This is a genomic window from Lysinibacillus sp. UBA6686, from assembly GCF_002455205.1.
GTDB lineage: Bacteria > Bacillota > Bacilli > Bacillales_A > Planococcaceae > Lysinibacillus > Lysinibacillus pakistanensis.
In genome coordinates this window covers 8,871-66,541 of record NZ_DKJS01000001.1, presented here as the reverse complement: position 1 = coordinate 66,541, position 57,671 = coordinate 8,871, and the positions used below count along the sequence as shown (strand labels likewise).

Sequence of the window (57,671 nt, the reverse complement as noted above, 5' to 3'; positions counted from 1 at the left end):
TTAAAAAGAAAAGTTAAACTTAAAGAAATGCTTCCATTCATGTTATTTGCTGGATTAGGAGGAATATTCGGTGCATTTTTCACAACAAGATTATTGGAACAAACGATGAATATAATTGCTTGCATTGTGTTAATTGCTATGTTTTTTGTTGTTTTAAAAAGCAAAAAAACTGGGTTAGTAAATGAACAATTAGACACTGAGCAACTAGTTTCTATGCAAGAAGGCAATAAAAAGCTAACTACTTTATTCGTCCCATTTTTTATAGGAACATACGATGGTGGGTTTGGGCCAGGATCAGCACTTTTAAACATCACATACTTTTTAAAGAGGCAATTTAGTTATGTAAAGGCTGCTGAAATGACCCGCTTTGTGACATTTTCAAGTTGTATAAGTGCGTTTATATTTTATTTTTTTTATGGAATTGTTAATTGGGGTATTGCCATTCCAATTACTGTTGGCTCTATAATCGGTTCACACATTGGATTAAAAATTGTCCCTTATATCAAAGGAAGATGGGTACAAATTTTGCTTCCAGCTATTTTTCTATTACTAATTATTCAGGTTGTCTCTGATATGCTATTTTAATGTTTTATTTCTTTGCATGAGGATAATAAAAAATGTTCAATTTAAGCTGAATGCTATAACGTATGCTCAAGAATTACGTATGATATACATTATAAAACCAAAAATAAGGAATTTGAGATTATTATTGTTTCTAAATAATGTGAAACACATTTTTTATCCTGAATATTTCTCAAATGTAATACACACTTTATAAAAACTTATAAACTGAGAAGTGCCTTTAATATGATTGAAGCAAATTTCTAACGAGAGTTCACCATGAACTATTGAACGCAATTTGGAACTAGGTCAATTTCACTCCTCAAATTTGAAGTGCTGAAAATCTACTACTTGTGACAGAAACAAAAAAACAGGCACTTACATTTAATCAGTGCCTGACGTTTATTTTTACCACTATTTGTTTGAGTAATATAACTCAGGAGTATTGTAGTCATATTTTTTAACAAACACTGTTAATACGATTAATGACTAATATATCTTTTGGTTTTTGTAATAAACCAGTTGGCAAAGCACTTTCTAACTTTTCTTTTTCTCCTTCCCCCCATAGTGCTCCAAAACCTTTAATACCAGCTGCTTTTGCAGCCAAAATATCTGTCGGTTGATCTCCAATATAAATACAATTCTTTAGGTCAACTTGTAGCTCTCTAACTGCTTTTAACAACGGTTCAGGATGTGGTTTATGTTCTTTACAATCATCTAGTCCTACAATAACATTAAAAAAAGGATAGAGCTTTGTTTTGTGTAGTTCCTGGACAACATATTTTTTATACTTTGATGAGACGATTCCCAATGTAGTCCCTCTACCTTTTAATTCAGTTAACACCTCGTAAATACCATTATATTCTCGAACTTGATTATTTACCATTTCGTAGTGTCTGAAGAATGATTCGAGTACCTCTATTTTTTGCCCACTAAACCACTCATCTATAATTCTAGTAATCGGTTTTCCTATTAAATAATTTTTTTCTTCATCAGTAAGTTGGCTCTTTCTCATTGCTTCTAAACAGTTACAGCATGCTTGAATATACAATTTCTCGCTATCATGCAGTGTACCATCTAAATCAAATAATATAGTATCCATACTTCCTCCCTAGCAATTCCTTTTTCATTTCAACTGTTTAAGAGCATAGTCTGTTGTAATCGTAATGTTTTCTGGTACACCATTTATCGGGAACCATTGTACTTTCTCTAAAGCATGAGGCTCTTTATTTTGTACTTTACCTTTCATAATATGCGCAATGAAAGTAGGAGCAACATAATGAATATCTTCCGACTGAACAATATGATTTGTCACACATAGTAATCGTTCAATTTTGATGTCAACCCCGAGCTCTTCCTTAATTTCACGTATTACAGCGTTTTCTATTGTTTCCATATAATCAACTTTGCCACCAGGTAAACTCCAATGACCAGCTTCAGGCGATCTCTTGCGTAATACAAGTAAAATCTGGTTATTCTCATCTAATATAACTGCTCCAACCCCGACTTTTGGTAATTTTTCTTTTTCCATTATTATCTCCCCTGCTTTATCCCCATTTTTAAAACATAATTTCTTAGTCTTATAAATATGTAAAAAATCCAACAAAATCAAATTTTTTCACCTTAACATATATTTCCAATAAAATGCTCACCCCTATTCCAGCTTTTACCTTTTCCTACCTAATAAAATTCATAATAAAAATAGTCACTTAAAAATAATCCAAATACTGCTTGTTAGTTACTATCTAAAATTCCATATAGGTGTTCAGTTGAATTGTTTGATGTAGGTTATTCGTTATTGATACGAATAATATTAGCTAGGTAATTAATATACTCGCTATTTGTAGGTTTAATTGTTGTCTTAGTTTCCGGATATTCAAGAATTGATTCAAGGCTTCCTCTACTCCAACTAATTTCAATTGCATGACGTATTGCTCGCTCGACTCTACTAGCGGTGGTATTGTACCTTTTAGCAATATAGGGATACAAATCTTTCTTTTCTTTAGAAATAAGAGAAGGATTCTCATACGTTAGTGCAACAGCATCAATTAGATATTTATGACCTTTTATGTGCGAAGGGACACCCATATTAAAAACAAGATTTGAGATTTTTGCATCAATAATCTTAGGAGAAATTTCTGTGTACTTATTTAAATCTGGTTTCTTAGTAGGTTGGTTGAGTTGACTACTCTTCGCTTCTTTATAACCTGAGAAATAAGCAAATTCGGTAAGGTCGTGAACCAATTCACTCATATATTCTGGGTCATTGTATTCTAGTGCCTTTTGCATTCGTTCAATTGTTTTTTCGAGCTTTTCTTTTGTCACTTGATTAATGTTCATTTTATCCACCTCTACTCATTACTGCACGAACAATTCATCTAACTCTGGTGGTTCTGGTCTATTTAGGATTTCTACTTCAGGCGTTCGTTAATATAAACTACTTTGGTAACTAAACATAACCACTCCAAATTCTTTATATATCGATATTTTTGTTTTTATGTTTCATCTGGTTGACGGTTAGCATCATTTTACAAGTTTTTTACTTTTTCAAGAACGTACAGTTAAATTTAACATCAAAACTTCTTCATGGAAAAAATCTGATCTATTTCTATTGCCAGTGTACCATTAATAATTTGACAATCACATTCATTCAGGATATTTCTTCTATAATAAGATGATACATTCATGAGGATTTAGTCTATATCCTCTCACCCTCTAACTATACTAATAATGATAATTTAATAGTTGAAGTAGCTTGACGACTTTACGTTTTACATTCATCGTAGAGTCTTGTGGACCAATACAAGACGGGTAGCCAGCTTCACAAGGACAGTTTATAACATGGTGCTGCGTTTTTGTTAATAAGTCCTCCCATAAATCATAGACCTTTTCACTCAATCCGATTCCTCCAGGATACTTGTCATAAACAAAAAATGTTGGCAGCTTATTATGGGATGCTTTAACTTGTGGCACGACTGCTACATCACTGCTATCACATTGAATAAACAAAGGTATAAAGGCATTCATTGCGTAGGCTATTCCAATCATTACCTCGGTCAATTCTGCCTCTGATCACTGGTCTGATAAATGAAGTGATAGCCAGGTTGCATTTGTATGCATCTCATCTAGTGGTAAATGGATTGGACCTGATCCGATATTATCATGAGTGCCGAAGTTTATTTTATTGAACTTCTACAAAAGGAATGATGATAACATGATTATCCCTACTGTCAAAAATAAACAGATGAAGTGTCACTTTTGAAAAAAGATTGATTAAAATTTGCTGGCTATCCTCATTTTCCTGATTAAAATATACCTCGTATTTTGAACAAAGTTTGATCAAAATACGAAATTTTATATGTTTGTCACTATTCATTTTTATAATAAAGATTGATTATTCTGGAACGCTAATCTTCAACTAAATAAGAAAAAAGAGCTGCAAACCAACTCAATGATTTTTAATTAACCATTAACATATATTCCTCCTTGGAATACATGTTAATTCATTCATAGATTTATTATTTATAGTGTTCAAGATAATCTCCTTTTTCAAAAATTTCTTTTGAACTTAGGGCTGTCCATTCCTCAGGTGTTACATTAGGGTGCAAATCAAGATAGGATTTAACCATCTTGTAGCCTTCAATGTAACCGTAACCTTTCGGTAACCCTTTTCCACCATGTAAAATTTCTGATGTACGATTTAGGTCGTATTTATTTAAATCAGGTTCAACTTTAGACCACAATTCCTTGTTGTAAGTAAAATCCATTGGATTATAGCCATAGTAGTCGGGATAAACTGACTTTTCAAACATGACCGCTTTTCCTTCAAAGACTATATTATCCAAAACAGAAGCCCAGTTATTATTACTGAAATACTTTTCCGCCCAAACGCTGTGATGGTATTCGTGCGCAACTGTTACCTTTATACTATCATCCAAAACATTTAGATTAAGCGGGATGATAATTTTGCCCGCCCCAACCGTGAATGGTGTCATATTATTGTTGGAGGAAGGGAATACGCAAACTGCAACATCACTCTGTGAGGGTAAAAGGTCTGCGGATTTCAAAAGAGATTCTTGAATGAGTTGATTGATTTCTGCTTTATGAGTCTCCATTTTTTCACTTATGTCTTGTATTTCTGCTACCCCTTTAGGAAACGTATTAAGAAGGGTTTCTGCCATATGTAGGTATTCTCCACTTTCAAAACAATCCTTGTATATGGGTTGAATGATTTCTTTATTATATAGTTCCAAAGTTTCCGAGGATGAAAGATTCGGATTATCTTTGACCTTTTCAATATACGGAAAAAACAATTGATTGACATGAATGATTTTGTATTTTTGTCTGGTTTGAGGGTGTTCAAATGGGAACACAAGTTCTTTGTAAACTGTTATTTGCTCTTTCTCGTGAAGTTGGTTCTCACCCTTTTCTGTTTGTGTGCAGGAAGTAAGCGTTAGACATGTAATAATTAGAATAAATACAACAACTATTTTTAGATACTTTTCCAAATAATATCCTCCTTGTGCAAAAAATACTATTTAGTAAATGATTTTACCATATTTTAGTCTGATTTCGCCTATTAATTTGATGTTTCTTAAGCAACTAAACTGTACCATTGTTTAAGTACAATTCTTCACAAGATAAAAATTAAATTCAACATAAATATCCAATAAAAAACCTGTTAGAAGGATTTTCAGGGGCTTGAAATCAGAAAAGCCCTCTTGTATGATGCATGAGTGTCAACAGCCATTGACCCACCATCACACAGGAGGACTCCTTTTATGAATTCTAAAACGAACCAAAAGATTAATCAAGTCTCTGAAAAAACACTCGTCATCGGTATCGATATTGCCAAGCGTACACATTATGCATGCGCGGTTGATGTCAGAGGATACGTGCTCTAAAAATCGTTCCCTTTCTCGCAAAAACATTCATCCGACAGATGGAATTGCGTAGAAAACAGTCTCTACTTTCAGCCAACACCCCTGATCAGCCACCTTCTAGTCGGATAGAATGTCACAACCTTAATGCGCTTATAACTTTTTTCGTGCGAAGAAGCGTTGATCGATGAAAAAAGCGATAAGTAAGGACAAGATGCCGAGTAAAATTGGAACGCCAAACGCTTCATAAGAGAAGGATCTACCTTCTAGCTTCAGGTGATTGGTGGCGCGATATTCGAGCCGCTTGACAGCAAATTTCGCCGTCCCAATATCCTCCTGCTTAGCCAAATCCTCGAATGCAGGTTCCATTGCAAACCGATCCTTTGCTTCGCGATGTAAGTACAGTAGTTCCGCGCTGTTGCCGCTTTCGTTCCATTGGTTAATGTCTTTGGCGGCGGCTGATTCGGCACCGGCACCAACGACAATCATTTTCGCAAGTTTCGGCACGTTTTTTATCTGATAACGCGTGACTAAGTTCAGGCCATGCTTCGTTACGATCGGTTCATTTACACTGGAAACGGTCAACGTCGTCGTCGTGCCAGAAGCAGCGTACGTATCGAATGCGGCGGACAAATCTAGTTCATCGACGCCGTTATACAGCAACACGCCCGCTTTTACTTTGTTCCACTGATAAGCGTTGTTTAGTATGAACGTTATATCGCTGAGCCCGGTAGTGAACGGTTCCATTTGCGGTTTTTTCACGAAATCGTAAGATGGATAGTTCATCTCTATTGCCACTTTCTTCGCCGCATCCTCACCTAACTGCTGGGAAATGACGTATAGTATAGCATCAATTCCCGATGTCAGACCGGCAGAAGATATGATATTGCCTTGTGGGACATAGCGTAGATCTTTCACCCACTGAACTTTTGGATATTGCTTAATAAGTCGGTCGATGTCCCCCCAGTGCGTCGCGGCAGATTTGCCGTTAAGTAAGCCAGTATCGGCCAGATTTTCCGCCCCATTGCAAATGGAAAACAATAAAGTCTTGTCGCTCGAGTGCTTCTGAATCCATTCACGGACAGGAGAATATTTTTTCTCATCCAGAATCGGCATAAACGGTATGACGATAATGTCAGGGCTTTTGCCGAGCATCGCATCCATTTCCTCAAACGAATAATGCGGAACGACATCGAGTCCGCCGGTTAGCGATTTAATTTCACGATCGGGTGCAACGCCGTATACATTATAAGATTCTGTCATCGCAAACATCTCGTATGGGACGAGAAAATCGAACACTTCTGTTGATTCATTCGCCAGCAACACTGCCACTGTCGGTTTGTCTGCGTCATATTTCGGTACCTGCACATCCCTCAATGAAGGTGCGCCTTTATCGTAAACCGACATTACCTCATTCATTGTATTGACGAACCCGAGTGCGCCTACACCTCCTACTACTACAACAAAAACGATGAGATAAATACTGATTCGCCATACAGTTTTCACATGATTCCTCTCCCTCAGGCTAAATTTCTTACCCATAAAGTGTAACAAACCAGTATATACCTATCATCAGTCTGTAGCCCAATTACGATGCCGGCCTAATGTTGGAACGACATATGGTCACAAGTCTCTTTCCTTTTTTTCATGTGACTCCATATGGCTATATGCAAAAAATGTTTTTAAATGATATACGGTAACCAAAATGGGGCTGCCTCGTTCAAGCTGGGTTATGAAGAGGGTTGTAGAATTGCGTGGACTTGCCAAGACCCAAACAGAATTTGGGCTTGTGGCAATTGCCCATAACTTATTGAAAGTAGCAGGCATCCGCTCGCTACTTTCAGCCAAAAGGAAAAAGTGCGATGTGGAAAACGGCCCGTTCTCCACATCGCACTTTTTATTTAGGGACTTTCTGGACAGCCCCCTTTCTTAAATTAAGAGGTGCCTACTTATATAGTTTCTTCTTTTTATAGAAATTTACTTATGTATTTAAAGGATTGAATTTTTAAATAAATAAAAGAGGTGTTCTTTATATGTATAAAAATAGAAATTTAACTACACGGAGTGCTACAATTGCCTCTTCACCAGAACGCCTTCCGTGGAACGGTTTAATTGCTCTGGCGATGGCTGGATTTATTTGTATACTAACAGAAACTATTCCTGCTGGTTTATTAATTGAGATTGGTAATGGACTAGGAGTTACTGAATCCCTTGCTGGCCAACTTGTTACTTCATATGCTTTTGGATCATTATTAGCTGTTATTCCTTTAACTACGGCAACTCAAGGATGGAGAAGAAAACCTTTGCTGCTTCTATGTATCGTGGGATTTCTTTTATTTAATACTGTTACAGCTTTTTCTTTTAATTATACTTTGACGTTAATAGCTCGCTTCTTTGCTGGTGTAACTGCAGGTATTCTTTGGGGAATGACTGCCGGATATGCCCGTTTAATGGCACCTGAATCACTTAAAGGGAAGGCTATGGCGGTAGCGATGGTCGGAACCCCTCTTGCTCTTGCATTTGGTGTTCCTCTTGGCACATTTCTTGGTTTCTATTTGGGCTGGCGAGCTGTCTTCGGAATAATTTCACTTTCATCTTTATTATTAGTTATTTGGGTTCTATGGAAACTCCCAGACTTCCCTGGACAATCTACTGAAAAACGCATACCTCTATTGAAGGTCCTAGTCACTCCAGGGGTAAGAACAGTACTATTTGTTATATTAGGATGGGTACTTTCACATAACATTCTTTATACTTATATTGCGCCTTACCTTGACCATGTACGACTAACCCAAGACATTGATATGATATTGTTTATATTTGGTATAGCAGCATTAATAGATATTTGGTTTACTGGAATATACATTGACCATAACCTACGTTTGTTGGTTTTAATCAGTCTTGCTGGATTCGGTTTGGCTTCTTTAGCACTAGGTATTGGCATGAATCAATCCATTGTCATCTATCTTGCAATTACACTTTGGGGTCTTACTTTTGGTGGAGCCGCAACACTTTCTGCAAACTGCGATTGCAAATGCTAGTGGAGATGGAGCAGATGTTGCTCAATCAATGCTTGTGACGACTTGGAACTTAGCTATTGGTGGCGGAAGTGTAGTTGGAGCATTCCTTTTGGAAACCCTTGGAGTATTTTCTTTCCCATGGGCTATGTTCTGTATATTGCTAGTTGCATACATTGTTGTATGGAAAACTAAATCACCTGGTTTTACTGCAAAACAAAACTAGAACAAATAAGAATTGAACTCAAAAAAACATACTATCCAATATTGGATAGCATGTTTTTACTTTTCAGTTAGATACTTTTTGCATTTTTTTGTTAATGGTCAGGCAAGCACTTATATTCTGGGGATTTCGCGAGGGTAGACAGAATAAATTCACTTAGAAGAAGTTAGACCATGCTATGAAGATGTTACATAATCACTTGAACTTTCTGGTAATACAAATATTTTTAAAAAAGAGCAGTAGCATACTTTTATTAAAAGTCAAGTAAATGTTCATAAAGCTCTATAACTAAATAATTTTATACAATGTTACACATTATATAGGGTTAAAAGGAAAGGATAGATGAACAGGGGGATTACCTGCTTACATCTATCCTTTTCAGATTGATGTTGAAAGACAAAAAAGTTGGGAACTAAAAACTCTATCCATTAGCTGTGGGTCGAGTTTTTTATTACACTAAATAATTTAAAAAGGGTTTCACCTAATAATTGCGAAATATGTTAATATAATTACAAATGATTTGTGAAGCAGTAGCAATTACTTTGTTGATTCAGATGTATCTAAAAATGATTTTATCTATTATGTGGTCACGTCAGATTTAAGCTGTTTACAACGCTAAGAAAAAAATAGTTACCAAACGACGCTTTGGGAACTATCCAACTCTGATATAATTAATAAATTTTAATAGAAAGGGAGGGGGAGAAGTTTAGTGATAACTCTAACTGAATTAAGTGTCGATTTTAACGATGAACTAACACCTTTTTTTCAAGTAAATTCAAACAATAGAATTCGCTTTGGATTATCAGAAATTTCATACGTAGAATTAAAAAGTATATTAGACTACATTTTTAAAAAAGTTGATACTGTTGATATGGTTTATTTAGTTGCCAATATAATATCTAATAAATATATCTATACTAAAACAGCCGTAAGAAAATCTATTTTTATTCGAAATTGGGAAGAAATAGTTGAAGAGAATGAAGAGGCTCGTCACCTCTATGCAATCGTTAAAAATATAGATATAACTCAAGTTCAAAAATATGCTTTATCTATTTATAAAGGCAGACGTGCAGCATACTTGGCTTTCTATCTTAAAGACCGATTGGTGTATATTAGTAGTGATGTAGTTGATATTATATCTGATGATGTACAATTTATAAGCCATTTAAAAGAGAAATTCTCAAATCTTTACAATAAATATTATGAGTGATTATCTTCATACATTTACATTCAAAATAACGTTCCCAAACGCAAGTTTGGGGATACACCATTAAGCTGCGAATGTTGTTAAAACAACGTTTCGTGGCTTTTCTGTATGAACTTTGTTTATAAATATTTTTATACACTCTCTTCAAAAGTCAGTCATAGCAATGTTTTAGTGGTATTTAGAGCATGGATGTATTATCGACTTTAATGAATAAAATCATGCATATTTCTTAACGTCAAAAAAGTTAAGGCAGCCTTGTTAAAACAATCTAACAAGGCTATCAGTGCATCTCATAAACTCTCTATTTAAACTGCTCAAAATGATTAGCAACCCATCGCTTCTGATTTTCTGCAACATATTGTTCAACTGCTATCAATCTATTCACCAATTCTTCTTTAGAAAGCTGCATATACTTCTTTCTAGCGTTTGTTAATCCTCTTTCGGGGGAAATCCTTCTTAAAGTGGATTCATCAAATATAGGGGGCTTCTCTGGCTTTTTACGAGCATTCTTTACTTTATAAGTTCTACTATGCTTTTTGTAATGCTCATATAGTTCTTCATTTCGTTTAATAGTATTTATGTGAATACCTTTCTCTTCATCATCAAAGGCTTTTGAATGGTGACTAATATTATGATAGGTTACAGGAATGCCTTTTGAAACGAGAAAATTAATCGTTTGAATACCTATAGATACGGAACGCTCTTTACGTTGCTGATGAACTTTTACGAGCCATTCCCTCTTATCTGAATGGATTAATTCTTGCTTTCGGTTCATATTGACGTTCCTCCCTATATTGTTTGATTAAATCAATCTCTTTTAATTCAATCTTAGCTTGCTTTGCCATCTCTTTCGCTTTTCGAACTTCGACCTCTAATCCCATTTGTTTAAATCGTCTTTCCATATCCTTTGATAATTGAATGGCTCCTAATAATTCCTCTTCTTGATCTGGTTCGGGTATTTTTGCTTTGCAGCCTAAACACTGCATTTTAGTGGGACAAACATAATCTGTAACACAAGTACCACCCAATACTTTATTGAATACACCAACTTTTTCTGCGTGGTCATCGAATTCTTTTTGTAACTCTTGTGGACTTCTTAAATACACATCATCAATATCTACATAACTTGAAATAACATCATGTAACTCACTTACTGATTCAGCGATTTGTGTAGGTGTGGGAGCTGAATAATACCCTGTAACATTCAAATCGTTCTGATGCAGCATTTTTGCGACAATATCAATCGGCATTTTTTGACGTTGAACAGCTTCTGTCGCAAATGCATGACGTAATAGGTGTGTTTTTACAGTTACAGCTTTTCCGTTCTGCCTCTCAAATAATAATCCATGAAGTAAAAATCGAATGGAACTGTGTAAAGTATTTCCTTGTAATGCTTTGCCTGCATATTGGAAATAATAAGGCATAGATATGGGGAATAAGTGCTTTCTTTGATCTCTGTATGGGACACTTGGAATCTTATCGCCGCCATAATGTGTTTTTAACATCCTTGATACCATTTGAATATGTTCCATCGTTTGTTTACTTAAATAAAATTCTTCTAATGAATCTTTTCCTTTAGGAATAGCTTTATAGGAATAATGTAGCTTGTTATTTATTTTCTTTACCTCAATACATTCTTTTGTATTACTAATTTGAAGTAATTCGTTCACTCTCGCACCTGTTGTTGTTAAAATGTCGATGGCTAATAGACCAAATGTACAAGCCACATAAAATGGTTCTACATCTATTAATAAACCTTCTACTTTATCCTTGTGTAAAGTGATGAATGATGAAGGTGTTATTATGCCTTTTTGCTTTAAAAAAAATGGATAAGGTTTTTGCTCGTTTCAAACTCGTATCCCCATAAAGACAAGAAATTTAAAATCTGCTCATGTTCTTCAACTGGTCTGTTTCTTCCCCAATTTCCTAAAACATTCTGCTCAATTAATTCATTAAACCAAAGACCTTCTGGTGCTGAATCACTCTCTATTGATTCAGCACAAATAAACTCAAGGAAATAAGCATTATTTTCATCAGAATAAGTTAATTTTTTTTGTTTTGCCTTCTTTATAACTACATCAGAAAACTCCTTTTGATGGTTCAGTACGAAGGAAGGTTTATCCCATAAACGAAAATGAAATACCTCTCCAATACGTTTTGGTTCCGCATATGAAAATTCAATAGGTAATGATATTGAATCGGCTTCTATAATCTTTATTTGTTGCTGAAATGCATCTCTTAGCCTCTTCATTTGATTCCATCGTAGATTTGCTTCTGCACGTATTGTTGAAAGATGTGGCACAATAGCGTCTGTTTCATCCTTACGGGTGTTTCGTGCTTGTTCTTTGGCTAATTTAGTAAAGGAAAACTCTTTACTAGCATATGAAAAGGGTGGTAATAAAAACTTTTTAAAATATTGTTGTTCATCTGTAGGAAGATTATTATTAATCCACTTTTCAGTATAGTATCCAGATGTTTTATAGGCAGTTAGTAAGTTATATTTCATATTGTTAGAAGAATTGACACAAATATCACCTTTCAAATACTTATATAAATTAACATTTGGTTCGAAATCTGAAAATGAAGTAATGTTACATTCCCTAAAAATCTCTTTGAATCTTGGATGCAATCTGCTTATTGTAGTTAATATAGTTTTTGAGTCATTATTCCTAGCTTCTTCAATTAACACTATAAGTAACAATTGATTTTTCCAATCGGAAGTTAAGCAGTTGTTATACAAATATTTAAGCAACCGTTCATCTAATTTATCCATTAAAAATTCACTTTTATTATTTTGTAGACACATTAATCGAGTATCCATTTGCCCCAGCATTTTATCGTACCATTCTGTTTTTGGTTTAAGCTGCGTTGTTTCATTCAAATTTATTCCAACCCTTCTAATAATTCTTTTAAATCTTCATCAAAGTTTTCGATAGCTGATGATTTTACAACGCTTATCTTTTGTTTGGATTTCTTAGAAGATTGCTGTTGCTTAATATAGTCCTTTTCGTTTTGCTGCATTTGCTCCAACATTTTCTCATGTACTTCCCGATGTTTGGTTTCATCAAAATGATGCTCATACACATTCATTGTTACTGAATTTTTCCACTTCATATATTGAATTAACTCATTTTTACGTTGATGAATTTCTGTTTCATTTTTTGCAACGTTATAAATCTCTCGTAATCGAGAAGTAACGAACCAGTGTCTTGCTTTATGTGGATTTAAACTTAGTTCATTACTCTTTATTGCCCGATTCCAGTGGTAGTACCAAGCGTGATAAGTAAGAGGTGTTCCATTTGCTGATAAAAAGATAGGGGCATCATCAGGTAATTGTTCAAAATTCAAATGATTTTCTTTCAGTATCTATGTAGTGAAACAATTTTTTCACCGTATCTTTGCTAACACGTATAAACTTGACTTTTCTACCATGACTCCCTTTATTGAATGTAATAAATTTTTGATGACTTTTACGTTTGCGATAATCCCCAACTGTTAGCTCAATAATCTCTGATGCCCTTGCACCCGTTTCAAATAACATACGGGCTATCACCATTTCACGAAGTGTCCAACTTGCTTTTTTACCAGCTTGATATACTTGATATGGTAAATCTATATCATCAATAATTTGTGGTTGCCATTCTTCATTGGTAATTTTAAAATAGGAATCTGTTAATCTTCGATGAGGGATAGCTTCTTCTGTACCTGCAACTGAAGGCATTCTTGGCTTATCCTCTCGAACACCCTTTATCTCCTCTTTATAGCTGTGCAAGATAGCTTGACCATCTATTAATGGATTACTATACGGATACTGTTTTAAACGAATCATAGCCTTATAAAAAGATTTTAATGCTGACAAAAAACGACTTATTGTATTAGGGCTTTTACTTGTTAAATTTATAAAGCGAAACGTGTCTTTATCACGAATCTTACACTTCATTTCATGCATCAAATAATCTTCAACCACAACACGTATTTTTTCTTCTGAATCATTCCATTGCACTTTGTTTCCTTGATAGTTGCTTTCTTTCTCTAACCATTTAAAAAATGGAAGTAGACAATTCAAATAGGATATTGCAGAACTTTTGTCTATTCTTCCTAAACAGTCATGGTAGTAATCTGTTAAGGGTAGAAAGGGCTGGTTTTCTTTAAATACAAGTAGCTCATACTTACTTTCGATATGTTTAGGACGATATTCAAACCAATACAATTATTAACCCCCTCAATAAGAATGAATGTTCCTATTTTAATGTTTTTCTTCATCATTGTAAAATGTGTAATATTTTAACAAAACTAAATGAGAAAGATAGCCAAAATAAAAAAGCACACCACTAAAATTTACATTTAGTAATGTGCATTTTCATTAAATGTGTAACATTATAAGTGAAACACTATTAAATAAGATTTAATATACAATTACTCGTACTTAATCTTACAGAGTAAGCTACAGCTCTTTTTTATTTGCTAATTTTTCTTTTATCTCTAATCCAAAACAAATGATAGATAGTAACGTGAGTATAACCGGAAAAGCTTGGTAGTCTACTGTATAAGCCCCTGAAGAAAAGTTTTTTAATAAACTCAAGAAAATGAAAAGACAGAATGAGAAGCATAAAGAAATAGTGCCTGCTATTAATTTCATAAAAGTCTCCTTTTTAAGTAAAATAATTCAAATTCAAGAATTCACTTGAATTAATAACCTAAATATAGTAAATTATAACAAAATAAGAGATTTATATCAAAAGGTAAAGGGGAGAGTTTTAGTGAATATTTCTGTTTCAAAATCACGTTTATTCTTTTTGTTTTTTGGTTTTGTAGTTCTTTTCGTTCTGTTTAATCCAACTTCTAGTGCTTTTGCTGCAAACGGTGAAGATTGGGATGTTAAGTTAACAGTAGATACACCTTATTCTATTGAACAAGAGGATGGTTCTATTCTATTCTTTGACAATGAATCCGACTATAATTCTTATTTGGAAGCGCAAAATATAGTTCAGCAAGCTCAAAATATAGTTCAGCCGTTATGTGCTACATGTAATCAAACAACACAAACTTTGGTAAGCAGTGAAACTAAACGTTCTCAATTTATTAACTATCACCCAGTAACGACTTTTTGGTCTCCTGCTGAATATTACTTGCTTACTGTTTCCGATAGTTTTTGTGTGACAGGTTCCCTAAAATGGACTTCCTGTAAAGAGAAAACTGCTCACAATTACGTGATACCCTCCACTACAATTAAAACAGAGATAACGTCTATTGTTGCAACTCCTCTGATTCATTCCCTCTATCTTCCTCACCATAAGGATTTACATAGAAAATACAATCCACTATATTTGATGATTCATCCATAATTAGATTTCCTTTATCCACTTGTTTCTTCATAGCCAATAATACATCAAAATAAATGAACGGCCTTTTCATTTTACCTACAGACGGATGTTTATCAAATCCAAAATCCTTAGCCATAATATGACTAATTGCCACCGAACTATGTTGACCGTTCAATACAAGTGAATATGCTACTTCATCGAAGGTAGCACTATAGCCGAGCTGTGCTTTTACTTATTCAATTGATATAAAGATTGCTATAGAAACCATCGAGGAAATAATGGAGCGTGAGCTATTAGAACGATCTGCTGAACGACATAAACGTGCACAGCTGTATTTAAAGAAAAATCAAGGAATTTCCCTAGCAGCACTTGCTAAGGCGATGAAAAGTAATCCATCCACCCTTAAACAAAATCAGAATCGTTTCGGACAGTTCCGTTATCTAAAACCAAATAAATTTAGTCTTGAATTAAGAGCCAAAAGGATACAAACAATTAGGCAAGCATTCATAAACATACCAAATGCCAGTGGTCGGAAATTAGAGGAATTAACACAAATTAACCGTAAAATGATTTATAAATTAATAAAAGAAGAGGGTTTGAAGATTTAATCTATATCCTCTCCCTCTCTATACTTAACTACTGATAATTTAATAGTTGAAGTAGCTTGACGACTTTACTTTTTACATGCATCGTAGAGTCTTGTGGACCAATACAAGACGGGCAGCCAGCTTCACAAGGACAGTTTATAACATGGTGCTGCGTTTTTGTTAATAAGTCCTCCCATAAATCATAGACCTTTTCACTTAATCCGATTCCTCCAGGATACTTGTCATAAACAAAAAATGTTGGCAGCTTATTATGGGATGCTTTAACTTGTGGCACGACTGCTACATCACTGCTATCACATTGAATAAACAGAGGTATAAAGGCATTCATTGCGTAGGCTATTCCAATCATTACCTCGGTCAATTCTGCCTCTGACCACTGCTCTGATAAATGAAGTGATAGCCAGGTGGCACTTGTATGCATCTCATCTGGTGGTAAATGGATTGGACCTGATCCGATATTATCATGAGTACCGAAGCGTATTTTTTTAAATAGTGTTGCCTGAGCAACTAACCCAACATCACCAAAGCTAATTGTGCCCCCCTTATAATCCCTATTACGGTCCTCTTCTAGTACTTTCATTTCAACTGCTAGATTAGCATCTGTGTAGTAATCGACATCTACTTCACGGACAAAGGCTTTCTTTTCTTCCCAATCAAGCTTTTCTACTTGAAACTGAATGCCCTGATGTAAATAGATTGCCTCTTCATGTAATAATGTCATTGCGCTGTGACGATCCATTTCACCGATAACCTTTGTTTGTGCAGGAATTGTCATATCAATGATTACAACGTTTTCCTGAGAAGCAGAGCGCAGACTAATATCGTGTGCAGGAAAACGATCACTCATCCAGTGCCACTTATCACTTGTTTTAAAAACAACGCCTTCCTCTGCTAGATAATCTAATAATTCCTGAACTTCATATTCTCCGTATGCATCATTTGTGGAAAAAGGTAACTCAAATGCTGCACATTTTAAGTGGTCCATTAAAATTAACATATTTTCAGGGTAAATACGTGCTTCCTCAGGAGCACCACCGAGTAAAAAGAGTGGATGATTGACCACATACTGATCCAGTGCAGACGATTGGGCTACATAAATAATTAATGCCTCGTCCTGTCGACGACCAGCACGACCAGCTTGCTGCCAGGCACTTGCAATATTTCCTGGGTAACCTGTCATAATGCATGCTTGAAGCTGTCCAATATCGACTCCTAATTCCAATGCATTTGTACTAACAACTGTTTGAATAGTACCATCTCGAAGACCACGTTCAATTACTCTTCGCTCAGAAGGTAAATAGCCACCACGATAGCCTCGCACCGATTCATCAAGTAGCTTGTTTCTTGTCAGCTCCTTTAAATAAGTCACTATCATTTCTACTCTTACACGGCTTTTTGCAAAGATAATGGTTTGAATACCTGCTATATATAATCTTTTAGCTAGGTCACTTACCTCTAAAACCGCACTACGACGCACGCCAAACGTTTTATGAACAATAGGCGGATTGTAAAAAAGAAATGTTTTTTTACCTACTGGTGCTCCCGAATCAGCAATTAATGCATGAGTTTCATTTGTTAGAATCTCTGCTAATTCCTTTGGATTTTTTATAGTTGCCGAAGTACAAATAAACACGGGCTTGCTGCCATAAAATGCACATATCCGCTTGAGTCTGCGTATAACATGGGCTACATGTGAACCAAATACACCTTTATATGTATGTAATTCATCAATAACGATATACTGTAAATTTTCAAAAAGGGATACCCATTTCGTATGGTGTGGTAATATTCCTGAATGGAGCATATCGGGGTTTGTCATGACAATATGCCCTGCCTTTCGCACCTTTTGGCGAATTCCAGGTGCGGTATCTCCATCATATGTGTAGCTTAATATCTCTTCTCCACTTTGTTCAATTAATTCATTTAAATCATTTTTCTGATCCTGTGCCAAAGCCTTTGTCGGAAATAAATAAATTGCCCTGGCATTTTTATTCTCTAATATTGTTTGAAGAACTGGCAGATGATAGCAATATGATTTACCTGATGCTGTTGGCGTCACCGCAGTAAAGGACGTACCACTCTGCGCCAAATCAAAGGCTTCTCGTTGATGTGTATAAAGCTGCTCGATCCCTCTTGCCTGTAGTGCCTTTACTAGAGAAGGATGTAAATTTCCCGGGAAAGGAGCATATTTTGCTTCACGTCCTTCAAGTGTCTGCCAGTGTAAAATTCGTTCTTTTAATTCCTCATCATATCTCCACTCGTTTAATAATTCATTGATGGTTCTCTTTTTGGATAGCATCTTTTGTTCCCTCCTTCACGATTCGCTCAAAATTTTTCAATGTAAAGGAGGTAGAATGAATAGCATCTAAAAAGCGTTTTTTACTTGTTTCTTTAAAAAAAGATTGCACAACAAATTGCTCCATGGATTCCACCACAGCAGCAATTTGTTGGATATGCATATACTTTGGATTATTGTTTTGAATCCACAAATTGGCCCCCTGTTGCCACTCCTTTAAGTGTTGATGAATAGCATCGGCATGTGGCTTAACCTCCTTAAAAAAATCAGGTGTACGGTCCTCTTCACGCATTTGCCAAAAGCGTGCAACACTTTTTTCACATTCATCTATTAATATGGAAGTTTGCTGTATTAATAACAATTTCGCACCTCATCTCATTCATTACACCAAATACAAACTTAAAATCACTTTAGCATGTATAGTAGTACTGTTATCGGAAATCTCAGCTACAATACATGACAAACAAGTTGTATATGAAGGTTTTTATAATAGCATGTCTCTCACCTCTCGCTATGGTAAATATTGTATTTAAAATACACATATTGAGTGAGTTATTTTGCATATGAGATAAGTGTACCAAAGTCTATCATTTTTCACTACTTATAGGCGAACACGCATTCTTTACTTGCCAGTTCTTTTCTGCTAAGCTTACTTTCTGGCTAACAGCTTTGAGTTGCATAAAAAAATGCATGCTATGTGCATTGTTTTCCAAAGACACTCTTGTTATAAGTAATTGATTGACTAGATCCAACTGCGCAACTAATTGTTCCAACTTATTCAATACAACGCCTCCTTTGCTTTACTTATGTATTTCCTCGCATGTATAAAATTACCTTCATGCATGACAAAATAAGCGCAAGTTAGCTGAAAGAAGAAGAATTTCGATATTTTTTTATTAAAACAAATTGAAGGCGCTGTTGTCCGAATAATCTTCTAGCTAGATGGGGGCGAATAGAGAGGACAAATTGACTACTGAATTGGATGAAAACTTTATCTGTTTTTTTGGCATTTTGAGTAGAAAGCACAGCCCTTTTTTTGACAACTTTTCGACTTCAGAAGACGGAAAGTGTACTATATTGATTGATTCTTGTCGTATGATTTCTGCTATGGTTTAAGCGAGCCAGAAGTGGAGAACTGCTACTGAATCATGGTAAACTATTGTATATAATAGCAGTATTATAGAGGGTGAGCTAAATGACAATTCGTTATCCAAATGGGAAATTGTATACCCCAAATCCAACTGTACAAAATGAGGCAAAGAAGGATGATAACAAAGAAATTTCTTTTAGTAATCGAGGGAAAACACTAGAAGATGAAATAAATGAAGCAAACGACTATTATATAAAAAAAAGACTTGCTATCATTCATAAGAAACCTGTTCCCGTACAAATCGTCAAAGTAGAGTACCCATCACGAAGTGCTGCAGTAATTCGTGAAGCATACTTCCGAACTCCTTCCACAACAGATTATAACGGTGTTTGGAAAGGGCAGTATATTGATTTTGATGCAAAGGAGACAGCTTCCAAAACGAGTTTTCCCTTAAAAAATATACACTTACATCAAATGACTCATATGCAGCAGGTGATGGAACAAAATGGTGTGGCTTTTATTATCGTTCGTTTCGCAGCTTTTGAACGATATTTTATTGTGCCATACGAAGTTTTACAAAAGGCCTGGCAAGCAATGGAGAATGGTGAGCGTAAATCGATACCTTTTTCAACGATTGAAAGAGAAGCTTTCGAAATTCCCACAAGCTATTATCCACGTATCGACTATTTACCGATTGTCCAGCAGCTCATTGAAGCAAAAAGCCATGGTTCTGAAAGTGAGGAGATTGTAGAATGACTGAACGTCGTCAAACACGCGGTGAGCGCCAAAAAGCTCTCGCTCAAAAAAATAAAAAGAAAGTGCCCAAATCATCAGGAAAGCTATGGTTTAAGCGCATTTTCTTAACGCTAGTGGCAATAGGAGTTGCATGTTTTATTGGAGGAGCTGGGATGTTCGCTTTTTATGCTAGTAGCGCGCCTGAGCTTAAGGAAGAATTACTAAAGGACCCTGTTTCTTCTGAGTTCTTTGATAAAAACGGTGATTTATTTGCAACAATTGGTGCAGAAAACCGTAAATATATAAAATATGAAGATATACCAGAGGACATGATTAATGCTATCCTTGCTACGGAAGACGTACGCTTTTTTGAGCATCATGGTATGGATTTTTATCGTCTTGGTGGTGCAATTATTGCCAACTTCCGCGATGGCTTTGGCTCACAGGGGGCTTCAACCTTAACACAACAAGTTGTGAAGAACTCTTTTTTACAAAATGAGAAAAAATTAAAACGTAAAGCACAAGAGGCTTGGCTTGCTTTCCAATTAGAGCGTAAATACTCAAAAGAAGAAATCTTTGAAATGTACTTTAACAAAATGCTTATGTCAGGTCGTATATATGGCTTTGGTACAGCCGCTCAATATTTCTATGGTAAGGAGTTAAAAGATTTAACGTTAGATGAAGAAGCATTACTTGCAGGTTTAGTACAGCGTCCAAATGCTTACGACCCATTAAAAAATCCTGAGCTTGCGGAAAAGCGTCGTAATACAGTTTTAGGATTAATGTATCAACATGGTAAAATTACAAAAGCTGAAATGGAAGAAGCAAAAAAAGTAGACGTTCAAGCAGGTTTAGCTGATGATACAACACGTCAAAAATTTGCTGGCTCTAAATATGATGCTTTCCTTGATGTCGTCCTAAACGAACTTGAGAAAAACGGTGATGGCTCTGCAATGGCAGAAGGCATTAAGGTGTACACAACACTTGATCCAAAAGCTCAACAAATTGTTGAAAACGTCATGAATGATGATAGTAATTTCCCAACAGAAAAAATTCAATCCGGTGTAGCTGTTGTTGATACTAAAACAGGTCAAATTCAAGCTGTTGGTGGTGGACGCAATTATGGCAATCGAGGTTGGAACTATGCAGACGATTTAACACAAAATCAGCCAGGCTCTACTATGAAGCCATTATTGGATTATGGTCCAGCCATTGAATATTTAAAATGGTCAACAGGTCAAACGCTTGTGGATGAACCAATGAAATACACAGGCACTCAGCAAACTATTACAAACTGGGATGGTAAATACATGGGGGCTATGACAGCTCGTAAGGCACTCTATGCTTCTCGAAACGTTCCAGCTGTAAAAGCTTTAAAAGAGGTTGGAACTGACAAGGCAAAGGAATTCATTGGTCGTTTAGGTATTAAGGCAAAAAATGTGTATGAATCTGATGCGATTGGTGGGGGGGATATTGCCATATCTCCTATCCAAATGGCAGCTTCCTATGCAGCATTCGGTAATGATGGTGTTTACAATGATCCTCATGCAATTTCAAAAATTGTTTATCGTGATGGTAAAACAACAAAGGACTACACACCAAAACCTAATGTTGCGATGAGTGATTACACAGCTTACATGGTAACAGACATGCTACGTGATGTTGTTGGCAATAAGCCTGATGCATCAGGTACTGCTGCCAATGTTTCTGGCTTAGATATTGCAGGTAAAACGGGTACAACTAACTATTCAAAAGCTGATTTTGATAAATACAACTTACCTAGCACAAGTGTGCCAGATTCATGGTTTGCAGGTTACACAACTAACTATTCAATCGCAATATGGAGTGGTTATGAAAAACACTTTGATCCTATCACAACTTGGGATGAACGTCGTTTACCACAACAACTGTTTAAACATATTATGAAAGAAATTTCAGCGGATGTTGAAACACCTCGTTTCAAAAAACCAAGTTCTGTTGTAGAGATGACAATCGAGGTAGGTTCAAAACCACTGAAATTAGCAAGTGATTACACACCAAGTGAAAAACGTCAAACTGAGTTATTTGTTCGTGGCACGGAGCCTACGGAAGTATCAAATGAATATGAGGCACCTGAGCTTTCAACACCTTATAATGTTTCAGCAAATTTAGATTTAGGTGCTCAATCAATTAGCATTTCTTGGGAACATGATGCCATTCTGGATCCTGAAACTAACGAACCATTGCCAACTACCTTTGAGGTCTCTGCTAAACGTGAAGGCGGAGAAACAATTTCTCTTGGAACAACAGAAAGCAAAGGCCTAACGGTTGCAAACAATTTAGAGGATGGCAATTATACAATCTCTGTCGTCGCTATTGTGGATGGTACACGAAGCGAACCTGGTACAGCCTCCTTCCAAGTGACAAATATGCCAGACGAAAACCAAGAGCCAGATACTCCGGATGAACCTGATTTAGAACAGCCAACGTCTCCAGATCAAGGTAATGGCAATGCTAATAATGGCAATCACAACAACAATGGGAATAATGGCAACCACAATGGTAGTGGAAATAATAGTAACAATGGCAATCCTAACGGTAATAACGGCAGCGGTGGCAATAATGGTGGTAACAACACTAATAATGGCACAAATAACGGTGGTCAACCACCTACACCACCAACTGACCCTGTCGTTCCAAATGAAGAAAACGATAGTACAGAATAAAAAAAGCAGAGGAGACATCCATAATGATGCTCCTCTGCTTTTTCTTTATTTAATCAAATATCTTTACCGATTTGAATTATTTTTAGTAGCTTGGAGTCGTAAGCGAGCAGTCCGTTTTTTTGTCTCCTTAAATAATTCACCCAACTGACGATAACAGGCATATTGACCAGGCTTTACTTTTATAAAGGCCAATCGTTCAACCCCATTTATCGGTAATACCTCATCTCCACCCTCTTCTACTAGACGGTCAAACAAAACAATTGCCGCTTCCATCAAACCCTTAGCCTCACCATTTCTTGTATCATGGGCTATGTGAATTTTGCCTTCTAGCTCTTGCCACTCTGTAAACCATGCATCAATTTTTTCCTTTGTAATTGCCTCTATATTCATGCCTCTTTCACCAGCCCTTTTTTCAAACGCTTTTGTCCTTCTCGACATTCTCCGAGTAACGGGCAAGAATGGCAGCCTGGATTTTGAGCCTTACAATGATACCGGCCAAAGAAAATGAGCTGATGATGCGTTTTCGACCACTTGTCCATTGGTGTTTTCTTCATAATCGTTTCTTCCACTTCAAGCACCGAATCCTTCCAGCGGCAAAGCCCTAATCGCTTGGACACACGCTCTACATGTGTATCCACTGCAAGTGCAGGGATATCGAATGCTACCGATAATACGACATTAGCCGTTTTACGACCAACACCAGGCAATGTCACCAAGGCTTCTCGACTTGCTGGTATCTCACCCTTATATTCATCTAACAAGCGCTGACATAAAGCTTGAATATTCTTTGCCTTATTTCGATACAAGCCGATGGAACGAATATCCTGCTGTAATTCCTCTAAGGATACTGCTAAATAATCTTCAGGTTTCTTATATTTTTGGAACAACGTTTTCGTAACCTTATTGACAAGAACATCAGTACATTGTGCAGATAACAATGTGGCTATCGTTAGCTCGAACGGATTCTGATGTACGAGCTCACAATGTGCCTCAGGAAACATACGATCCATTTCGGCTAGACAATGCTCCCATTGTTTTTTTGTTAGCATACTGGTCCTCCTACTCCCTCTCTTCTAACCAATTATAAAATGGTACTTTATTTGTCGACTGTATCTCTTGCTGCGGTGAACGGACTGGTGGCCTGTGAATCGTTTGTTTTTCACGGAACTGTTCACTTTGTTTTTGCGCAGCCTGAGGTGTCGTAATATTTTTCTTTTTCCACTCCAGCAAAATACGATCAATATAACGAATACTTAGCTTCCCCGCAAACACTGCCTCCTTTAACGCTTCTTTAATGAGGGCTGGACTATGCTTATCCTCATCTAGCCAAGAACCGATTTTTTCTAGCTCTAAAGGAGATAAAAGACGTCCCATTTCCTCTTCAAATAATCGAAATATCTCGCCCTCTTCATGTCTAAGTGCAGTAGCAGATTTTTGCTGTTCTTTCATTTCCATCAGCTGCATAATACGCTCCCAAAGTGGAAAAATCGAATATTTTTCATATAGCTTGCCGTTTGCATCAACATCACGGGTAATTTCAAGGAAGCCTTTTTGCATTAACCGCTGTAAACCAGAGGTAATATCATTGTCGGGCATTGTGAGGCGGTTCATTAAATCATCAGGTGTTGGAAAGTCATTGCCCTCAATATGGAACGCTAGTAAATGGAAAACGATTAGCGCCTCTTCATCCTTCATATTTAACTCCTTATAAAACTGAAAAAAGAGCTGGGGAATTTGAATCATTCGCTGTTCAGTCCATACGCGGAGTCGACTATTATTTGTGCTCATACTTTATTTGACTCCTTTTTCAATAGTAAGTAGAAAAGCCGCGTAGATTTACCCTACGCGACTTTTAAATTGGCCCCGCTTTAACGGGCAGTAATTATCTGTACCTAAAGCGTCAAATACAAACCATATTAATTGCCGCTTATGGATATAAACGGTTTAATAAACGTGGGAATGGGATAGTTTCACGGATATGCTCCGTTCCAGAAATCCATGCCACTGTTCTCTCTAAGCCAAGACCGAAACCAGAGTGCGGTACAGAGCCCTGTTTGCGTAGTTCTAAATACCAAGCATAAGCATCCAATGATAAATTGTGTTCTTCAAGTCGTGCTTTTAATAAATCATAATCATGAATACGCTCAGAACCACCAATGATTTCCCCATATCCTTCTGGTGCAATTAGATCTGCACATAAGACAACATCATCACGATCAGGATGTGGTTGCATATAGAATGGCTTAATACCTACTGGATAACAAGTAATGAATACAGGTTTGTCAAATGAATTGGCAATAGCTGTTTCATGTGGCGCACCGAAATCATCGCCCCACTCAATATCGTTAAATCCTTGCTCATGTAATAATTTAATCGCATCGTCATAAGAGATACGTGGGAATGGTGCTTTTATGTTTTCTAGAGTTGAGGTATCACGCCCAAGACGCTCTAGATCTAATTTGCAGTTTGCTAGTACAGATTGCACGATATGCTCCACATATTGTTCTTGAACTTCAAGATTTTCCTCAAATTCAACAAAGGCCATTTCCGGTTCAATCATCCAAAATTCGATTAAATGACGGCGTGTTTTTGATTTTTCAGCACGGAACGTAGGACCGAATGAGAAGACCTTTCCTAATGCCATCGCAGCTGCTTCCATATAGAGCTGACCCGATTGAGAAAGATACGCATCCTCATCAAAATATTTCGTGTGGAATAGCTCAGAAGTACCTTCAGGAGCTGATCCAGTCAAAATTGGCGGATCCATTTTTGTAAATCCGTTGTTGTTGAAAAACTCGTAAGTTGCACGAATAATTTCGTTACGGATTTTCATAATTGCGTGCTGCTTACGAGAGCGTAGCCATAGATGACGATTATCCATTAAGAACTCGGGACCGTGTTCTTTTGGTGTAATTGGAAAATCTGTTGCGGCATGTAGCACTTCAATACCTGTTACAGCTAGCTCGCAGCCAAAGCTTGAACGCTCATCTGCTTTAACCTCTCCTGTAATATACATCGAAGTTTCTTGTGTCATACCTTTTGCAACGGCAAAAATTTCTTCGCCTACTTCTTCTTTCACAACAACGCCCTGTACAAAGCCAGAGCCATCACGTAATTGTAAGAAGGCAATTTTCCCACTTGAACGTTTGTTTGATAACCAAGCACCTAGCTTGACTGTTTCACCGATATGTTTTGGCATATCTTGAATCATAATTTTTTTCATAGAAATCCTCCAAAGTTGGTTAGAAGGATTAGTCTTGCCATTTTGATTTGACAAATGCATCAATACGGCGGACTGCCTCTTCTAATAGTTCTAAAGATGTAGCATAAGATAATCGCATTGTAGTTGGTGCACCAAAGCCAGAGCCTGGAATGACTGCTACGTTTGCTTCTGTTAAAATAGCCGCAGCAAATGCATCTACTGAATCGTAGCCTGTATGAGCCATTGCCTCTGCTACGTCTGGTAATAAGTAGAATGCACCCTGTGGTTTTAACACATGGAAGCCAGGAATTGCACTTACCTGTGGATAGATTTTTTCAAGACGAGATTCGAAAGCTTGGCGCATTTCTTCTACTGTGTCCTGTGGTCCATTGTATGCCTCCACTGTTGCATATTGTGCAGTTGTTGTTGCGTTTGATGTAGAGTGTGATGCAAGATCAGTCATTGGTTTAATAATGTCTGCATTACCTGCCGCATACCCGATACGCCAGCCTGTCATAGAGTGAGATTTTGCTACACCGTTTACAACGATTGTACGTGCTTTCACTGCAGCAGAAAGTTGTGCAATTGAAAAATGCTCTATACCATTGTATACAAGCTTCTCATAAATTTCATCTGACACGATTAAAATATCCTTTTCTTCTGCAACCGCAGCAAGTTCTGCTAGCTCTTCACGAGAATAAATCATGCCTGATGGATTGCTAGGAGAGTTTATAATCACTGCTTTTGTTTTATCTGTTACTGCATCTCTTAATTGATCCGCTGTAATTTTATAGCCCTGCTCTCTTGTACCTTCAACGAAAACAGGCACTCCACCAGCTAGCTTTACTTGCTCAGGATAGGATACCCAATAAGGGATTGGAATGATGACTTCATCACCCTCGTTTAAAATAACTTGGAATAATGTGTAGAGAATATGCTTTGCACCAACACCAACAATGATTTCATTAGCCTTATATGTAAGGTTGTTGTCGCGTTGTAATTTATCAATAATTGCCTGCTTAAGTACTGGTAGTCCGCCAGCTGGTGTATATTTTGTAAAACCTTTCTCCATTGAGTCAATAGCAGCATTTAAAATATTTTGTGGCGTGTTAAAGTCTGGTTCACCAGCACCTAGACCAATGACATCAATCCCTTGCTCTTTTAATGCTTTAGCTTTTGCAGTAATGGCTAAAGTTGAAGATGGTGTTAAAGTTTTTACACGGTTTGCTAATAAATTTTTCATTCGGAATCTACTCCTCTTATAAATTCGTAATGCGCTTCCACCAATCGCCGTCCTCAAACATAATATAGACATAGTTGAGCTTATCGTGATCGTTTAGGTACGAAATTTCCCAAACAGCACCGGGCTCCTCATAGCCTAATTTCATATTGAGTACCTTTTGTACATTTCCTTCTTTTTTAAAAACCGATAATGCTTGCTTTTCGTTAATACCATCTTTCAAAAATACTTCCTGCATTGAATCAGCATCTAGATTCGTAGGAACAAAGACAGCTTTTTTATCACCATATTCGTCTACTCCAAATACAGTAACATACGAATGTTTGCCATTATATGTGTAGGACTCCGAAACGACTGCGAGGGCCTTGGCATCAAGTGCCAACTGTTCAGCCTTCTCTTCAATTGAACGGAACGGAGCCTCGGCTTTCCATAATACTAAAATACCTATGACAAGTGACAATGAAACCATAAAGACAGAAATGAAAATCAACCAGTTTTTCATTTATTCACCTTATGTTTCACATCTAGCTTATGCTTTAACTCGATTGCCTGATTTAGCATGTTAAAAGCTACGTAACCTTTCATTTTGCTCTCCATTTTGTCAACCTGCTTTCTTTCCTCATACCACAACATTATACAACAATTTTGTCCTGTCGTGTTTCTTAATTTCATATATTGTACGTTGCTAGAATAAGGTTTTCAAATGATTCGAATAGTTATTTTTATTTTTCGATTTTTGATAAAAAATGACAGCCTTTTCAACGTAAAAAATTCCTATTCACAAATCAAATAGGAATTAAAAATATTTATTGCAATCCATTAATAATACAGGTAGTCCGTCCATTTTTTTTAGCTCGGTATAAACATTGATCCGCATGCTCAAATAAAGTTTTAAAGTCATAATTTTTCTGATTATTGATACATGCACCCATGCTAACCTTTAATGTTTCACTTTCAGTATGTTGATGCAACGTCAATGTAAGTAAAAAGGTATGCAAATCTTGGAACAGTTTATTTACATACTCTTTCTGCTTATGACGAATACAAATGACAAATTCATCACCACCAAAGCGAATAATCTCCGCATCTTCTTTCTGTAAAAAATTACGTAGACCAGTCGCAAGAGTTTGTAAAACACGATCACCAAACAAGTGTCCATACGTATCGTTATACGATTTAAAATAATCAAGATCTAAAACAGCCAGACCAACAAATTTCCTGTTTATTTTTGCCTCATATAACCTTTCATTAATCTCAACATCAAGGAAATGCCGATTTAAAACACCCGTTAAAGGATCATAGAGTGCCTTTTTTTCAAGCTTTTCCTTATGGCGATTAAATTCTAAGTTCATCACCTGCTGTAGCAAATTATCTGCGCTCATTTTTTCAGAAAGCTCAATATATGCACGCTGCACTTCAAAAATTTCATCTCGCCAATTCAACTGATATAGTACATTTAAAAGCAAATGCATTACCTTCTTGGTTATAGCATTATCCCCATACGATTGTGCCAGCGCTATTGACTGTTTGTAATAATTCACTGCCTCTTTAAGACTATCTTGTTTTTCATATAAAAACCCATATCCAAACAAAGCAGCCACCCTTTCACGATTATGGTGCTGAATAATCGGTGAATTCAACGTACTGTCTAGTAAAGTCTGTGCTGTGTCAAAATCTCCCTCAAAAATATAAACATCAGCTAAATTATTATTAATACGAATATCATGTAACCTCGCTAATTCAGGTAGCTTCCTCAATAATTGCTGATTGTATTTTCTAGCCAGTAAACCAGCTTGTAGTGCTTCATCGTTGCAGCCTTTCTCAACCTCTAGATAACATAAATTATTATGACCCCGAACAAGCATAATTAAATCGTTAAGTTTATGTGCATAGTCAATCGATCTTTTTGTCATTTCGATTGTTTTTGCTCTAAAACCAACTGCATCATATAATAAAGACATGACAAGGTAATAATGCATGAAGTCTTTTGCAGTACCAAATTTTTGACAAGACGCTTCATATTCAGGAATAAGGCTCACCATACCTAATGTATTTCCTAGCGTGAAGTGTATTAATATCTTTTGATAATATAAATCCAGTCCATGTTGAAAATTTTTATTCTCTGCTGCTACTAATAGACCTTGTTCAGCAAGGGCTAATGCTTCTGTTAAAAGACCCCTTGTTCGCATTTCCATTATTGTTTTATTTAATTGTTCTAATGTTAGTTCCAACGTATCACCACTTCTCCAAACCCCAAATTAACTAATATATCCATTATAAAACAACTGTATCCTGTCGTCCGTACTTTTCAACATTTACAAAACTTTACCAATTGATAATTTATAGAATAGTAGAAAACATTCCTACAATCATGCATCAAGCAATTCGTTCTTCATCTACATGGCAATGATTATTTAACTTCCCTCACTATTCCTTGAAATCAACATCACACATCCATTATTGAAGTGTAGATATTTTTTCTTATTTGCACAAATTTTCTCCATTATTGTCCCAGTTGCCTATTGTTTTCACCCATATGATGAAGTAATTAGCTATCTAAAGTACTCAAAAAAGGGACGTGATGTTTTGACCATGAATATTAATCCTGCTGATCCAGCTACTATTCCAAAATTTGTTGATGAGCTACCAAAACCAAGCACTGCTAAACCAAAATATTATAGAGGTCAACAACGAAAAGATTATTATGAGTTACAAATGATACAGGCAGAGCATTGTTTTCATAAGGATTTCCCAAAATCCATCATTTGGGGCTATAACGGCCTTTATCCTGGCCCGACGATTGAAGCTAAAAAAGACAAAACAATTTACGTCAGATATAAAAATCTATTACCTACAAAGCATTTTCTACCAGTCGATTTTACGCTTCATGCTGCCAATGATTCCCAAGAGGTAAGAACAGTCACTCATTTACATGGCGCAAATGTAGATTGGGAAAGCGATGGTCATCCAGAAGCATGGTACACAAGAGACTATATGCATACGGGACCAAAATTCAATAAAGAAGTACATGAATATACAAATCATCAACCTGGTACAACAATGTGGTACCATGACCACGCAATGGCATTAACACGCTTAAATGTTTATGCAGGATTAGCGGGCTTTTATCTCTTGAGGGATGCCATTGAGGAGCGTTCTAATTTGCCCTGTGGTGACTACGAATATCCAATATTAATTCAAGATAAATCGTTTAATGAAGATGGTTCACTATTCTATCCTGATGAGCCACCATTTCCAGTTCCCGTCCATCCATCAATTACGCCTGGATTTGTGGGGAATACAATCGTTGTCAACGGTAAGGTATGGCCTTTTTTAAACGTCGAACCTCGTAAATATAGATTTCGTTTTCTAAATGGCTCCAATAGAAGAGGATATGTTATCAGCCTTTCAAATGGAGAACCAATGATTCAAATTGGGACAGATGGCGGTTTTTTAACAGCACCTCGAGAAATACAATCTGTTGAATTACTACCAGCTGAACGAACAGATGTCATTATTGATTTCTCTAAATGTGACGGTCAGGAAATACTATTAGTCAATTCTGATGAAGATTTCATCGATGAGCATACAAACGTTCTTATGCAATTCAAAGTTACTCTCCCTTTAAAATGTGAAGATACTAGTGAAATCCCAGAAATGCTTGCTGTTTCAATGGATTTGCACCCTCATCATGCACATATCGAGAGACAACTACCATTAACCGCTACAACGGATGAATTTGGTCGACCGATGCTTTTATTAAATAATCGGATGTACCATGATCCTGCCACAGAAAAACCTGCACTTGATAGCATAGAGATGTGGAGTTTTATTAATGCCACACCGTTCATCCATCCTATTCATTTGCATTTAATACAATTCAAAATAGTGGAACGACGTCCATTTGATTTAGAGCTGTATCAAAATGAAGGAAGGCTGGAATTTACAGGACCTCCCGAAGAACCTCGTGACTATGAACAAGGCTGGAAGGATACTGTCAAAGCAGATGCAGGAAAAGTGACGAAAATTATTATGCACTGGAAAGATCATATCGGTCATTATATGTGGCATTGTCATTTTCTTGAGCACGAAGATCATGATATGATGCGACCAATCCTTGTGATAAAGGATGTTCATCCTGTGCAGCAGCCTCATGCCGAAGCTGAAATAGAACATTCTCCATCTGAGCATCAGGAAACTGTTGCTACTATTGAAAACAGCAATCTGCAAACAACACCTCTCTTAAGTAATGCTTCAGGTCTTAGTCAAGCAACTGAGGATCGTCTTGAGGATGAAGATAAACAGACAATTGTTCATCAGGAAACAGATATACGTAAAATCCCTCAACCGATTTTCCCATCTGCTGAGGTTCAACCTCAGGAAAGAATGTCAACTAGGCCTAGGAGAAAATGGTACTAGCGAAACATTATTTTTGAAAGGTCTGGGACTAAACTGGTCAAAACTAAAAAGCGTAAGAAATCATTTTAGAAACGTTGATTTCTTGCGCTTTTCTGTCGTAAAATTTTTAAATATGGTTTAATGATTTTTTATTCTTTTGAAATAGGCTATAAAGTATAGGTACAATAAACAATGTTAAAAAAGTAGAAGTAAATAGTCCACCTATCACTACAACAGAAAGTGATTTTGATACCATACCCGTTTCATTCGAAATTGCCATGGGTATTAATGCTCCCATTGTAGCGATAGCTGTCATTAAAATAGGACGAATACGTATAACGCCTGCTTCCACTAAAGCTGATTGTTTGGTCATGCCACTTCTTTCAAATTGCTTCACCTTATCAATAAGTACAATTGCATTCGTTACAACAATCCCATTTAACATTAGTAAACCAATCATTGCAGGCATGCCGATGGGTTCCTTTACAATATAAAGACCTATTACTGCACCTATAACTGAGAACGGAATTGCAAACAAGATAACAAATGGCGCTTTTCCTTCCTTAAAGGTAAATACCAGTATCAAATATACTAAAAATATACTAATTCCTATGGCAATTGATAAATCCCTGAAACCATCATCCATTGAAGCTGATACACCTTCTTTATAATAGCTAATATTCTCAGGAAGCTGTAGTTTATTAATCATTTTATCTGCCTGAGCAGTTACATCTCCTACTTTTTCATCAGTAATGGTTCCATACACCATAATATATTCTTCACCATTAAGATGTGAAATGGAAGTGATATTATGAACTCTTTTTAGTTCTCCTATTTCATTCAGCATGACGGGAATTCCCATTGCATTACTGATTTGAACCTTTCCGAAATCTTTAAGCGAAGTCATCTCAGCCATTTTTAATCCCAGCTTCACTTCTTTAGTTTCATCAGCAGCTTGCATAGTTGTGACTACATCGCCATTAATGAGTGCTCGAAGATGTTGTGCAATCGTTGCTGGCATCATTTCTTTCTCGGTAAGTTTCGTATCATCCAAATCTACAATGATTTCAGGTACTTCCCCCTCTAAAGATGTTGTCACATTCTCCATACCTTGCACTTTCTTTAAAGCGTCTGTTATCTGTTCACTCGCTCTTTTTATTTCTTCTAAATTAGTACCATTTACTACTAACGTATATTTGTTTTCTGCCCCTCCAATAATTCCTCCAATACCTGATACCTTCATCTCCTTAGGTCCACTTATTGTTGTTAACTGTACTTGCAAATTACTAACATATTCATACAATTCCTTTACAGAATCATTGACTACAAAAGAAATCGTTGCATTTTTTGATTGCGGATCAATAACTGTATGTATAAGATTGATTTCCTTTTGATTTAATAATATATTTTCTACTTTACTAGCCACATCAGTTGCTTTTTCTAAGGAAGTTCCATTTTCCATTGTCAATTCAACCTTGAAATTGTTCACTTTCTCCTGTGGTAGAAAGGTTGTCCCTAGCTTGGGTGCAATGCTGACAGTAGTGCCTATTAAAATAATTAGCGCAGCAAATAATGTAATTAGACGGTGATGCAAGGTCCAGGTTAAACTTTTTCGATACCACTTTTGAAGGACATTCTCATGTGAGAGTTTGGGCTTAGTTTTTAATAAAAAGACCTTTGACAATATTGGTACAATAGTGATGGCAACCATTAAAGAAATTAACAATGAAATGACAATGGTCCATGCAAGTGGCTTGAAAAAACTGCCTACAATTCCTGGTACAAAAGCAAGTGGAAGAAAAACAGCAATGGTTGTTATGGTTGAGGAAGTTATCGCAGTTGCAACTTCACTTGTTGCTTGTTCAATTAATTCTTCGTCTCTTTCCTTTGATGCCCTTACTCTCCTAAATATATTTTCAATAACGACGATAGAATCATCTACAACTCGTCCAACTGCCACAGCAATCCCAGCAAGTGTCATAATATTTAATGTATATCCCATTGCTTTCAGCCAAAGAAAAGATGCAAAAATTGAAACTGGGATTGAGATGACGGCAATAATAGTCGAACGAATATTTTTTAAAAATAATAATGTGATGAGGATCGTCATGAATGCACCTAAAAAGACTTCACGGAGCATTGAATGAACGGATTGATTAATTTCAATCGATTGATCGTGCAAAATCTCCATTTTATAATCTTCTGGAATAGCTAAAGAATCCATTTCCTTCTTAACTTGATCAATAATTCCTACTACATCGGCACCACCCTCAGGAATAATACTGAAACTAACTCCCTCCTTGCCATTAATGCGTGTTATATTATTTGTATATTTACTTTCATCTGTTACTTCAGCTACTTCACCTAAAGTCTTTGCGGTAGTATATTCTCCTTCTTTCGTAAAAAGCTTTACATTTTTAATGTCCTCAATAGATGTAAGTGCACTATTAATTCTTACTGGTAAAATTTCATTTGAAATCGTAATATCTCCAGTTGGCACAGAAGGATTACTTGCTATAATTGCTTCTCGTACATCATTGAATGTAAAACCATTTGCTATTAATTTTTGCGGTAAAAGTCGTATAAATACAGATGTTTCTGTTGTTCCACTCCATTCTAAGTCACTTATACCCTCTATAACAGTCAATCGTGGGAGTATTGTGTCCTTTACAAACTTTTGAACTTCGTCGATTTTTTCTGGCGAATATATACCCATTGTGAAACTATTTGGATTTCCACCAGGTCTCGTTAATTCATATTGAGGTTCACCTGCTAATTTAGGCAGTTGTAAACTATCCACACTTCTCCTTACAAGCTGCTCTGCTTCCTTCATATCCATTGTCATATCAAATTCGATTGTTGAATAGACAGCATTCGTTACACCGTTCGTGTAAACATTTTTTCTTCCTTCAAGCTTGAGGAACGCTCTTTCCATTTGCTTTCCAATATCATTCATAGCTTGTTCTGGCGAGGCTCCCTGATAAGGAATAATTACTGTCAAATATGGAATATCGACGTTTGGGTACTTCTCCATATGTAAAGTTTTTAATGAATAAATCCCTCCTGCAATAAAAAGAGGTATGATTAATATCATTGTTAAAGCATTTTTCATAGTAAAACGGATAAATTGTTTCATATTACACCTTCCTAATTATGTAAAATCTTACTACTCCATTTGAATAACAGGTAACAATAAATCTAATTGTGTAAAATCATCACCTCGATACCACTCTAGAATGGATCGAGTAGGAACCCATTTATGTTGAAGTGCATATTGTAGTAATTTAATATAACCATCCTTAATCGTTGACATATGCTCTTTAAAGGGTAGTGCCAGACATATACAAGCAGGCATGTGTTCAATAAAATCACAATCTATATGTATATTTAAATTTGTGTCTACTGGAACTCCAAAGCCAATTTGAGCTTTAATTTCGTCTTGCCCTGATAAATAATTTAAATAGTAGCTTTTAATACGGATATTTAATTGTTTTAATTCATTTGCTCTTTGTGCAAAGCTTGCTCCAAATTTCCCTGTCGTCGATTTGGCTGTATACCAAATAATCTTTTCATCATTTTTATCAATTAAATAAATATCCTCTCGAATAGAATCACTTTCTAAATAACGCAAGCTAATATCCAATAAATCTCTTTTTCTCTTAATATGTTGAATCCATTTTTGCATCATCTCTTGACGAATCGCTTCATTCTGCTCCTGTAAATAAAGTTGAATTTCATTAATAGGAACATCCGCCAAACGCAAAGTGGATATTAATTTTACAGTTGCAATCTGGCTATCTGCATACACACGATAGCCATTTAGGCTCCTTTCCTCTGGCAGTAATAAATTTTTGGTTTCATAAAAGCGTAGAGTGCTTTTGGCTATACCTGTTCTTTCAGAGAACTCTTGAATGGTCATATATTTTTTCACATCATCACACCTCTCATTTCCAATGGTAAACCTTCAACCAACTTGAAGGTCAAGCCTTTCTCCAAGATTTGTTTTTCATGTCGTTGAGGTAATAAAAAAGTCCCTTCTATATAAGGGACCCAAAAAAGTTAATTATTTCTCTCTTCAAATCGTAATATTCTGTTGGTTGCTAAAGCCAGGATCACCATGAATACACCAATCATTAAAATTGGAACATAGATTTTACTACTAAATACCTCAAATAATAAACCATACAATAATTGCCCAATTGGTGCCATACATTGTGAAACGGCAATAATAATTGCCATAACCTTCCCTAAATTTTCATTGGGTGTTTCTTTTTGGACAACTGTAATAACATAAATAGAAATAACTGTCATAATCATAGCTATCAAAAGGGTGCTGATGACAAAAACAATATAAGAAGGATAATAGCCAATCGTAAGCATAATAGGCATAACTGAAATGGCCATTGGAACAATCAATAAGGCTGTGATGAAAATCCAAACATACAAATTACTGATACCCATTTTTTTTGCAAAGTATCCCATCGATAAAGCCCCTAAAATAGTAGCAAAATCGATTAATCCCATTGCTATTCCATATAACGTATCACTACTTTGCATTGTGACCCGGAGAATTATTGGTACACCTACAACAAACAATGGGGTTAATAATAAATTTAATAATGCTGCTAAAATCATACATTTGAAGATAAAAGATTGCTTTATTACATAGCTAAAGCCCTCTTTCAAATCATTGATAAGTGTTGGGATAATATGTCCGTCCTGTTGTCGTTGATTAAATGGAATGGTAATAAACATCTCTAACAGGGCAGATAGAAAAAAGAGCACTCCACTCATGATGACAAGCACCTTTAAGCCAATCATGCCGTATAATATTCCACCTAGCACAGGAGCCGCTACACCCGACAATGCTTGAATCCCATTGACAATGCCATTTGCTTGCTCAAGCTTCTCTTCTTCTACAAGTACAGGGATACTAGCCATAACTGCTGGGGTGTACATGGCACTTACAAGTGAAAGTAACACCATGACGATACCGATAAAGACGATAGAACTATTATCACTTATAAGCCAAAATAAAAAAATAAACACGATTACACTACTGACAAAATCAAATAGTACCATTAAATTACGTCGATTGAATCTGTCAGCAATAGCTCCTCCAAGTGGTGCAAGTAAAATCGGGATACTTGAAATTGCAAATAGTACAGCAAAAAGATCTGCACGACCTGTAATATCTAATACATAAAGTGAAAGAGCAAACCTTAAAAGAGCAGATCCTAAAATTGAAATAATTTGTCCAACCACCATTAGGTTAAAATCTTTTGAAAAGCCTTTTCTTGTTATTTGAGATTCCATTTAAATAACCCCTTTCCTGTGCTTAATGGATGTTAAATCATTCAGCCATCACTCGTATTTCAATTTTCAGTGAACGTTATAGACCGACTGTCGGTTTATGAATATTATATGGTATCTCTCCAAAAAAAGGAACCTCTTTATTTATTATTTCTTTATTGTAATAATTAAGAAGTGGTAATTTCGTACACTTATTGTAGCTTCATTACAATTCATTTCATATTCAGTTCATAAACAGATGCTATAGTAAAAGCCATAGAACACTGAAGGAGGCTTATTTCTTTGCAAGAAACATCAAAAGATACTACTAAAAAACAAGATTGGCGACGTTTTATACAATTAGTAAAACGAGCTGAACCACCTATTTGGCTGCTAGTTATTGCCTTAATTATGAGTTTAGCTACAACGGGTGTAGGCTTTATCGTCCCCTTATTTACAAAACAGTTAGTGGATGGCTTTTCATTAGAGTCGCTTAATTATTGGCAAATCATTTTACTGGGTATTGCCTTTATCGCACAGGCTATTGCTAGTGGATTATCCATCTATTATTTAAACCGAGTTGGACAACATGTTGTGGCAAAATTACGGGATCAACTTTGGCGCAAGCTGCTTCATTTACCAATCCCCTATTATGATGAACACGATACTGGTGAAACATTAAGCCGTGTTACCAATGATACAGCGGTCGTGAAGGAGCTTATTACGGAGCATCTAGCAAACTGCTTATCTGGTGTTATTTCCATCATCGGCTCTATCATCATTCTCTTATTCTTAGATTGGAAAATGACGCTGGTCATGCTAATCGCTGTTCCACTGGCGATGGTTATTTTAATGTTGCTTGGTAAACGCATGTTTGCGATTTCAAAGGGTATGCAAGATGAGACAGCGAAGTTTACATCCGTGCTGAACCAAGTTTTACCTGAAACACGCTTAGTTAAGGCATCGAATGCGGAGCAAATTGAATATGAGCGTGGAAAAAAGGGCATTACGAATCTCTTTACCTTTGGCTTAAAAGAAGCAAAAATTCATGCGCTTATTTCGCCATTAATTTCATTTGTTCTGATGTCAGTACTTGTCGCTATTATTGGATACGGTGGTGTTCGTGTATCCTCTGGGGAACTAACTGCTGGCGATATGGTGGCATTTATTTTATATTTAATCCAAATCATTATGCCTATGACCCAATTAACTATGTTCTTTACGCAACTTCAAAAGGCTATGGGAGCTACGGAACGAATTAGCGAGTTACTTGAACATGAAGAAGAACATATTGAGAACGGCTTAACAGTAGAAAAAGTAGATCAACCGATTTATGTCAAAAATGTGGACTTCTCTTATGATGAGGAACCAATTTTGTCCAATATTAACTTTACCATTGAGCCAGGCAAAGTAACGGCCATCGTTGGACCAAGTGGTGGAGGAAAAACAACAACATTTTCTCTCTTAGAGCGATATTATCAGCCAACTAGCGGCAGTATTACACTAGGAGATACACCAATTGAAACTTTCTCACTCCACTCTTGGCGCAGTCAAATTGGCTATGTGGCGCAGGAAAGTGCCCTACTGTCAGGAACGATTCGTGACAATATTTGCTACGGTGTTGACCGTGAGGTGCAGGATGATGAGCTAGAAAAAGTGGCTAAAATGGCCTATGCTGATCACTTTATAAATGATCTGCCAGATAAGTTTAACACAGAGGTTGGAGAACGAGGAATCAAGCTTTCCGGTGGGCAACGTCAGCGTATTTCCATTGCAAGAGCCCTGTTACGGAACCCGCAAATTTTAATGCTAGATGAAGCAACATCTAGTTTAGATAGCAAGTCAGAGATTTATGTACAGAAAGCGTTAGACAATTTAATGCAAGGTCGCACAACATTAGTTATAGCTCACCGTCTATCAACAGTGGTAGATGCCGATCAAATATTATTTATAGAGAAAGGACATATTACAGGCTGTGGTACACATGAAACGCTCTTTGAAACACATGCAATGTATCGTGAGTTTGCGAAGCAGCAATTACGAATTAAAGAGGAATGACGAAGGGATATGTTTTGATGACAAAACTATTAGTGGTGGATGATGATGGATATATTCGAGAATTAGTAAAAGTATTTTTACAAAATGAAGGTTTAGTGGTTATAGAAGCTACGGACGGTGTTGATGCACTGTCCAAGTTAGCCGCTGAAAAAGTGGATATGGTCGTGATGGATATTATGATGCCAAACATGGATGGCTGGACACTATGTGAGGAAATACGTTCATTCGATACAGATCTCCCTATCCTCATGCTCACAGCTAAAGGAGAAACGTCTCAAAAGGTCAAGGGCTTTCAATTGGGGACAGATGACTATCTCGTAAAGCCATTTGAGCCTGCTGAGCTAATTGTCCGTGTAAAGTCGATATTAAAAAGATATCGTATTTCGGTCTCACAGATTGTAGAAGCTGGCAATGTCAAACTTAATCGTCAGACACATGAAGTCGATTGGAACGGAGAAATTATAATACTTCGATTAAAGGAGTTCGAGCTATTATTTACGCTAGCGAGCCATGTAGGTAAAACCTTTTCACGCGAACAATTAATTGAAAAAATTTGGGGCTATGACTATGAGGGAGATGAACGGACAGTCGATGTCCATATTAAAAGAATACGCGAACGTTTTCCACAAGAAATGAGCGGCTTTATCATTCGCACCATTCGTGGTCTTGGCTATCGCTTGGAACTAACCACATGAGAAAACGCAGATTCCTATTCAAGTTGATCATGGTCCTTTGCCTGTTCCTCATGGCAAATACTGTATTTGCTTTTCTTGCCTATCATGCAACGACATGGCTTTATGGTCGATTAGGTGCAGAACCTCAAGGATTTTGGCTACAGTTAGGAACAGTGATAGGTGTATTTGTGCTCTTTGCCTGTTCAGCCGCTATTATCTTTTTAATCGGATTAAATCGAAAACGAAACTATTGGGATACAATTGTGGATGCATTAAGTCGCATGGCAAAAGGTGATTTTGATGTCCAATTAGATTTAAAAGCAGATGAAGAAGATCAATTTGGGCAATTAATTCATGGCATCAATCATATGGCCGTGGAATTAGGCGAACTTGAAAGAATGCGTCAAGAGTTCATTTCAAACGTTTCCCATGAAATACAGTCACCTTTAACATCTATTAATGGCTTTGCAAAGGCACTTAAAAATATTAATCTGCCTGAAGAAAAGCGTCGACACTACTTAGAAATCATTGAATTAGAAAGTAATCGCTTATCAAAAATTAGTGATAATTTGCTTAAGCTTACTTCTCTAGAATCACAACATCATCCATTCGAGGCGAAAAATTATCGACTTGATAAACAATTACGCAATGTTGTACTGGCACTTGAGCCTAATTGGATAATGAAACAACTCGACTTTGATCTTCAACTTGATAATATAAGCATTACGGCAGACGAGGATTTGCTAAATCAAGTATGGATGAATTTGCTAACGAATAGCATTAAATTTACCCCTGACTGCGGTACAATCACTTTATCGATGACACAGCAGTTGGATACAATTACAGTTATTATTCAAGATACAGGCATCGGTTTATCCGAAGAACAGCTAATCCATATTTTTGAGCGATTTTATAAGGCCGATCAATCGCGAACAGCTACAAATGGCGGTAGCGGCTTAGGGTTGGCTATTGTTAAAAAAATTATTGAAATGCACCATGGTACCATTGCTGTAAAGAGCAAGCTTGCTGAATTTACAACCTTTAACATAACATTACCTATCGACAGTACACAAACTCGTGCAAACGACTAAGCACGTCTGCACGAGATAATTTCATTAATAAGCAACCTTTTTAAAATATCGATACACTTTGTCAAGCTTTTGCTGTTGCTTCCCCTTTTTACTTTCCATATTCCCAAACTCAAAAAATTTCACTTTCTTCATCCCTACAAATTTAAATAATGCTCTTTTCATCAAAATTTTATGGGCATTATTCAACCATAAGAATGGATAATTCGTTGGCCCCTTCATCGTGGACACACAGACAACTGACTTTCCTTTTAAGAGCCCTATAGGAAATAATCCCTTCGTATCCTGATAAGCAAAATTGGAAGCAAATAATTGATCAATATACCCTAGTAGCATTGCTGGAGGTCTCCCCCACCAAATTGGATAGACAAAAACAATTTGATCTGCCCATGTAAGCTGTTGGCGGTACTTTTCCAATTGCGGGTCACGATACATATCCCGCCGACGTTTATGCTCATGAAAAACTAATCGCGGATCGAATTGTTCTTCATATAAATCTAGTATCTGTAATTCTTCTATCGCAGGGTTCTCTCGACACCCTTTTATCACCTCCTGTAAAAAAGCATAATTTAAACTTTTATGGTTTGGGTATGTATAGACAATTAACGTTTTCATCCTACGCCTCCAAATACTTATCATTTGATAATAAAATAATAATCCATTTTATTTTTGTTGTCAAATGATAATTGTTTTAAGACAAGTTATTTGTTATCTTGACAATAAGAGGTGATCCAATTGGATAAAAGCAGTTTATTTCATCAATTCGTGACGTTTACAGCCACTGTCCATCAAGTGACACACGACCTCACTCAAAATGTGACAGTAGCCAATATTACACCGCTTCAATATAAAATTCTCGAATATATTAAAGTAAGCCATCCTGTCACTCCGACTGAAATAAGCGAATGTCAGCATATGTCCCTATCCAACACAAGTCGTGAATTACGAAAATTACAAGAACAAAACCTAATTGAAAAATTTAACGACACAGAGGACCGAAGAAAGCAGTATATTCGCTTGTCCGTTGAAGGAGATAAAATGATGGGAGAAGCCTTCGCATGTATCGAAGAACGCTTTTCACAGCTTATTCAACATGCGACACAGGACGATCTAAAAGATATTCAACATGCCCTAAACGTCCTTGAACAAAAGATTTTTCAACAAAAAGATTAACAATATGCTGCTTCAATAGTTTTTTCCTGAGCCTTTGAAGCAGTGGTGATTGTTTTGCTCTAACTGTTCTATTGTGGTGGAAAACGATCACTCTAAATAGAAATCCGCTCATAAATGAACCGAAAACGCTCATTAATCAGTCTTACTCCCTTCCAGAAACTTCGAAAAAATAATGATAGGCGTATAAGAAAGATAAGTTTCAATATGAAGAGCAGGGTTTCCCCTGTTTATCTAGCAGCATGTGTTTTCCCCCCTTCATAACGTAGAAAACGAATAGTGTGTATAAAAAACGGCTTAAAGAATACCAATATATTCATCATGATTTCGTAACCCATTCGCTTTTTCTTTAATAGTATAAAGATGTATAGAAGGAGGAGACTCAAGTGGAAGTAGTAGTATTTGACAGGAAGTGGATGGAGAAACATCTTGAGACACTTCCATTTTGGCAACAATCAGCCTATAGGGATTTTGCAGCCACGATTGCTGATGAAGCGAATACCTTTCCATGTGTACCAGCAAGGATGGGTTTTTTATCGAACCATCTACGCTATAGTTTTGTTGGGGATCCACGGGAGGAACAATCTATCAGGACGTTAGCTCAATGCTTAAAGGATTACGCGAAATCCTCACAAACATATGGAAAATATACAACCCTCGCTGTTTTCTTTCAAACCCCAAACGATATGCTTAATAGTTTTAAAGTATCGGATTACCAACATTTATTTTGGACCATTTTAAACAATCTAACTAAAATTGATGATATCGATTGGCCAAAAGAAATTCCAACTGATCCAACTCACACTGAATGGGAATTTTGTTTTAACGGTGACCCGTATTTCATCTCGTGTGCAACACCAGCCCACAAATTGCGTAGGAGTCGTCATTTTTCTACGTTGTTAATGGCGATTCAACCTCGCTGGATATTCGAGGAAATTAATGATACTACTGTATTTGGTCAAAAATTAAAAAAACTAATTCGCCAACGTATTGCTGATTATGATGCGGTTCCAGGGCATCCTGACTTAAAATGGTACGGACAAGAGGATAGTTATGAATGGAAGCAATATTTTTTAAGTGATGACAATCGAAGTCCATCTAAATGTCCTTTTTCACGAATGTCACAGAATAATGTACATTAAGCTTCTTTTCTTTGCCTTTTCACAACAATCCAGGTCGCAATACCTATTAGGATGATAAAGAGCAGGCTCACGAAAAAACCGAGTCTGCTTGTTTTTTCCCCCAATGTGCCAGATACCGTTACAACAATGAGTAGCATCCCTAAAGCATTTTTCACATGCTCCCATTTGGATAACTTCATGAGCTTCATATACGTCACTAAAATAAAGAGCCAGTTATAGATCAACATTAAACCCGCTGCTGTAACCAAATATTCAAAGATCTTTTCTGGCATAAGAAAACCAATCACAATTGTTATCACTAATCCACCCGCTAAAAATAAAAATGCAGGAAAAGGGACTTTCATTTTTCCCTTCTTTGCTAATATTTTAGGGGCATCATGATCTTCGGCAAGTGTAATGAGAATCGTAATAACAGCATAGAGCGAAGCTACCATTGTTGAAAAACCTGCAATCATTAAAACGCCATTAAAAATATCGGCCACATAGGGGATATGATAGTCATGAAGCACTGTAATAAAGGGGCTTTCCTCCACATTGAAATCTTTCCAGGAGACTAGGGCTAATGCAAGTGCGATGGCCATTATAAAAATGATTGTAATGACAATGAGCATAATTCTACCCGCTTTTGGTGCCTCTTTAGGATTTTTTAAATCAATGACCATTAACCCCATTACTTCAATGCCTCCATAGGCGTAAAAGGCATACAGTAGTCCAAGCCAAATTCCTTTTATACCTTGTGAGAAAAACTCTTCATAATTCGATTGTAAAGAATCAAGTGTTGCTGATTGTGTACCTTTTAGGATGATCATCACAGCTACGATAATAAACATCATAATTGCTGCGGCCTTTAATGCCCCAAAGATATTTTGAAAGTTTTCAAAGCCCTTCATACCTGTGAGGATAACGACTAACCCTAATGCTGCATAAAGAGACGCAGCCACCCATAATGGCAAAGCAGGGAACCAAAACTTCGTAAAAATACCCAGTGCCATCAATTGGCTCCCCATTATAAGAATCTCAGATATCAAATAAACCCAGCCATTACTAAATCCTGCCCATCTACCAAATGCTTGCTTAGCATAGGTACGAAACGAGCCTTTATCAGGGTTCGCCACAGACATTTTGACAAGTCCATCATACACAATGTAAGTACAAACTGCTGCTACTAAAAAAGGAATTAACACAGCAGGTCCACTTTTATGAATGGCCATACTGGTCCCAAGAAAAAAACCTGTTCCTAGTGTACAACCTATACCGAGAAGAGAAAGCTGCCACCAAGACAATCTCCCTTTACTTGTTTTAGCTGTCATTTTAATCAACCCTTCGTGCTTACTGTCTTACTAATGGCAATGTCATGCAACGAATGCCTCCACCGCCCTTTTCAAGTTCCGTAACTTCGACTTCAAGCAACTTCTTTTTTTGTAGTAGTGGATGCTTCAGTAATTGCTGTTTCGTTGCTTGCTTACTAATTAATAATGTTTCTGGATCAATATTCACAAAGTTAATGTCTGGAATAGTCTTATATTTTTCAAGCCAATATACTTCGAATCCATGTCGTTGTAAAAATTGTTCTACCATGTCAAAATGACTGCTTTGGGCTGTGAACACCTGTACAGAAAAATAACGCACAAAGCTTTTAGCAATCACTAAGTTAACGTTCGCGACATTGCAATTCATATCTAAATGAAGCGTATCATTTCCTTTTGGCAGATCAATTACAGCAATTTCAGAAAATCCTTGTTGAAAAATATAAGATTTCATGCTTTCGATAGCCTCTAATGTTGTTCTCATACCAAGATTAATGAGCACAGCATCCTTATTTAATAGCATCACATCTCCACATTCCAGTGATTGGGCAGGTTGCAGCTTACGCATAAATTGTTCTGGAAACCACTTTGCTAAAAGTGAATGAGCAAGTGGATACTCTGGACGTCTTAACGAGCTACCTGCATTTCCCGGTAACATTTTATTACCAATAACACAGGCCAGATCACGCACAAAATAACGATTAATAAGCTGCTCACTTAACAATTGTTGTTCATTGGCAAGTTCTTTAGCATAATCTATAACCTTTATACCTACATGTTCAAATGCTGCCTTCAGCTCCATATAATTCTCCATTGCTTTTTTATGGCTAACAGTTGCACTCCAGCCTATATTCTCCGCTATTTTTAAATCTGTTACATCAAAAATAGAAGGTTCACAAAGCATAACAACCTTCAGTTCCTCATGCTCCGACCAACAATTCACCTGAAATGAGTCCATCCTATTCTCCCCTTCTTCATAACGATCTCTGTTAGCGTTACCATCGTGATTCAGATTATACAAATACAATGAAAAGAAGGAATTCTAGATTATTTAGATAATTAATACAAAGATAAAAATAATTATAGAAATGAGTGTTACCTTGGAATACTATCAATTTTTAAGACAATATGTAGGACATCAGCCTATTATTTTACCTGGTTCAGCTGTCATCATTCTAAATAACGCAAATGAAGTATTATTGCAAAAAAGATACGAAGGTGGGTGGGGACTTCCAGGTGGTTTAATGGAATTAGGAGAGAGCTTAGAAGATACCGCCAAAAGAGAAGTGTTTGAAGAAACAGGGTTGACTATTACAAATCTACAGTTNNCAGTTCCTAGGTATTTTTTCTGGGCAAGATTATTATGTTAAAATGTCTAACGGGGATGAATTTTACGCCGTTACAGCCGTCTACTATACAAGAAATGTAAAAGGCGATTTAATGATTAATTATCATGAATCAGAGACAATGCAATACTTCTCATTCATAGATTTACCAGATGGCTTAACATCTTCAAATCGGAAGTTTATTGAGAGGTATTTATCGCAAATACTTTAGAGAGAAAACTACCAAGTTTTCTCTCTACTCTAATGCTACGTAAAATACTCTAATTTCGCTTGAGGAAAAAATTTTTGCATATAACCATACAAATGTTCCTTAATATCTTCCTCTTCTTCTTTTTGATAAATGTATTTGCCTATACCGTACTTGCCCCATTTATACCTTCTTACCGTTTCGTCTAACTCTAGCTTCGTCATGGGATAATTTTTTTCAATCACGCGTTTGGCTGGCTTTGTAAAGCGATGCTGAATAAACTCAAACGTTATATCCTCTCGTACATCTTTTGGCAATTCTGCATCCAATCGCTCAAACATATGGTAGTAACCCTCCTGCCATCCATCATGAAGATAAATGGGAGCAACGATAAAGCCAAGCGGGTATCCGGCCCTTGCCACTTTACCAGCTGCCTCTATCCGCTTCACTAATGAAGACGTGCCTGGCTCAAAATGCTTAATGACATAATCGGCATTTACGCTAAATCGGAACCTTGTTTTACCATTATGCTTAGCGTCCAATAGATGATCCACGTAATGGAATTTCGTCACAAATCGTAATTGACCTAACTCACTTTGACCAAAATGCTCAATGGCTCGCTTCAATGAATGTGTAAGATGATCAATTCCTACAATATCGGATGTGCAGGATGCCTCAAATCTTGTGATGTCAGGGGCTCGTTCTGCCATATAATGATTCGCCTGTTCTAAAATTTCATCGACATTCACATAGGTACGAATATAAGGCTTACTGCCCATAGTTGTTTGTAAATAGCAGTAATGACAATGACCCATACAGCCTGTTGCTAATGGAATCGCATATTCTGCTGAGGGTTTTGATGTATCAAATTTTAACGTTTTCCGAATCCCTACAACTAATGTAGATTTAGCTACTCGATACTTTTGAAAGTCGTTGTCACCTGGAAGATTTCTCACTTGATTGTGCGAGGTTGTATAACGAATTTCGATACCCATCTGCTCAAACTTTTCTTTTAGCTCCTGCCCCAGTGGATACTGGAGTGCATCTGGCTCAAAATAAACAAGCTGAGGGATAAATGGCTTAATCATGGTGGTCCCCCCTCAATGAAAATACTGATGATAGGCTTGCTCAGCCGCCATCTCGCTCGAAAAAATCAATAGGTCATTTGTTATTGGATAATATGTTTCAAATAAAAAAAGGGCTAGCTGCTCTGGTTGTTCTGGATGATAAACCACCGCAGCTTCCTGTATATTCGCTACATCCTGAATATGAGGATTGCGATAAAAAATGTAAACGATATCACCGACATTGTATTGTTGCTGCATCTCTTCACCTGCCTCCATCTTTCCATTAGTTTGGTGAAAATATATGAAAATTATGTTTATCTAAAAAAATTCTTTTCACAATTTTAGCTTCTGAAAAACGCGAAAAAACGGGCCTCTATTGTAGCCCGCTTTTTAAAATTTATTTCGATAAATCAATTTTTTTATTTAATAAATAAATAGTTAGACCACCTACAGTCATGGACATTAATTCCCCTACGCCCACTGTAAACCATGTAGCCCAAAAAGGAAGATCATAAAGGATTGTTAATTGCCCAGCAACCGTAAACATTGATATAGCAAAAATCAATGCGGTTACTACCATTTTTACAATGTCATTTTTCATATGTTTTGTGATGCTTCTACAAAGTATTAACACTAGAAAAGTCGCAATCCCACCAATCGGCACATCTAATATCCATGTTGGCGACATGAAATTAGCGAGTATTACGCCTATCGTCATCGCTGCAACATAGCGCTTATTGTACAATGCCAGATAATTAAACATCTCTGACAATCGTAGCTGGACAGCGCCAAAGCTAATGACTGACAATAAAACAGTTACAGCAACATATAAAGCTGCAACAAGGGCCGTCTTTGTAAGTTCACTTACAGAAATACGGCTAGACTCTTTTACAATAGATGTATTCAATTTTATTCTCCTTTGTAAAATAGCATATGCGCTATTTTAGTAATAACTACGACCAAAGGAAGAGAGCTTTTCGCCCTATCTGAAGTGCCGCAGTGTAAGCCATTTTTTGCTTACCTGCGTATTATAGCAGAAGAATATCTTATTGAACAATGCTATTTTGTCAGCCAGCCACCATCAATTGGCATAACAGTTCCATGAATATAATCAGCTGCAGAACTTGCCAAGAAGAGTGTTAAATTCGCTACTTCGTGCGGTTGTGCCCAGCGACCAGCAGGCGTTTCATCGGCTACCCATTTGGCCATTTCCCCTTCCCCTTCAAAATCGGCCTTAGTCATGGGTGTTTGGATGGCACCCGGTGCTATAGCATTAGCACGAATGCCTTCACGACAATAATCTAAGTCTAACTGCTTCGTATAGCCAACAATGGCATGCTTAGAAGCTGTATAAGCTGCACCTCCACCACCTGCAACTAGTCCAGCAATCGATGCCATATTAATAATAACACCAGACTTTCTTTCTACCATGTGGGGAAGAATTATATTCGTCACGAAATAAGTTCCCTTTAAATTGGTATCCATAACAGCATCCCAAAGCGTTTCATCTGTATCCAGTGTTTTGGCAAAGCCATCCAAAACACCTGCCGTATTACATAAAATATCGATTTGCTTAAATAGTGATATTGCATTAAAAAACGACTGTTCAACATCCTTTTTAATACTTACACTGCCTAAACAATAAGAAAATTGCCCAGGAAATTGCTTTTGTAAGTAGATTAAACCAGCCTCGTCCAAGTCAAACCCAAATACATTTGCGCCATTTTCTAAAAAAGCAATGGCCTGTGCCTGACCAATTCCTGAAGCAGCACCCGTAATAAAAACTGTCTTTCCCTGATACTCTTCAAATTTCATACCATCTCTCCTCAAAACAAAAGAAGCCACCTCTATTGAGATGGTCTCCTTTATTTAATCAACAATGATCCAATCTTCAGCTAATAAATCACAAACTGTCGGTGTAAACATTGTATAGCCTTCACCCCGTACATTAATTAAAAAATAAGGATTTAAAGTCTCGCCTTCATGCTCTTCTTTGCCAACTAGCTTTACATACAATTCTGCACCGCCCCAGCCCTTACGGATTACTTTTTCTCCTGCTTTTAAGCGTGGTAATATTTCTTCAAACGTCATGCCATTCATCCTTTTTCAACATTCTTTATCGAACTAGTATACTGGAATTCTCAAATCTTGACAACAGAATAACATGCTGCTAAATATTTTTATAAGGCATCAGGTAATTGATGCATATACATATCTAATGCATTTGTATGTGCATTTAAAGTAGCCATTGTGTTTTTATTGGGTGCTGTGTAGATAATAGGATAATCTTTTTCTCCTAGCTTCTCGTTTATTGAAAAGGCGAGTATTTCCTCATTTACAGAGAATTCAGCCTGAACACCCGGTTTATTGCCACGAGCATCTAAACGAATCCAACGATTTAAAGACTTGAGATAAACCCCATTTAAGGCATGGAGACAATAACCTTCCTCTGGGGTATGAAAGAGCATTAACCGCTGATAACAAAAACCAGTTGGAATTCCTGCCCCCCTTAATAGCCCAGCTAATAAATTAGCCTTTGCGTAACAGATTCCCTCACCATATGTTAGAACTTCTGAAGCTTTACAAGTAATATTTGTACTTTGAATGTCCCACGAGTGAGATATTTTATCTCTAACAAATAGAAAAGCAGCCTTCACCTTTTCTATTTCTGAAGATTGGTTCTCAAAAATCTCACCAATTTTTTGATAAATAATTGGATGATGATAATCCACAACATCCAGTTCTTGCAAATATTCGTTAAAATCCGTAGCTTCAGGAATTAGCTTCATAAAAAATCTAATCCTCCTTTTAGTATAATTATAACCAAAATTGAATATTAATACAAACATATTAATTATATTACTGCTGTTCAAAACAAAAAAACGCCTTTAAATTAAGACGTTTTTATGCAATGTATTCTTAACCCCAATACTTCTTCATCTGTACCTGCTCTGTTGTCACTTCAAGTCCATTTTTAATGAGAAAATCCGTTGCGGGGTTGCTTGCTAAAAAATTCACTGTTGTGATTTTTACCTTTTCATCCGTTATGGTCGATAGGAAGTATGGTATATCTTCCACCTTACCATTTTCTAATAGCTCTAACTGGTATAGAATAATTCTGTCAATTGCTCCCTCCTGATTCCATACCGTTCTATATAATAGATAACCGATAGCTTCCTGGTCGTCATTATAAAAAACTTTCGCTTCCCCTTGTTTATTGCTTTGCCAGCTACATTGCCATGGAACATCTTCCCGATAAACGGGTAAATGCGCAAGCTGCTCTGGTCTTATCGTGTTGGCCTGAAATGACCTTTGCTTGTCAACTTTCGCCTCAAAATCTCCACTTAAAAAGAGTAGGTTATTTGTAATGACATAGCCAAATTTCTTATATAGAGCAATGGCTACTTCATTCTCTTTAATAGCCTCAAGAGTTGCTATTTCAACTTGCTCTCTTTCATAAATGGCTATAGTTTCTTCCATTAAAGCTCGAGAGACACCCTTTCCACGATAATTCGGAGAGACGCCTGTTCCTCCATTCCAAGAAGTTTTCTTGCCATCAATTTGTCTAAAACCATTCATCACAATGCCAACTGGTTCATCATTTGCAAATGCAACAATCGACAGCTTTGACGATAGTCCTTCTCCCACAAGTCGAGTTAAAAACATCTCTTCGCTCATATCAATCTCGACAAAATACCCTTCAAATCCTTTATTCCAAGCATGTAGTCCTTGTTCTAATGTACATTGTGATAGTGTTTTGATAGTCATATTGTCCCTCATTTCAATGTAAAATTACTGGTAATTAAGTTGAGCTAAATTCTTCAAAGTCAGTTTTTTGACAATTTCATAGCCATTTCCAGCACCAAGTGGCTTCACAACAACCATCCCCATATTTGAAATATGGCCTAACCCTATACCTTCTGGAAAGCTATGGGCAATAATCACTTGATTCATTCGATATGGAGGCTTCTTTTCTAATACAGCCTGTAAGTTTGACAGTATTCTCGTCTGCTCATTTGGAGGGATTTTTCCATCTAAAGAATAGATATCAAACCAAAATGGGTCAATTTGTATATATGTTGTTGGAAATGCAAGCTGTGCCGTCTCAATTGTACGGCAAAACGGACTTGCGATAATCGGTGGTGCAACCGGGATTTGCCAATACCTCAGTAGTTGTCCAAAATATATTGCCTCCCTCTGCCCTTCCTCAGATAAATTTCTCTGACTCATACAATCTTGAAAACATAAATTTTGCTGATCTATACCGACCGTCGCTTCTCCATGTCGTGCATATAAAATGAATCCACCCTTTCTCCATAAATCAAGATCTGATATATTCAATTTTCTTTCCTCCTAATAATACCATTTAGCTTCATAGTAATATATGAATCAGTTGTCAGAAACGATTACTACATAGCCAAAAAAGCTTCCTACAATTTATATAGGAAGCTTGGGTGTTTATTTTATTGGAATATTTACAATGGCTGTTGTCTCTAAATGTTTGGATGAATCAATCGAAATTTGCCCGTTATATTTATGGACTATTTCATTAACAATAAATAAGCCCTGCCCTCTTATTTTCCCATTTTCTTGTTTTTTAGTGGAAAATCCTTGCTTAAATATTTGACAAGCATCTAAAATATTTGGCCCGGTATTGGTAACTTTAAATTCATAAGACAAATCATCTGCATGACAACAAATGGTTATTCTCCGTTGCCCCTCTGGTAATTCGGTTGCCGCATCAATGGCATTATCAATTAAGTTTGATAAAATTTTAATTAAATCCGTGGTCTTTATTTTATGAAAGTCATTCTGTGAGATGGTGAAATCCATATCAATATTATGGTTTTGCGCTGTTAATTTTTTCGTTTGCAATAAAATTGATAAGCCAGGATGATTAATATTTAACTTCAGTGACTTAATCGCCTGCACCTCTTTCGACAATGAGGATAAATATTGTTTAGCCTGTTCAGGTTTATCTAGCTGAAGTAGTCCATGCAATACTTGTATATGATTGGTAAAATCGTGTCTTAGAGAGGAGACAGAGGTAATTAAGGTCTTTATTTCAGCTTGATAGGTATCCTCAGTAGCTCCAACCTCTTTGGCAACCTCTTTTTGATACCATCTTTGTAAAAATAAAAATGAACCAATGACGATTAAAATTAATACGCCATTAAAAATAAAGATAAAGAGATTGTCCTCAATTACTTTTCCTTTAATACCATTCAGTGTATCTGCACTTATATCAATGCCAAGATAGGCGATGATAGTACCAGTTTTATCTCTAATTGGTGCCCCAACTGAAAGGTAAGAACCATGTACAGAATCTGGTATTACCTCTGTTACAAATGTTTCTCCCTTATAAGCCCGTTGTACTTGCCGTTCAGGAACCGTACAGACTTCCCCTATATCAAAGCCTTCTGTTATTTCGCTAGGCATCCCCATAATCATGGCATGTGAGACCTTAGGATTATCTACCTTTAAGGTATAAACAAATAAGGCTCCAAGTTTAATTCTCGCATCATTTAAATAGCTTCGTAATTCCCAATAATAATCGTTCTTTTCTGGGTTATTTATAAATTGTTGGTACGCATCCACGTCAATAGAAGATGCAATCGAAATAGCAGCTTCAAGACTTTGGTTCGCAATAGATTCTTCCACCGTTTTTTTCATCTTAATATAAGATGTAAAGATATTTAAACTCGTAAACAGTAGTAATAAAATAGTTGATAGGATTAGGATTAGTTTTAATTTTCGGTTTTTCATACTAAGTGGTACTTCCTCATCTCTAGAAATGAATAATGACATGATGTAGCTGGAGCAAGTTTTTTGATAGCGGCTAATGTCAACAGAAACAAATATGTAAATAGTCGTAATCATTATACTATAATAAACTACTTCTTATTGTTTGTTGTTTTTCCTTTAGAGTAATATAGTCTTGTTTATCCTACTTTATCAAAATCATAAAAGCAATTTTTATTTTTAGTGCAGAGCAAAGTAAAAAAAGAGAGTAGCATGGAAGCTACCTCCTTTTTCGAAAGCATGTATGATTTTTACACACAGCTCAACTTTTTTAATTTGTATAGATGATGCCCTTTATCTCTTTTGGAAGCATTAGTGCCCCCTCCAAGTATTCTTTAAATGAAAATGCTGTTGGCTGCGCATTCCCGCCGATTCCAACAAGAATCTCTAATGTTTTCGGTTGATAAATAATCGTATGTAATGTGCCAAAGTATTCCTGATAATTATGATAAAATAATGGTGAATTTTCAGCGTTAAAATGTTGATAGAGAGCTGTTGTCGTGAGTTCTTCCTTCAGTAGTTTTGTTAAAAATTGTTTTCTATGAATAGAGCCTTCTATCCTTTTCTTATTTTTTTCTATTAAATGTATAGACTCAAAATGATTTGTACAAATGAAAGAATTTTCCCGCTTAATCACTTGCTTCTGGGGAGAGGCTTCGACTACAATGGCTCTCCCACTACAATCTGTCATAGAATAATTATAGCAGTAACCATGTGGAATTTCCTTTATTAACATACATGCCTCTTCGATTGTTTTACATTGCTCTAATAGTATACGAATAATTGTAGAGGCAATAAAGCCTTCTTCGGAATGCTCATGATTAACAAAATGCAGCCCAACTACTAACCCGTATTCATTCATCCCATCCAGTCTACCAATAATTTGCTGACTGAACCCGATACTTGCATAACCATTCTCTGGGTTAGAGAAAACAAGCCTAGAATCGTACAAAGCTGGACTGAAATCATAATTACGGACATACATCCCATCACGCATAAATGCTGTGCAGCCCATCTCTGGAAAAGTAATAGAGTAGCCACTGTACAATCTAAGCACAGTGTCTAACGATAGAGCTGTACCAGCACTCAAGCCCTCCATTTCATTGATGAGCTGTGGACAATGTTTCTGTAAAAGTTGTTTCGCTATTTGAGTATTAGTAGACCTGGTTAAGTGCAATAAAGCATCTTTTTGCATTTGCAATAAAGATAATAGCCCTTTGCCTTGCTGTAAACCCATTTGGTAGTAGCTACCTTTCACATCTTCAACTTTGACGACTAACTCTTCATAACCTGACATGTTCATTTTCTCTCCCTTATCAACTCATTTTTCGATATTATAAAGCTTCAAGTAAATAGAAGGTCAAGAAAATGTTATATGGAACCAAAGAAAAGGACTAGGTACAGCCAGCTATACCTAGTCCTATTTTTTTCTTTGACGAGATGTTCTAGTTTTATCCTGCACATTTAAAAATGCTGGACGTTTACCATAGCCTTTAGGAGATAATCTCACTAAAGATTTTTTCATATCCTGCCAATTTAAATCTGCTCCTACATTTAAGTATGGAATTCCAAAAACTCGCAAATTTGCCGTAAATAGAAGAATGAAAAAAATTGCTATAAAGAAGCCATACAAGCCGAAAAATGCTGATGCTACTATAATGATAATGCGAAATATACTCATTGCCGTGACAAAGGATTGATTGACAAGCGTATAGGCTGCGATACTCGAAATAGCAATCACAACTATCATTGGAGGACTTGTAATACCAGCTTTAATCGCTGCATCTCCAATGATTAAACCTCCAACGACACTCATGGACCCACTAATGATACTAGGAAGACGCATATTGGCCTCACGGAACATTTCAAACATAAATACCATTAGTAGTATTTCTAGAATCGTAGGAAATGGAAGCCCTGTCCTTGATTGTACAACTGTTGCTAAAAGAATCAACGGTAATTGATTTTGATGATAAGTCGTAAGTGCTAGCCAAAAGCCTGGTAAAAGCACGCTAATTAATATACCCACAATACGGAGCAATCTTTCCATAGAACTTACAATTATCGGATAATAATAATCCTCACCTGATTTAAATACTAGCAGCACGTTAGCGGGTGTTATAATAGCATAAGTGACACCATCCACCATTATCACAATTCGACCATCGATTAAGGCCTGAACAGCAAAATCAGGACGCCCTGTATAATCATGTCTAGGAAGAATTTTTGCACTTTGCTCAATTCGTTCCATTAAAATATCTCCACTAAACACAATATCCGTATCTACTTTTTTAAGATGTACTTTGATGTCCTCTAGCATTTTTTTATTAACAATATCATCCATATAAAGGATTGCTACAGTTGTTTTAGAACGTTTGCCGATTTCATATGTTTCAACACTTAACGAATTTGTAGGTAATCGTTTTCGTAATAAAGCAATATTAATATCGATATCCTCAATAAAATCGTCTCTTGGACCCTTTATAACCAATTCAAGGGCTGTTTCTCTAGGCTCTCGATTTGGCTTTTTAGGAATATAACTTGTAAATAATAATTGTTCGTCTTCAAAGTACAGCAGCACATGTCCCTTATAGAGTTTTGTAATGGCTTCCTCTTTTTCTGAGATTTTTTTTAAATGTGGAACGTGTAGATAATTTAAAATATCTTCCTCTAATAATTTATCAGAAGTATTTTCAAACATCGATTGGAGCCCTCGAACAATAACGGTTTGTAGTAGCTGTTCATTGATCATTGCATCACAATGAATAACATGTACCGTATGCTGCTGCATTATATACCTTTGAAAAATCACATCAGCAGAGCGTTGAAATAGTGCCTTCAAAGTTTGCAAATTTACGATTTGTTCCATTTGAATATTCCTCATCTCCTACTGAGTCAGCTCCAGATTCGTACATGCATCCATATACTTACACAATATTTTCCCCATGCTTGTTTAAAATATTCAGGTTTTATAGATAAGATACTTTAGATAAATTAAAACTTTGCTTCAGCCAATCATTCTCTTTAAATTCGCCATTTCGATAGCAGACATTGCGGAATCATAGCCTTTATTACCTGATTTTGTACCCGCACGCTCAATAGCTTGTTCAATATTTTCAGTTGTCACAATGCCAAAAATGACAGGTACATCTGTTGTTAATGATACGTTGGCGATCCCTTTTGCTGATTCATTGCATACATAGTCATAATGTGTTGTTGAGCCACGAATCACTGTTCCTAAACCAATGATAGCATCATATTTCTTTGTTTCCGCAAGCTGTTTTGCAATAAACGGAACCTCAAATGCACCAGGAACCCATGCTACATCAATAAAGTTCTCATCTACACCGTGACGCTTTAAACCATCGAGGGCTCCGTCTAATAATTTACTTGTTATAAATTCATTGAATCGACCTACTACGATAGCAATTTTTAAGTCTGTACCAATTAATTGCGCTTCAAAAGTTTTACCCATTTCTAAATTCTCCTTTTTAAATTGTCATTTTGAGATTTTGCTGGCGATATAACGCCAATTCTTCAATTGAAATTATTTTTAGCTGATGATGCCCTGCATAGTTGACTAGTTCATTGAAGCGTAGCATTTTTCCTTCGTCCCCCATAATTTCACAAATAATGCCTGCGGGGATACTGTGGCAAAGCTTAGCTAAATCAATGGTTGCTTCAGTGTGACCCCTCCGCTCTAACACACCATTATCCTTTGCGATTAGCGGAAATACATGGCCTGGCCTACGAAAATCGTTTGCCTTCGCTTGTGGTTGAATCATTTTTTTAATTGTCATTGCACGTTCAAAGGCGCTAATTCCTGTCGATGTATCCATATAGTCGATACTAACGGTAAATGCTGTCTGGTGATTGTCTGTATTATTACTTACCATCGGCTGTAAGGCTAATTTTTGTGCGAGCTGCTGTGTAATTGGTGTGCAAATAAGTCCTCTTCCATATGTCGCCATAAAGTTTATCGTATCAGGTGTCATATACTCTGCTAAAGCCAATAAATCTCCTTCATTTTCTCGATCCTCATCGTCTACTACAATAATCATCTTGCCTTGTTTTAAATCCTCTATTGCTTCTTCAATTGTATGCAGCAATATTGGCACCTCCTCACTTTTTGTTAAAATCCGTTTTGTGCTAAAAAGTCTCTCGTAATAGTCGGAGATTCCTGACTATGCTTTAGCTGGTGCAAAATGTATTTTCCAACTAAATCCGTTTCAATATTCACTAGAGCGCCAATTTTCTTCATACCTAAAATAGTTTCTTTATACGTGTGTGGTATCAGTGATACTGTGACACTTTTTTGCTCGACGTGAAAAAGCGTTAAGCTCGTACCATCAATCGTAATGGAGCCTTTTGGGATACAATAGTTTGTTAAATCATCGGATAGCTCAATATCGATATAAACTGCGTTTGCTAATGGTCGTTTACATACTATTTTCCCTACTCCATCCACATGCCCTGCTACAAAATGGCCACCAAATCGTCCATTTGCAGGCATGGCACGCTCTAAGTTAACGGGGTCTCCTACAGCAAGCTGCTGCAAATTCGTTGCCTTCACCGTTTCTGGCATGACATCCATCGTTAGCTCTTGATCAGTAAAATTTGTCACTGTTAAACAGACACCATTGACCGCTATACTGTCTCCGAGCTTTGCATCCTCTACCATTTTTGCTGAAAGGATCGTTATTTTCATACTTTGCTGATCTTTTTGCAAGGTTTTTACTGTGCCAATATCCTCAATAATCCCTGTAAACATTTTTCCACCTACTTTCTTTCTACGTGTTAAAGGCTCTATCCATCGGTTTTGGGATTCTATCCATCAGTTTTTGAGGTCAATCCTTCGCTTTTCTAATGCTATCAATCACTTTAAGCGTTCTATCCCAATTAAAGAAAAAACCCCTTCGCTTGAAAGGGGTTTGGGAGTTCATATAAATAAGACGTCAGCAAATAAACCTTATGAAATTCTATTTTTTTCCATAGGTCGTCATCTCATCGTTCTTCTCCCATCCAGACTATCACTGTCGGTTTTGGATTTGC

57 protein-coding genes and 2 pseudogenes (1 of these 59 only partly in view) are annotated in these 57,671 nt (G+C 36.5%); 17 read left to right on the top strand and 42 right to left on the bottom strand.

All coding sequences use genetic code 11. The features are described 5' to 3' along the window. On the top strand, nucleotides 1–585 hold the 3' portion of the coding sequence (locus B2R82_RS00325; protein ID WP_286922969.1) for a sulfite exporter TauE/SafE family protein. 213 nt of this gene lie to the left of the window's left edge; the window shows 585 of its 798 coding nt (coding positions 214–798); its start codon lies off the left edge, out of view; it ends in the stop codon at nucleotides 583–585. Nucleotides 586–1,021: 436 nt separating this feature from the next. On the opposite strand, the gene B2R82_RS00320 is transcribed toward B2R82_RS00325, so the two are convergent. From B2R82_RS00320 to B2R82_RS00300, 5 genes are all read right to left on the bottom strand, one after another. Next, nucleotides 1,022–1,663, bottom strand: coding sequence for an HAD family hydrolase (locus B2R82_RS00320; protein ID WP_283871635.1), 642 nt, complete (start codon nucleotides 1,661–1,663; stop codon nucleotides 1,022–1,024). A 24-nt stretch (nucleotides 1,664–1,687) separates the two neighbouring features. Beyond that, the gene (locus B2R82_RS00315) at nucleotides 1,688–2,092 is read right to left on the bottom strand and encodes an NUDIX domain-containing protein (RefSeq protein ID WP_286922968.1); all 405 of its coding nucleotides are present in this window, start codon (nucleotides 2,090–2,092) and stop codon (nucleotides 1,688–1,690) included. A 257-nt stretch (nucleotides 2,093–2,349) separates the two neighbouring features. Continuing rightward, nucleotides 2,350–2,901, bottom strand: coding sequence for a sporulation initiation factor Spo0A C-terminal domain-containing protein (locus B2R82_RS00310; protein WP_286922967.1), 552 nt, complete (start codon nucleotides 2,899–2,901; stop codon nucleotides 2,350–2,352). Between the two features lie 384 nt (nucleotides 2,902–3,285). Then, nucleotides 3,286–3,621: a DUF1998 domain-containing protein gene (locus B2R82_RS00305; RefSeq protein ID WP_349680269.1), complete on the bottom strand. Its 336-nt coding sequence runs from the start codon at nucleotides 3,619–3,621 to the stop codon at nucleotides 3,286–3,288. 458 nt (nucleotides 3,622–4,079) lie between these two features. Beyond that, nucleotides 4,080–5,069, bottom strand: coding sequence for a DUF2268 domain-containing putative Zn-dependent protease (locus B2R82_RS00300; protein WP_286922966.1), 990 nt, complete (start codon nucleotides 5,067–5,069; stop codon nucleotides 4,080–4,082). 273 nt (nucleotides 5,070–5,342) lie between these two features. On the opposite strand from B2R82_RS00300, the gene B2R82_RS00295 reads away from it, so the two are divergent. Next, nucleotides 5,343–5,465, top strand: a complete 123-nt coding sequence (locus tag B2R82_RS00295; RefSeq protein ID WP_422655554.1) for a hypothetical protein — start codon at nucleotides 5,343–5,345, stop codon at nucleotides 5,463–5,465. Nucleotides 5,466–5,594: 129 nt separating this feature from the next. Here B2R82_RS00295 and B2R82_RS00290 read toward each other — a convergent pair whose 3' ends face one another. After that, complete coding sequence (locus tag B2R82_RS00290; RefSeq protein WP_286922965.1) at nucleotides 5,595–6,947, bottom strand: DJ-1/PfpI family protein; 1,353 nt, start codon at nucleotides 6,945–6,947, stop codon at nucleotides 5,595–5,597. Between the two features lie 226 nt (nucleotides 6,948–7,173). On the opposite strand from B2R82_RS00290, the gene B2R82_RS00285 reads away from it, so the two are divergent. The 3 genes and pseudogenes from B2R82_RS00285 to B2R82_RS00275 all read left to right on the top strand — a co-directional run bounded on the left by B2R82_RS00285 (nucleotide 7,174) and on the right by B2R82_RS00275 (nucleotide 9,891). Next, nucleotides 7,174–7,374, top strand: coding sequence for a hypothetical protein (locus B2R82_RS00285; RefSeq protein WP_286922964.1), 201 nt, complete (start codon nucleotides 7,174–7,176; stop codon nucleotides 7,372–7,374). Nucleotides 7,375–7,474: 100 nt separating this feature from the next. After that, nucleotides 7,475–8,684: pseudogene (locus B2R82_RS00280) on the top strand (MFS transporter). A gap of 706 nt (nucleotides 8,685–9,390) precedes the next feature. Then, nucleotides 9,391–9,891, top strand: a complete 501-nt coding sequence (locus tag B2R82_RS00275; protein WP_286922963.1) for a hypothetical protein — start codon at nucleotides 9,391–9,393, stop codon at nucleotides 9,889–9,891. A 298-nt stretch (nucleotides 9,892–10,189) separates the two neighbouring features. Here the strand turns inward: B2R82_RS00275 and B2R82_RS00270 are convergent, their stop codons facing one another. The 6 genes from B2R82_RS00270 to B2R82_RS00255 form a co-directional block, all read right to left on the bottom strand. After that, nucleotides 10,190–10,663 carry a hypothetical protein gene (locus tag B2R82_RS00270; RefSeq protein WP_286922962.1) on the bottom strand — a complete coding sequence of 158 codons (474 nt, stop codon included), beginning with the start codon at nucleotides 10,661–10,663 and terminating at the stop codon, nucleotides 10,190–10,192. Then, nucleotides 10,629–11,615 carry a tyrosine-type recombinase/integrase gene (locus B2R82_RS24025; RefSeq protein ID WP_313372999.1) on the bottom strand — a complete coding sequence of 329 codons (987 nt, stop codon included), beginning with the start codon at nucleotides 11,613–11,615 and terminating at the stop codon, nucleotides 10,629–10,631. The genes B2R82_RS00270 and B2R82_RS24025 overlap by 35 nt, the downstream gene beginning before the upstream one ends. A gap of 89 nt (nucleotides 11,616–11,704) precedes the next feature. Beyond that, nucleotides 11,705–12,769: a hypothetical protein gene (locus B2R82_RS24020; protein WP_313372998.1), complete on the bottom strand. Its 1,065-nt coding sequence runs from the start codon at nucleotides 12,767–12,769 to the stop codon at nucleotides 11,705–11,707. A gap of 2 nt (nucleotides 12,770–12,771) precedes the next feature. Continuing rightward, a complete protein-coding gene (locus tag B2R82_RS24015; protein WP_313372997.1) occupies nucleotides 12,772–13,236 on the bottom strand; it encodes a hypothetical protein in 465 nt (154 codons plus the stop codon). Then, nucleotides 13,226–14,098, bottom strand: a complete 873-nt coding sequence (locus B2R82_RS00260; RefSeq protein ID WP_313372996.1) for a hypothetical protein — start codon at nucleotides 14,096–14,098, stop codon at nucleotides 13,226–13,228. Before B2R82_RS00260 ends, B2R82_RS24015 begins: the two co-directional genes overlap by 11 nt. Nucleotides 14,099–14,332: 234 nt before the next feature. After that, nucleotides 14,333–14,527 carry a hypothetical protein gene (locus B2R82_RS00255; RefSeq protein WP_286922961.1) on the bottom strand — a complete coding sequence of 65 codons (195 nt, stop codon included), beginning with the start codon at nucleotides 14,525–14,527 and terminating at the stop codon, nucleotides 14,333–14,335. A 121-nt stretch (nucleotides 14,528–14,648) separates the two neighbouring features. Here B2R82_RS00255 and B2R82_RS00250 point away from each other — a divergent pair, with 121 nt between their 5' ends. Next, nucleotides 14,649–15,233 (top strand): hypothetical protein, encoded by a 585-nt coding sequence (locus tag B2R82_RS00250; protein WP_286922960.1) that lies wholly within the window; start codon nucleotides 14,649–14,651, stop codon nucleotides 15,231–15,233. Between the two features lie 257 nt (nucleotides 15,234–15,490). Beyond that, entirely contained in the window at nucleotides 15,491–15,820 is a 330-nt protein-coding gene (locus B2R82_RS00245) for a hypothetical protein (RefSeq protein ID WP_286922959.1), read from the top strand. Between the two features lie 28 nt (nucleotides 15,821–15,848). Here the strand turns inward: B2R82_RS00245 and B2R82_RS00240 are convergent, their stop codons facing one another. The 3 genes from B2R82_RS00240 to B2R82_RS00230 form a co-directional block, all read right to left on the bottom strand. Next, nucleotides 15,849–18,119 (bottom strand): DEAD/DEAH box helicase, encoded by a 2,271-nt coding sequence (locus B2R82_RS00240; RefSeq protein WP_286922958.1) that lies wholly within the window; start codon nucleotides 18,117–18,119, stop codon nucleotides 15,849–15,851. Beyond that, the gene (locus tag B2R82_RS00235; RefSeq protein ID WP_286922957.1) at nucleotides 18,091–18,477 is read right to left on the bottom strand and encodes a YppE family protein; all 387 of its coding nucleotides are present in this window, start codon (nucleotides 18,475–18,477) and stop codon (nucleotides 18,091–18,093) included. The genes B2R82_RS00240 and B2R82_RS00235 overlap by 29 nt, the downstream gene beginning before the upstream one ends. A gap of 226 nt (nucleotides 18,478–18,703) precedes the next feature. Beyond that, nucleotides 18,704–18,898 (bottom strand): hypothetical protein, encoded by a 195-nt coding sequence (locus tag B2R82_RS00230; protein WP_054770339.1) that lies wholly within the window; start codon nucleotides 18,896–18,898, stop codon nucleotides 18,704–18,706. Between the two features lie 413 nt (nucleotides 18,899–19,311). Between B2R82_RS00230 and recU the strand changes: the two genes are divergently transcribed. Both recU and B2R82_RS00220 read left to right on the top strand, forming a co-directional pair. Then, entirely contained in the window at nucleotides 19,312–19,962 is a 651-nt protein-coding gene (recU, locus tag B2R82_RS00225) for a Holliday junction resolvase RecU (RefSeq protein WP_286922956.1), read from the top strand. Beyond that, nucleotides 19,959–22,646 (top strand): penicillin-binding protein 1A, encoded by a 2,688-nt coding sequence (locus B2R82_RS00220; protein ID WP_286922955.1) that lies wholly within the window; start codon nucleotides 19,959–19,961, stop codon nucleotides 22,644–22,646. The genes recU and B2R82_RS00220 overlap by 4 nt, the downstream gene beginning before the upstream one ends. A 63-nt stretch (nucleotides 22,647–22,709) precedes the next feature. Here the strand turns inward: B2R82_RS00220 and B2R82_RS00215 are convergent, their stop codons facing one another. The 7 genes from B2R82_RS00215 to B2R82_RS00185 form a co-directional block, all read right to left on the bottom strand. After that, nucleotides 22,710–23,036 carry a YpoC family protein gene (locus B2R82_RS00215; RefSeq protein WP_286922954.1) on the bottom strand — a complete coding sequence of 109 codons (327 nt, stop codon included), beginning with the start codon at nucleotides 23,034–23,036 and terminating at the stop codon, nucleotides 22,710–22,712. Then, nucleotides 23,033–23,695: an endonuclease III gene (nth, locus tag B2R82_RS00210; protein WP_286922953.1), complete on the bottom strand. Its 663-nt coding sequence runs from the start codon at nucleotides 23,693–23,695 to the stop codon at nucleotides 23,033–23,035. The genes B2R82_RS00215 and nth overlap by 4 nt, the downstream gene beginning before the upstream one ends. 10 nt (nucleotides 23,696–23,705) lie before the next feature. After that, complete coding sequence (locus B2R82_RS00205) at nucleotides 23,706–24,434, bottom strand: DnaD domain-containing protein (protein WP_286922952.1); 729 nt, start codon at nucleotides 24,432–24,434, stop codon at nucleotides 23,706–23,708. Between the two features lie 139 nt (nucleotides 24,435–24,573). Beyond that, nucleotides 24,574–25,869 (bottom strand): asparagine--tRNA ligase, encoded by a 1,296-nt coding sequence (gene asnS / locus B2R82_RS00200; protein ID WP_286922951.1) that lies wholly within the window; start codon nucleotides 25,867–25,869, stop codon nucleotides 24,574–24,576. Nucleotides 25,870–25,897: 28 nt separating this feature from the next. After that, nucleotides 25,898–27,091 carry a pyridoxal phosphate-dependent aminotransferase gene (locus B2R82_RS00195; RefSeq protein WP_286922950.1) on the bottom strand — a complete coding sequence of 398 codons (1,194 nt, stop codon included), beginning with the start codon at nucleotides 27,089–27,091 and terminating at the stop codon, nucleotides 25,898–25,900. A gap of 16 nt (nucleotides 27,092–27,107) precedes the next feature. Next, on the bottom strand, nucleotides 27,108–27,590 hold the full coding sequence (locus tag B2R82_RS00190; protein ID WP_286922949.1) for a DUF5590 domain-containing protein: 483 nt from the start codon (nucleotides 27,588–27,590) through the stop codon (nucleotides 27,108–27,110). A 304-nt stretch (nucleotides 27,591–27,894) separates the two neighbouring features. Further along, nucleotides 27,895–29,319, bottom strand: a complete 1,425-nt coding sequence (locus B2R82_RS00185) for a tetratricopeptide repeat-containing diguanylate cyclase (RefSeq protein WP_286922948.1) — start codon at nucleotides 29,317–29,319, stop codon at nucleotides 27,895–27,897. A 361-nt stretch (nucleotides 29,320–29,680) separates the two neighbouring features. Here B2R82_RS00185 and B2R82_RS00180 point away from each other — a divergent pair, with 361 nt between their 5' ends. Continuing rightward, nucleotides 29,681–31,507, top strand: a complete 1,827-nt coding sequence (locus B2R82_RS00180; protein ID WP_286922992.1) for a multicopper oxidase family protein — start codon at nucleotides 29,681–29,683, stop codon at nucleotides 31,505–31,507. A gap of 106 nt (nucleotides 31,508–31,613) precedes the next feature. Here the strand turns inward: B2R82_RS00180 and B2R82_RS00175 are convergent, their stop codons facing one another. From B2R82_RS00175 to B2R82_RS00165, 3 genes are all read right to left on the bottom strand, one after another. Next, nucleotides 31,614–34,622: an efflux RND transporter permease subunit gene (locus tag B2R82_RS00175; protein ID WP_286922947.1), complete on the bottom strand. Its 3,009-nt coding sequence runs from the start codon at nucleotides 34,620–34,622 to the stop codon at nucleotides 31,614–31,616. A 30-nt stretch (nucleotides 34,623–34,652) separates the two neighbouring features. Next, complete coding sequence (locus B2R82_RS00170) at nucleotides 34,653–35,417, bottom strand: MerR family transcriptional regulator (RefSeq protein WP_286922946.1); 765 nt, start codon at nucleotides 35,415–35,417, stop codon at nucleotides 34,653–34,655. A 128-nt stretch (nucleotides 35,418–35,545) separates the two neighbouring features. Further along, nucleotides 35,546–36,802: an MFS transporter gene (locus B2R82_RS00165; RefSeq protein ID WP_286922945.1), complete on the bottom strand. Its 1,257-nt coding sequence runs from the start codon at nucleotides 36,800–36,802 to the stop codon at nucleotides 35,546–35,548. 279 nt (nucleotides 36,803–37,081) lie between these two features. On the opposite strand from B2R82_RS00165, the gene B2R82_RS00160 reads away from it, so the two are divergent. Genes B2R82_RS00160 through B2R82_RS00150 form a run of 3 tightly spaced genes read left to right on the top strand, consistent with a single transcriptional unit; the run spans nucleotide 37,082 to nucleotide 40,601 of the window. Next, complete coding sequence (locus tag B2R82_RS00160) at nucleotides 37,082–38,836, top strand: ABC transporter ATP-binding protein (protein WP_286922944.1); 1,755 nt, start codon at nucleotides 37,082–37,084, stop codon at nucleotides 38,834–38,836. Nucleotides 38,837–38,853: 17 nt separating this feature from the next. Continuing rightward, on the top strand, nucleotides 38,854–39,531 hold the full coding sequence (locus B2R82_RS00155) for a response regulator transcription factor (protein ID WP_286922943.1): 678 nt from the start codon (nucleotides 38,854–38,856) through the stop codon (nucleotides 39,529–39,531). After that, the gene (locus B2R82_RS00150; RefSeq protein WP_376781191.1) at nucleotides 39,528–40,601 is read left to right on the top strand and encodes a sensor histidine kinase; all 1,074 of its coding nucleotides are present in this window, start codon (nucleotides 39,528–39,530) and stop codon (nucleotides 40,599–40,601) included. Before B2R82_RS00155 ends, B2R82_RS00150 begins: the two co-directional genes overlap by 4 nt. A gap of 24 nt (nucleotides 40,602–40,625) precedes the next feature. On the opposite strand, the gene B2R82_RS00145 is transcribed toward B2R82_RS00150, so the two are convergent. Beyond that, nucleotides 40,626–41,213, bottom strand: a complete 588-nt coding sequence (locus B2R82_RS00145; RefSeq protein WP_286922941.1) for an NAD(P)H-dependent oxidoreductase — start codon at nucleotides 41,211–41,213, stop codon at nucleotides 40,626–40,628. A gap of 120 nt (nucleotides 41,214–41,333) precedes the next feature. Here B2R82_RS00145 and B2R82_RS00140 point away from each other — a divergent pair, with 120 nt between their 5' ends. Then, nucleotides 41,334–41,771 carry a MarR family winged helix-turn-helix transcriptional regulator gene (locus B2R82_RS00140; protein WP_286922940.1) on the top strand — a complete coding sequence of 146 codons (438 nt, stop codon included), beginning with the start codon at nucleotides 41,334–41,336 and terminating at the stop codon, nucleotides 41,769–41,771. A gap of 383 nt (nucleotides 41,772–42,154) precedes the next feature. Continuing rightward, nucleotides 42,155–42,910, top strand: coding sequence for a YqcI/YcgG family protein (locus tag B2R82_RS00135; protein ID WP_286922939.1), 756 nt, complete (start codon nucleotides 42,155–42,157; stop codon nucleotides 42,908–42,910). Here the strand turns inward: B2R82_RS00135 and B2R82_RS00130 are convergent. Both B2R82_RS00130 and B2R82_RS00125 read right to left on the bottom strand, forming a co-directional pair. Further along, nucleotides 42,907–44,220 (bottom strand): amino acid permease, encoded by a 1,314-nt coding sequence (locus B2R82_RS00130; protein ID WP_286922938.1) that lies wholly within the window; start codon nucleotides 44,218–44,220, stop codon nucleotides 42,907–42,909. The two genes, B2R82_RS00135 and B2R82_RS00130, sit on opposite strands and share 4 nt — an antisense overlap. Nucleotides 44,221–44,239: 19 nt before the next feature. Continuing rightward, nucleotides 44,240–45,175, bottom strand: coding sequence for an arginine deiminase family protein (locus B2R82_RS00125; protein ID WP_286922937.1), 936 nt, complete (start codon nucleotides 45,173–45,175; stop codon nucleotides 44,240–44,242). A 130-nt stretch (nucleotides 45,176–45,305) separates the two neighbouring features. Here B2R82_RS00125 and B2R82_RS24010 point away from each other — a divergent pair, with 130 nt between their 5' ends. After that, nucleotides 45,306–45,587, top strand: a complete 282-nt coding sequence (locus B2R82_RS24010) for an NUDIX domain-containing protein (RefSeq protein ID WP_422655553.1) — start codon at nucleotides 45,306–45,308, stop codon at nucleotides 45,585–45,587. 1 nt (nucleotide 45,588) lies between these two features. Next, nucleotides 45,589–45,774 carry a hypothetical protein gene (locus tag B2R82_RS24005; RefSeq protein WP_349680267.1) on the top strand — a complete coding sequence of 62 codons (186 nt, stop codon included), beginning with the start codon at nucleotides 45,589–45,591 and terminating at the stop codon, nucleotides 45,772–45,774. Nucleotides 45,775–45,809: 35 nt separating this feature from the next. Here B2R82_RS24005 and splB read toward each other — a convergent pair whose 3' ends face one another. The 14 genes and pseudogenes from splB to ribE (B2R82_RS00050) all read right to left on the bottom strand — a co-directional run bounded on the left by splB (nucleotide 45,810) and on the right by ribE (B2R82_RS00050) (nucleotide 57,390). Then, on the bottom strand, nucleotides 45,810–46,838 hold the full coding sequence (gene splB, locus B2R82_RS00115; RefSeq protein ID WP_286922936.1) for a spore photoproduct lyase: 1,029 nt from the start codon (nucleotides 46,836–46,838) through the stop codon (nucleotides 45,810–45,812). A 12-nt stretch (nucleotides 46,839–46,850) separates the two neighbouring features. Then, nucleotides 46,851–47,075, bottom strand: a complete 225-nt coding sequence (locus B2R82_RS00110; RefSeq protein WP_286922935.1) for a transcriptional regulator SplA domain-containing protein — start codon at nucleotides 47,073–47,075, stop codon at nucleotides 46,851–46,853. A 139-nt stretch (nucleotides 47,076–47,214) separates the two neighbouring features. Beyond that, nucleotides 47,215–47,724, bottom strand: coding sequence for a QueT transporter family protein (locus B2R82_RS00105; protein ID WP_286922934.1), 510 nt, complete (start codon nucleotides 47,722–47,724; stop codon nucleotides 47,215–47,217). 152 nt (nucleotides 47,725–47,876) lie between these two features. Further along, nucleotides 47,877–48,632 (bottom strand): 3-oxoacyl-ACP reductase, encoded by a 756-nt coding sequence (locus tag B2R82_RS00100; protein ID WP_286922933.1) that lies wholly within the window; start codon nucleotides 48,630–48,632, stop codon nucleotides 47,877–47,879. 54 nt (nucleotides 48,633–48,686) lie between these two features. Continuing rightward, nucleotides 48,687–48,908, bottom strand: coding sequence for a DUF2829 domain-containing protein (locus tag B2R82_RS00095; RefSeq protein WP_283871584.1), 222 nt, complete (start codon nucleotides 48,906–48,908; stop codon nucleotides 48,687–48,689). Between the two features lie 89 nt (nucleotides 48,909–48,997). After that, nucleotides 48,998–49,606 carry a transglutaminase-like domain-containing protein gene (locus B2R82_RS00090; RefSeq protein WP_286922932.1) on the bottom strand — a complete coding sequence of 203 codons (609 nt, stop codon included), beginning with the start codon at nucleotides 49,604–49,606 and terminating at the stop codon, nucleotides 48,998–49,000. 130 nt (nucleotides 49,607–49,736) lie between these two features. Further along, nucleotides 49,737–50,585 (bottom strand): GNAT family N-acetyltransferase, encoded by an 849-nt coding sequence (locus tag B2R82_RS00085; protein WP_286922931.1) that lies wholly within the window; start codon nucleotides 50,583–50,585, stop codon nucleotides 49,737–49,739. Between the two features lie 24 nt (nucleotides 50,586–50,609). After that, the gene (locus B2R82_RS00080; protein WP_286922930.1) at nucleotides 50,610–51,158 is read right to left on the bottom strand and encodes a histidine phosphatase family protein; all 549 of its coding nucleotides are present in this window, start codon (nucleotides 51,156–51,158) and stop codon (nucleotides 50,610–50,612) included. Between the two features lie 117 nt (nucleotides 51,159–51,275). Then, complete coding sequence (locus B2R82_RS00075) at nucleotides 51,276–52,583, bottom strand: GHKL domain-containing protein (RefSeq protein ID WP_286922929.1); 1,308 nt, start codon at nucleotides 52,581–52,583, stop codon at nucleotides 51,276–51,278. A 307-nt stretch (nucleotides 52,584–52,890) separates the two neighbouring features. Further along, nucleotides 52,891–53,916, bottom strand: coding sequence for a C45 family autoproteolytic acyltransferase/hydolase (locus tag B2R82_RS00070; protein WP_286922928.1), 1,026 nt, complete (start codon nucleotides 53,914–53,916; stop codon nucleotides 52,891–52,893). A gap of 123 nt (nucleotides 53,917–54,039) precedes the next feature. Beyond that, on the bottom strand, nucleotides 54,040–55,488 hold the full coding sequence (locus tag B2R82_RS00065) for a spore germination protein (RefSeq protein WP_286922927.1): 1,449 nt from the start codon (nucleotides 55,486–55,488) through the stop codon (nucleotides 54,040–54,042). A 138-nt stretch (nucleotides 55,489–55,626) separates the two neighbouring features. Then, nucleotides 55,627–56,094: a 6,7-dimethyl-8-ribityllumazine synthase gene (ribE, locus tag B2R82_RS00060; RefSeq protein WP_286922926.1), complete on the bottom strand. Its 468-nt coding sequence runs from the start codon at nucleotides 56,092–56,094 to the stop codon at nucleotides 55,627–55,629. Nucleotides 56,095–56,128: 34 nt separating this feature from the next. Further along, nucleotides 56,129–56,728, bottom strand: a pseudogene (gene ribB, locus B2R82_RS00055) (3,4-dihydroxy-2-butanone-4-phosphate synthase); the annotation flags it as partial. 23 nt (nucleotides 56,729–56,751) lie between these two features. Beyond that, entirely contained in the window at nucleotides 56,752–57,390 is a 639-nt protein-coding gene (gene ribE / locus B2R82_RS00050; protein ID WP_286922925.1) for a riboflavin synthase, read from the bottom strand. Nucleotides 57,391–57,671 lie beyond the last annotated feature (281 nt).

What these genes read in the sequence shown, in the direction of transcription:
- B2R82_RS00320 (WP_283871635.1), bottom strand. Translation starts at nt 1,663, where the DNA reads ATGGATACTATATTATTTGATTTAGATGGTACACTGCATGATAGCGAG.
- B2R82_RS00315 (WP_286922968.1), bottom strand. Translation starts at nt 2,092, where the DNA reads ATGGAAAAAGAAAAATTACCAAAAGTCGGGGTTGGAGCAGTTATATTA.
- B2R82_RS00310 (WP_286922967.1), bottom strand. Translation starts at nt 2,901, where the DNA reads ATGAACATTAATCAAGTGACAAAAGAAAAGCTCGAAAAAACAATTGAA.
- B2R82_RS00295 (WP_422655554.1), top strand. Translation starts at nt 5,343, where the DNA reads ATGAATTCTAAAACGAACCAAAAGATTAATCAAGTCTCTGAAAAAACA.
- B2R82_RS00285 (WP_286922964.1), top strand. Translation starts at nt 7,174, where the DNA reads ATGAAGAGGGTTGTAGAATTGCGTGGACTTGCCAAGACCCAAACAGAA.
- B2R82_RS00270 (WP_286922962.1), bottom strand. Translation starts at nt 10,663, where the DNA reads ATGAACCGAAAGCAAGAATTAATCCATTCAGATAAGAGGGAATGGCTC.
- B2R82_RS00255 (WP_286922961.1), bottom strand. Translation starts at nt 14,527, where the DNA reads ATGAAATTAATAGCAGGCACTATTTCTTTATGCTTCTCATTCTGTCTT.
- B2R82_RS00245 (WP_286922959.1), top strand. Translation starts at nt 15,491, where the DNA reads ATGGAGCGTGAGCTATTAGAACGATCTGCTGAACGACATAAACGTGCA.
- B2R82_RS00240 (WP_286922958.1), bottom strand. Translation starts at nt 18,119, where the DNA reads ATGCTATCCAAAAAGAGAACCATCAATGAATTATTAAACGAGTGGAGA.
- recU (WP_286922956.1), top strand. Translation starts at nt 19,312, where the DNA reads ATGACAATTCGTTATCCAAATGGGAAATTGTATACCCCAAATCCAACT.
- B2R82_RS00220 (WP_286922955.1), top strand. Translation starts at nt 19,959, where the DNA reads ATGACTGAACGTCGTCAAACACGCGGTGAGCGCCAAAAAGCTCTCGCT.
- B2R82_RS00215 (WP_286922954.1), bottom strand. Translation starts at nt 23,036, where the DNA reads ATGAATATAGAGGCAATTACAAAGGAAAAAATTGATGCATGGTTTACA.
- nth (WP_286922953.1), bottom strand. Translation starts at nt 23,695, where the DNA reads ATGCTAACAAAAAAACAATGGGAGCATTGTCTAGCCGAAATGGATCGT.
- B2R82_RS00205 (WP_286922952.1), bottom strand. Translation starts at nt 24,434, where the DNA reads ATGAGCACAAATAATAGTCGACTCCGCGTATGGACTGAACAGCGAATG.
- asnS (WP_286922951.1), bottom strand. Translation starts at nt 25,869, where the DNA reads ATGAAAAAAATTATGATTCAAGATATGCCAAAACATATCGGTGAAACA.
- B2R82_RS00195 (WP_286922950.1), bottom strand. Translation starts at nt 27,091, where the DNA reads ATGAAAAATTTATTAGCAAACCGTGTAAAAACTTTAACACCATCTTCA.
- B2R82_RS00190 (WP_286922949.1), bottom strand. Translation starts at nt 27,590, where the DNA reads ATGAAAAACTGGTTGATTTTCATTTCTGTCTTTATGGTTTCATTGTCA.
- B2R82_RS00180 (WP_286922992.1), top strand. Translation starts at nt 29,681, where the DNA reads ATGAATATTAATCCTGCTGATCCAGCTACTATTCCAAAATTTGTTGAT.
- B2R82_RS00175 (WP_286922947.1), bottom strand. Translation starts at nt 34,622, where the DNA reads ATGAAACAATTTATCCGTTTTACTATGAAAAATGCTTTAACAATGATA.
- B2R82_RS00165 (WP_286922945.1), bottom strand. Translation starts at nt 36,802, where the DNA reads ATGGAATCTCAAATAACAAGAAAAGGCTTTTCAAAAGATTTTAACCTA.
- B2R82_RS00155 (WP_286922943.1), top strand. Translation starts at nt 38,854, where the DNA reads ATGACAAAACTATTAGTGGTGGATGATGATGGATATATTCGAGAATTA.
- B2R82_RS00150 (WP_376781191.1), top strand. Translation starts at nt 39,528, where the DNA reads ATGAGAAAACGCAGATTCCTATTCAAGTTGATCATGGTCCTTTGCCTG.
- B2R82_RS00145 (WP_286922941.1), bottom strand. Translation starts at nt 41,213, where the DNA reads ATGAAAACGTTAATTGTCTATACATACCCAAACCATAAAAGTTTAAAT.
- B2R82_RS00130 (WP_286922938.1), bottom strand. Translation starts at nt 44,220, where the DNA reads ATGACAGCTAAAACAAGTAAAGGGAGATTGTCTTGGTGGCAGCTTTCT.
- B2R82_RS00125 (WP_286922937.1), bottom strand. Translation starts at nt 45,175, where the DNA reads ATGGACTCATTTCAGGTGAATTGTTGGTCGGAGCATGAGGAACTGAAG.
- B2R82_RS24005 (WP_349680267.1), top strand. Translation starts at nt 45,589, where the DNA reads ATGTCTAACGGGGATGAATTTTACGCCGTTACAGCCGTCTACTATACA.
- splB (WP_286922936.1), bottom strand. Translation starts at nt 46,838, where the DNA reads ATGATTAAGCCATTTATCCCTCAGCTTGTTTATTTTGAGCCAGATGCA.
- B2R82_RS00110 (WP_286922935.1), bottom strand. Translation starts at nt 47,075, where the DNA reads ATGCAGCAACAATACAATGTCGGTGATATCGTTTACATTTTTTATCGC.
- B2R82_RS00100 (WP_286922933.1), bottom strand. Translation starts at nt 48,632, where the DNA reads ATGAAATTTGAAGAGTATCAGGGAAAGACAGTTTTTATTACGGGTGCT.
- B2R82_RS00095 (WP_283871584.1), bottom strand. Translation starts at nt 48,908, where the DNA reads ATGACGTTTGAAGAAATATTACCACGCTTAAAAGCAGGAGAAAAAGTA.
- B2R82_RS00090 (WP_286922932.1), bottom strand. Translation starts at nt 49,606, where the DNA reads ATGAAGCTAATTCCTGAAGCTACGGATTTTAACGAATATTTGCAAGAA.
- B2R82_RS00085 (WP_286922931.1), bottom strand. Translation starts at nt 50,585, where the DNA reads ATGACTATCAAAACACTATCACAATGTACATTAGAACAAGGACTACAT.
- B2R82_RS00075 (WP_286922929.1), bottom strand. Translation starts at nt 52,583, where the DNA reads ATGAAAAACCGAAAATTAAAACTAATCCTAATCCTATCAACTATTTTA.
- B2R82_RS00070 (WP_286922928.1), bottom strand. Translation starts at nt 53,916, where the DNA reads ATGTCAGGTTATGAAGAGTTAGTCGTCAAAGTTGAAGATGTGAAAGGT.
- B2R82_RS00065 (WP_286922927.1), bottom strand. Translation starts at nt 55,488, where the DNA reads ATGGAACAAATCGTAAATTTGCAAACTTTGAAGGCACTATTTCAACGC.
- ribE (WP_286922926.1), bottom strand. Translation starts at nt 56,094, where the DNA reads ATGGGTAAAACTTTTGAAGCGCAATTAATTGGTACAGACTTAAAAATT.
- ribE (WP_286922925.1), bottom strand. Translation starts at nt 57,390, where the DNA reads ATGTTTACAGGGATTATTGAGGATATTGGCACAGTAAAAACCTTGCAA.